General features: G+C 63.2%; 51 protein-coding genes (1 of these 51 cut by a window edge). 26 read left to right on the top strand and 25 right to left on the bottom strand.

Translation table 11 applies throughout. From position 1 onward, the window contains the following. From mscL to speB, 5 genes are all read right to left on the bottom strand, one after another. Positions 1 to 242, bottom strand: partial view of a large conductance mechanosensitive channel protein MscL gene (gene mscL / locus ABH924_RS17060; protein ID WP_234751628.1) — the 5' portion only. The gene continues 190 nt to the left of window position 1, outside the view; 242 of the gene's 432 nt are visible here — the first part of the coding sequence; its start codon is at positions 240 to 242; the stop codon falls past the left edge of the window. 97 nt (positions 243 to 339) lie between these two features. After that, a complete protein-coding gene (locus ABH924_RS17055) occupies positions 340 to 1,632 on the bottom strand; it encodes a D-arabinono-1,4-lactone oxidase (RefSeq protein ID WP_404500663.1) in 1,293 nt (430 codons plus the stop codon). Positions 1,633 to 1,660: 28 nt separating this feature from the next. Then, entirely contained in the window at positions 1,661 to 3,193 is a 1,533-nt protein-coding gene (locus ABH924_RS17050; protein ID WP_234751630.1) for an aldehyde dehydrogenase family protein, read from the bottom strand. Positions 3,194 to 3,269: 76 nt separating this feature from the next. Next, a complete protein-coding gene (locus tag ABH924_RS17045; RefSeq protein ID WP_404500661.1) occupies positions 3,270 to 4,727 on the bottom strand; it encodes a purine-cytosine permease family protein in 1,458 nt (485 codons plus the stop codon). After that, positions 4,724 to 5,728, bottom strand: a complete 1,005-nt coding sequence (gene speB / locus ABH924_RS17040; protein WP_404500659.1) for an agmatinase — start codon at positions 5,726 to 5,728, stop codon at positions 4,724 to 4,726. The genes ABH924_RS17045 and speB overlap by 4 nt, the downstream gene beginning before the upstream one ends. 214 nt (positions 5,729 to 5,942) lie before the next feature. On the opposite strand from speB, the gene ABH924_RS17035 reads away from it, so the two are divergent. From ABH924_RS17035 to ABH924_RS17020, 4 genes are all read left to right on the top strand, one after another. Beyond that, on the top strand, positions 5,943 to 7,436 hold the full coding sequence (locus ABH924_RS17035; protein ID WP_404500657.1) for a PucR family transcriptional regulator: 1,494 nt from the start codon (positions 5,943 to 5,945) through the stop codon (positions 7,434 to 7,436). A gap of 27 nt (positions 7,437 to 7,463) precedes the next feature. Then, positions 7,464 to 7,619 carry a hypothetical protein gene (locus ABH924_RS17030; RefSeq protein ID WP_404500655.1) on the top strand — a complete coding sequence of 52 codons (156 nt, stop codon included), beginning with the start codon at positions 7,464 to 7,466 and terminating at the stop codon, positions 7,617 to 7,619. A 146-nt stretch (positions 7,620 to 7,765) separates the two neighbouring features. Further along, positions 7,766 to 8,815, top strand: a complete 1,050-nt coding sequence (locus tag ABH924_RS17025) for an FUSC family protein (RefSeq protein WP_404500653.1) — start codon at positions 7,766 to 7,768, stop codon at positions 8,813 to 8,815. A gap of 93 nt (positions 8,816 to 8,908) precedes the next feature. After that, positions 8,909 to 9,679, top strand: coding sequence for a GAF and ANTAR domain-containing protein (locus tag ABH924_RS17020; protein ID WP_404500686.1), 771 nt, complete (start codon positions 8,909 to 8,911; stop codon positions 9,677 to 9,679). A gap of 85 nt (positions 9,680 to 9,764) precedes the next feature. Here the strand turns inward: ABH924_RS17020 and ABH924_RS17015 are convergent, their stop codons facing one another. After that, positions 9,765 to 10,337, bottom strand: coding sequence for a Chromate resistance protein ChrB (locus ABH924_RS17015; protein WP_234751636.1), 573 nt, complete (start codon positions 10,335 to 10,337; stop codon positions 9,765 to 9,767). Between the two features lie 209 nt (positions 10,338 to 10,546). On the opposite strand from ABH924_RS17015, the gene ABH924_RS17010 reads away from it, so the two are divergent. The 7 genes from ABH924_RS17010 to ABH924_RS16980 all read left to right on the top strand — a co-directional run bounded on the left by ABH924_RS17010 (position 10,547) and on the right by ABH924_RS16980 (position 18,705). Next, on the top strand, positions 10,547 to 11,638 hold the full coding sequence (locus ABH924_RS17010; RefSeq protein WP_344789159.1) for an extracellular solute-binding protein: 1,092 nt from the start codon (positions 10,547 to 10,549) through the stop codon (positions 11,636 to 11,638). Beyond that, the gene (locus ABH924_RS17005; protein ID WP_404500650.1) at positions 11,639 to 13,477 is read left to right on the top strand and encodes an ABC transporter permease; all 1,839 of its coding nucleotides are present in this window, start codon (positions 11,639 to 11,641) and stop codon (positions 13,475 to 13,477) included. It abuts the gene before it with no gap. Beyond that, the gene (locus ABH924_RS17000; RefSeq protein WP_404500648.1) at positions 13,474 to 14,685 is read left to right on the top strand and encodes an ABC transporter ATP-binding protein; all 1,212 of its coding nucleotides are present in this window, start codon (positions 13,474 to 13,476) and stop codon (positions 14,683 to 14,685) included. Before ABH924_RS17005 ends, ABH924_RS17000 begins: the two co-directional genes overlap by 4 nt. A 52-nt stretch (positions 14,686 to 14,737) precedes the next feature. Further along, the gene (locus tag ABH924_RS16995) at positions 14,738 to 15,838 is read left to right on the top strand and encodes a COG4280 domain-containing protein (protein ID WP_404500646.1); all 1,101 of its coding nucleotides are present in this window, start codon (positions 14,738 to 14,740) and stop codon (positions 15,836 to 15,838) included. Between the two features lie 187 nt (positions 15,839 to 16,025). Continuing rightward, entirely contained in the window at positions 16,026 to 16,589 is a 564-nt protein-coding gene (locus ABH924_RS16990) for a hypothetical protein (protein ID WP_404500644.1), read from the top strand. 46 nt (positions 16,590 to 16,635) lie between these two features. Beyond that, positions 16,636 to 17,388, top strand: a complete 753-nt coding sequence (locus ABH924_RS16985) for an IclR family transcriptional regulator (protein ID WP_404500642.1) — start codon at positions 16,636 to 16,638, stop codon at positions 17,386 to 17,388. A gap of 114 nt (positions 17,389 to 17,502) precedes the next feature. After that, entirely contained in the window at positions 17,503 to 18,705 is a 1,203-nt protein-coding gene (locus ABH924_RS16980) for a 4-hydroxybenzoate 3-monooxygenase (RefSeq protein WP_404500640.1), read from the top strand. A 30-nt stretch (positions 18,706 to 18,735) separates the two neighbouring features. On the opposite strand, the gene ABH924_RS16975 is transcribed toward ABH924_RS16980, so the two are convergent. The 3 genes from ABH924_RS16975 to ABH924_RS16965 are packed head-to-tail and all read right to left on the bottom strand — an operon-like array spanning position 18,736 to position 22,254. Further along, a complete protein-coding gene (locus ABH924_RS16975; protein WP_404500638.1) occupies positions 18,736 to 19,761 on the bottom strand; it encodes an aldose 1-epimerase family protein in 1,026 nt (341 codons plus the stop codon). 11 nt (positions 19,762 to 19,772) lie between these two features. Further along, the gene (locus ABH924_RS16970; RefSeq protein ID WP_404500636.1) at positions 19,773 to 20,978 is read right to left on the bottom strand and encodes an ROK family protein; all 1,206 of its coding nucleotides are present in this window, start codon (positions 20,976 to 20,978) and stop codon (positions 19,773 to 19,775) included. Between the two features lie 10 nt (positions 20,979 to 20,988). Further along, positions 20,989 to 22,254 carry an FAD-binding protein gene (locus ABH924_RS16965; RefSeq protein WP_404500634.1) on the bottom strand — a complete coding sequence of 422 codons (1,266 nt, stop codon included), beginning with the start codon at positions 22,252 to 22,254 and terminating at the stop codon, positions 20,989 to 20,991. Between the two features lie 200 nt (positions 22,255 to 22,454). On the opposite strand from ABH924_RS16965, the gene xylA reads away from it, so the two are divergent. The 3 genes from xylA to ABH924_RS16950 are packed head-to-tail and all read left to right on the top strand — an operon-like array spanning position 22,455 to position 26,227. Next, complete coding sequence (xylA, locus tag ABH924_RS16960) at positions 22,455 to 23,645, top strand: xylose isomerase (protein WP_364536818.1); 1,191 nt, start codon at positions 22,455 to 22,457, stop codon at positions 23,643 to 23,645. A 19-nt stretch (positions 23,646 to 23,664) separates the two neighbouring features. Further along, positions 23,665 to 25,167: a xylulokinase gene (gene xylB, locus ABH924_RS16955; RefSeq protein ID WP_404500684.1), complete on the top strand. Its 1,503-nt coding sequence runs from the start codon at positions 23,665 to 23,667 to the stop codon at positions 25,165 to 25,167. Then, the gene (locus ABH924_RS16950) at positions 25,151 to 26,227 is read left to right on the top strand and encodes a Gfo/Idh/MocA family protein (RefSeq protein WP_404500632.1); all 1,077 of its coding nucleotides are present in this window, start codon (positions 25,151 to 25,153) and stop codon (positions 26,225 to 26,227) included. Before xylB ends, ABH924_RS16950 begins: the two co-directional genes overlap by 17 nt. A 120-nt stretch (positions 26,228 to 26,347) precedes the next feature. Here the strand turns inward: ABH924_RS16950 and ABH924_RS16945 are convergent, their stop codons facing one another. Next, the gene (locus ABH924_RS16945) at positions 26,348 to 26,617 is read right to left on the bottom strand and encodes a type II toxin-antitoxin system RelE/ParE family toxin (protein WP_404500630.1); all 270 of its coding nucleotides are present in this window, start codon (positions 26,615 to 26,617) and stop codon (positions 26,348 to 26,350) included. Next, complete coding sequence (locus ABH924_RS16940) at positions 26,614 to 26,883, bottom strand: type II toxin-antitoxin system Phd/YefM family antitoxin (RefSeq protein WP_404500628.1); 270 nt, start codon at positions 26,881 to 26,883, stop codon at positions 26,614 to 26,616. Before ABH924_RS16940 ends, ABH924_RS16945 begins: the two co-directional genes overlap by 4 nt. A gap of 79 nt (positions 26,884 to 26,962) precedes the next feature. Between ABH924_RS16940 and ABH924_RS16935 the strand changes: the two genes are divergently transcribed. The 3 genes from ABH924_RS16935 (at position 26,963) to ABH924_RS16925 (ending at position 28,628) form a co-directional block, all read left to right on the top strand. Continuing rightward, positions 26,963 to 27,184 carry a hypothetical protein gene (locus tag ABH924_RS16935; protein ID WP_404500626.1) on the top strand — a complete coding sequence of 74 codons (222 nt, stop codon included), beginning with the start codon at positions 26,963 to 26,965 and terminating at the stop codon, positions 27,182 to 27,184. A gap of 230 nt (positions 27,185 to 27,414) precedes the next feature. Further along, a complete protein-coding gene (locus tag ABH924_RS16930; RefSeq protein WP_404500624.1) occupies positions 27,415 to 27,993 on the top strand; it encodes a MarR family transcriptional regulator in 579 nt (192 codons plus the stop codon). After that, positions 27,909 to 28,628: an ROK family protein gene (locus ABH924_RS16925; protein WP_404500682.1), complete on the top strand. Its 720-nt coding sequence runs from the start codon at positions 27,909 to 27,911 to the stop codon at positions 28,626 to 28,628. The genes ABH924_RS16930 and ABH924_RS16925 overlap by 85 nt, the downstream gene beginning before the upstream one ends. Here the strand turns inward: ABH924_RS16925 and ABH924_RS16920 are convergent. From ABH924_RS16920 to ABH924_RS16890, 7 genes are read right to left on the bottom strand one after another with little or no spacing between them, the layout of a single operon-like run. After that, a complete protein-coding gene (locus ABH924_RS16920; protein ID WP_404500622.1) occupies positions 28,610 to 29,731 on the bottom strand; it encodes a Gfo/Idh/MocA family protein in 1,122 nt (373 codons plus the stop codon). The genes ABH924_RS16925 and ABH924_RS16920 overlap by 19 nt on opposite strands. Further along, positions 29,716 to 30,414, bottom strand: coding sequence for a ThuA domain-containing protein (locus ABH924_RS16915; RefSeq protein ID WP_404500620.1), 699 nt, complete (start codon positions 30,412 to 30,414; stop codon positions 29,716 to 29,718). The genes ABH924_RS16920 and ABH924_RS16915 overlap by 16 nt, the downstream gene beginning before the upstream one ends. 41 nt (positions 30,415 to 30,455) lie before the next feature. Next, positions 30,456 to 31,460 (bottom strand): sugar phosphate isomerase/epimerase family protein, encoded by a 1,005-nt coding sequence (locus ABH924_RS16910; RefSeq protein WP_404500618.1) that lies wholly within the window; start codon positions 31,458 to 31,460, stop codon positions 30,456 to 30,458. A 12-nt stretch (positions 31,461 to 31,472) separates the two neighbouring features. Beyond that, the gene (locus tag ABH924_RS16905) at positions 31,473 to 32,666 is read right to left on the bottom strand and encodes a Gfo/Idh/MocA family protein (RefSeq protein WP_404500616.1); all 1,194 of its coding nucleotides are present in this window, start codon (positions 32,664 to 32,666) and stop codon (positions 31,473 to 31,475) included. Positions 32,667 to 32,700: 34 nt separating this feature from the next. After that, positions 32,701 to 33,624: a carbohydrate ABC transporter permease gene (locus ABH924_RS16900; RefSeq protein WP_404500614.1), complete on the bottom strand. Its 924-nt coding sequence runs from the start codon at positions 33,622 to 33,624 to the stop codon at positions 32,701 to 32,703. Next, positions 33,624 to 34,526, bottom strand: a complete 903-nt coding sequence (locus ABH924_RS16895) for a carbohydrate ABC transporter permease (RefSeq protein ID WP_059388769.1) — start codon at positions 34,524 to 34,526, stop codon at positions 33,624 to 33,626. The genes ABH924_RS16900 and ABH924_RS16895 overlap by 1 nt, the downstream gene beginning before the upstream one ends. A gap of 3 nt (positions 34,527 to 34,529) precedes the next feature. Beyond that, complete coding sequence (locus ABH924_RS16890; protein WP_404500612.1) at positions 34,530 to 35,849, bottom strand: extracellular solute-binding protein; 1,320 nt, start codon at positions 35,847 to 35,849, stop codon at positions 34,530 to 34,532. 287 nt (positions 35,850 to 36,136) lie between these two features. Here ABH924_RS16890 and ABH924_RS16885 point away from each other — a divergent pair, with 287 nt between their 5' ends. Further along, the gene (locus tag ABH924_RS16885; RefSeq protein WP_404500610.1) at positions 36,137 to 37,171 is read left to right on the top strand and encodes a LacI family DNA-binding transcriptional regulator; all 1,035 of its coding nucleotides are present in this window, start codon (positions 36,137 to 36,139) and stop codon (positions 37,169 to 37,171) included. Between the two features lie 33 nt (positions 37,172 to 37,204). Here ABH924_RS16885 and ABH924_RS16880 read toward each other — a convergent pair whose 3' ends face one another. Together ABH924_RS16880 and ABH924_RS16875 are read right to left on the bottom strand one after the other, a co-directional pair. After that, positions 37,205 to 37,885 carry a hypothetical protein gene (locus tag ABH924_RS16880; RefSeq protein WP_404500608.1) on the bottom strand — a complete coding sequence of 227 codons (681 nt, stop codon included), beginning with the start codon at positions 37,883 to 37,885 and terminating at the stop codon, positions 37,205 to 37,207. A 243-nt stretch (positions 37,886 to 38,128) separates the two neighbouring features. Next, positions 38,129 to 38,764: a hypothetical protein gene (locus ABH924_RS16875; protein ID WP_404500606.1), complete on the bottom strand. Its 636-nt coding sequence runs from the start codon at positions 38,762 to 38,764 to the stop codon at positions 38,129 to 38,131. 189 nt (positions 38,765 to 38,953) lie between these two features. Between ABH924_RS16875 and ABH924_RS16870 the strand changes: the two genes are divergently transcribed. After that, positions 38,954 to 39,190, top strand: a complete 237-nt coding sequence (locus ABH924_RS16870; protein WP_404500604.1) for a hypothetical protein — start codon at positions 38,954 to 38,956, stop codon at positions 39,188 to 39,190. Positions 39,191 to 39,223: 33 nt separating this feature from the next. Here the strand turns inward: ABH924_RS16870 and ABH924_RS16865 are convergent, their stop codons facing one another. Further along, on the bottom strand, positions 39,224 to 41,200 hold the full coding sequence (locus ABH924_RS16865; protein ID WP_404500602.1) for an amino acid transporter: 1,977 nt from the start codon (positions 41,198 to 41,200) through the stop codon (positions 39,224 to 39,226). Positions 41,201 to 41,585: 385 nt separating this feature from the next. Between ABH924_RS16865 and ABH924_RS16860 the strand changes: the two genes are divergently transcribed. The 6 genes from ABH924_RS16860 to ABH924_RS16835 are packed head-to-tail and all read left to right on the top strand — an operon-like array spanning position 41,586 to position 49,467. Then, on the top strand, positions 41,586 to 41,666 hold the full coding sequence (locus ABH924_RS16860) for a potassium-transporting ATPase subunit F (RefSeq protein WP_231497388.1): 81 nt from the start codon (positions 41,586 to 41,588) through the stop codon (positions 41,664 to 41,666). A 6-nt stretch (positions 41,667 to 41,672) separates the two neighbouring features. Next, positions 41,673 to 43,340, top strand: a complete 1,668-nt coding sequence (gene kdpA / locus ABH924_RS16855; protein WP_404500600.1) for a potassium-transporting ATPase subunit KdpA — start codon at positions 41,673 to 41,675, stop codon at positions 43,338 to 43,340. Further along, positions 43,337 to 45,475, top strand: a complete 2,139-nt coding sequence (gene kdpB, locus ABH924_RS16850; protein ID WP_404500598.1) for a potassium-transporting ATPase subunit KdpB — start codon at positions 43,337 to 43,339, stop codon at positions 45,473 to 45,475. The genes kdpA and kdpB overlap by 4 nt, the downstream gene beginning before the upstream one ends. A 9-nt stretch (positions 45,476 to 45,484) precedes the next feature. Beyond that, the gene (gene kdpC, locus ABH924_RS16845; protein WP_404500596.1) at positions 45,485 to 46,096 is read left to right on the top strand and encodes a K(+)-transporting ATPase subunit C; all 612 of its coding nucleotides are present in this window, start codon (positions 45,485 to 45,487) and stop codon (positions 46,094 to 46,096) included. 54 nt (positions 46,097 to 46,150) lie between these two features. After that, complete coding sequence (locus ABH924_RS16840) at positions 46,151 to 48,793, top strand: ATP-binding protein (RefSeq protein WP_404500594.1); 2,643 nt, start codon at positions 46,151 to 46,153, stop codon at positions 48,791 to 48,793. Next, positions 48,790 to 49,467, top strand: coding sequence for a response regulator (locus ABH924_RS16835; RefSeq protein WP_404500592.1), 678 nt, complete (start codon positions 48,790 to 48,792; stop codon positions 49,465 to 49,467). Before ABH924_RS16840 ends, ABH924_RS16835 begins: the two co-directional genes overlap by 4 nt. A gap of 454 nt (positions 49,468 to 49,921) precedes the next feature. Here the strand turns inward: ABH924_RS16835 and ABH924_RS16830 are convergent, their stop codons facing one another. Together ABH924_RS16830 and ABH924_RS16825 are read right to left on the bottom strand one after the other, a co-directional pair. Further along, positions 49,922 to 51,124, bottom strand: a complete 1,203-nt coding sequence (locus ABH924_RS16830) for a glycosyltransferase 87 family protein (protein WP_404500590.1) — start codon at positions 51,122 to 51,124, stop codon at positions 49,922 to 49,924. A 722-nt stretch (positions 51,125 to 51,846) separates the two neighbouring features. Continuing rightward, positions 51,847 to 54,408: a LuxR C-terminal-related transcriptional regulator gene (locus tag ABH924_RS16825; RefSeq protein ID WP_404500588.1), complete on the bottom strand. Its 2,562-nt coding sequence runs from the start codon at positions 54,406 to 54,408 to the stop codon at positions 51,847 to 51,849. Between the two features lie 1,178 nt (positions 54,409 to 55,586). On the opposite strand from ABH924_RS16825, the gene ABH924_RS16820 reads away from it, so the two are divergent. Continuing rightward, on the top strand, positions 55,587 to 55,832 hold the full coding sequence (locus ABH924_RS16820; protein ID WP_404500586.1) for a hypothetical protein: 246 nt from the start codon (positions 55,587 to 55,589) through the stop codon (positions 55,830 to 55,832). Between the two features lie 193 nt (positions 55,833 to 56,025). Here ABH924_RS16820 and ABH924_RS16815 read toward each other — a convergent pair whose 3' ends face one another. Together ABH924_RS16815 and ABH924_RS16810 are read right to left on the bottom strand one after the other, a co-directional pair. Next, a complete protein-coding gene (locus ABH924_RS16815; protein ID WP_404500584.1) occupies positions 56,026 to 56,436 on the bottom strand; it encodes a hypothetical protein in 411 nt (136 codons plus the stop codon). After that, positions 56,426 to 56,773 (bottom strand): tyrosine-type recombinase/integrase, encoded by a 348-nt coding sequence (locus tag ABH924_RS16810; protein WP_404500582.1) that lies wholly within the window; start codon positions 56,771 to 56,773, stop codon positions 56,426 to 56,428. The genes ABH924_RS16815 and ABH924_RS16810 overlap by 11 nt, the downstream gene beginning before the upstream one ends. Positions 56,774 to 57,301: the final 528 nt, after the last annotated feature.

Here is a 57,301-nt window from a genome sequence, read left to right as displayed (position 1 = left end):
ATCAGGAAGGTCACGAACGCGGTGATGACGGCGCCGAAGTTGACGAAGGTCTTCGCGTTGTCCGGCCAAATGGAGAAGCCCAGTCCCTGTGCGTTGACTCCCCCGGCCGCGGCGATGATCGGGTTGATGATGTTGGTGGTGAAGGCTGCGACCAGGGCCGTGAACGCGGTGCCGATGACGACTGCGATGGACAGCTCGATGATGTTGCCGCGAAGAACGAAGTCCTTGAAACCTTTGAGCATGGAATATCCTCCGGTGGGTACGAGTCTCTGGCTAAATCAGAGATCAAACTACCACTCCAAAGTTTCAAACGGGTGTATCGGACCCAATTTCGCTCGGTCAACCCAGAAGGGCGCGGGTGTGGTCGTTGAGGAATATTCCGCGCGGATCGAACTCGCGCCGTACTTGGATAAAGGTGTCCAACTCCGGGTAGAGGCGTTCCAAACGGCTCCTCGTCATGAAATGGATCTTTCCCCAGTGCGCACGTGGCTCGAAGTCCTGCAGCACCGAATCGGCATCACGGAAGAACTGCCAGTAGTCGGTCCCGGGTTCGGTAGTCAGGGTGATCACTGTGGTGTCGCGTCCCTGGAACTGGGACATGTAGCCTTCGTCGGCCTTCACCCAGCGAACCTCTACGGGGTATTTCTGGTCAGGGTGCTTGGTGCGGATCAGGTCCTGGACGGCCTCAACGGCGGACAGTCCAACCTCGTTCGGCACAAAGTACTCGAGTTCATGGAACGGCGTGGTGAATCCGCCCGGGTAAATACGGTACGAACGGTCCAGCCGGGCACCTTCCGTACCCGAAATTTGCTCGTCCTGGATCTGCGCGATGTTGTAGCGCTTGGTGTAGCTGCGGTTTGCCATGCTCAGGCCTGGCGCGCCCGGGAGGTCCAGGAGCTCGCACGAGCCTTCCTCCGGGCACCAGAGGAACGAGTAATGCCTGTTCGCGTCGATGTCGGACTGCCAGGTTGCGGTGGTCTCGTCCCAAGTGGGATACGTGATTTGTTCTTGCAAGTAGTAGCGGTCCTCAACGGCCAACTCCACCTCGAGGAAAATCCCGAGCGTACCCAAAGCCACCTGTGCGGCCCTGAGTTCGCGGAGCTGCCCCTCGCCGATTTCGACGATCTCGCCGTAACCATTGATCAGCTTCACCCAACGGAGGCTTGACGAGAAGCTCCCCAGATCCTTCCCGGAGCCGTGGGTGCTGGTTGAGAGTGCGCCCGCAATCTGCTGCTTGTCAATGTCGCCTTGGTTGGCCAGCGCGAGGCCTTGCTCCCACAACGGATCGCCGAAGGCATTGATGGTGGTGCCGGCAAGGGCTCTGGCACGACGCCGGACAGGGTCGGTTCCGGTGATCCCCGATAGTGCGGACATGTCCATCAGGACGCCCCCCGTCTGGACCAGCGGCGAGGATGAATGCCCTGAGCCGACCGCCCGCACGGGCAAGCCTTCGCGGATCGCGAAACGAACGGCGTCGAGCGCTTCTTGTTCAGTGCGCGGCCGGACGGTGAAGGCCGGCGTGGCGCTCTGGTTCCCGCCCCAATTGGTCCAGGTGACGTCTGTTCCGAAAGGGGCCGGCGGGGTGGCTGAGCGTGCCGAGGATGATGTGTGGGGAAGGTGCGCGGTGGTCATTGCTAAGCTCCGTTGCTTGTCTGAAGGCTCATGCGCCGTGGTTGATCATGAGGTGCTTGGTGCGGGAGTAATCGTCCAGGGCGTAAAGCGAGAGGTCCCGGCCGTAGCCGGATCCCTTGAATCCGCCCCACGGTACCTCGCAAGCCAGCACCAAGTGTGAATTGACCCAGACGGTGCCGAAGTCGAGTTGCTTTGGAACGCTCAACGAGAGGCTTGAATCCCGGGTCCATACCGAGGCAGATAGTCCATAAGGGCTCTCATTCGCCCGTGTGATGGCCTCTTCGGTGGAACTGAAAGTCTCGACCGTGACCACGGGCCCAAAGATCTCGTGGGTGGCAACATGCGCCCCGGCCGGGACGTTGCCGATGACCGTGGGTTCGATGAAGTAACCCGGGCCTTCCAACGCAGAACCGCCGATGGCCATGTGCAGGCCAGCAGCTTTTGCCTCGGCCAGCGATTCCTTGACGCGTTCGAAGTGTGGGCGGGAAATCATGGGTCCGATTTCCACGTCGTCCCCTGCCCCTGGAGCGCCGACCACTAGGGTGCTGACTTCGCGCACCAAGTGTTCCGTGAACTCGGCAGCCACCGACTCGTGCACAAGTACGCGGCATGCAGCGCCACAGTCCTGGCCGGCATTCCAGTACCCGGCGTTTCGCACGCCGGCGGCGGCAGCACGGAGGTCGGCGTCGGCAAACACAACAACCGGAGCCTTGCCGCCGAGTTCGAGATGGACGCGCTTGACCGATTTGGCCGCAGTCTCCGCCACGGCCTGTCCGCTAACGACACTCCCTGTCAAGGCGACGAGGGCAACGTCAGGGTGTTCGGAAATCCGCTGTCCGACGGTCCGGCCCTGTCCCGTCACGACATTGAGGATTCCGTCCGGAATGCGTCCGGCGAGGAGTTCCGCAAGCTTGAGCGTCGAGAGTGGTGTCTGCTCGGACGGCTTGAGGACGATGCTGTTTCCGGCGGCCAGGATAGGCGCGATCTTCCAGGCAGCCATCAGCAGCGGGTAGTTCCACGGGGTGATGACGCCGACGACGCCCACGGGCTCCCTGAGGATCACCGAGGTGTGCCCGGTTGCATAGTCCCCGCCAGCCATGGACGTCAGCGTACGGGACGCTCCGGCCATGAAACGGAAAGTATCAATAGTGCTGGAGACATCGTCCTCGGCAACGGTTCGCGGCTTGCCGGTGTTGGCGGACTCGATGATTTCGAAGGCTTCACGATTGGCTTCGATGATGTTGGCGATCAGGTTCAACACCTCGGAGCGTTCCTTCGGGGTCGTGGCGCCCCAGGACTTCTGGGCCGCCACCGCGGCTTCAACAGCAGCATCGACGTCGGCAGCTGTGCCGGCCAGCACGGACGCGATGACCTGCTCAGTGGTGGGGTCTACGACGTCGATGAGGTGGGTGGAAGAGCCCGGAACAAACGATCCGCCAATAAAGTGCCCGCCGGGAGGCAGAGGCAGTGGCAAGATGCCCGGGGCGTTGTGGGCCGCAGGGGAGTTGTTGTCTTCGCTGACGCGACGGACGGTGAACTGTTCGGTGTCGATGAGTGTCATGATTTTGCCTTTGTTTTCTGGCGCCGGTCGTGGCGTCGGGAGTTTATGGGAAGTACGGGCCCAAGCCCGCGGTGCGTTAGACCAATTCGCTTGCGAGTGCGGGGGCCTGAAGCGGGGTGGCCTCGGTCTTCTTCCGGAAGGTGCGTGCCGCGACGTAGTAGAGCGGAGCAACTACCACGAGTCCGACAATCCAGGAGAGGTCTACGCCGCCCATGGCTGCCGCGACGGGTCCGGTGTAGATCGCTGTTGCCGAGAACGGAAGCTGGACCAGGGCACCTGCCACGTAGGAACCGATGGCGACCCAGTTGAAGCGGCCGTACACTCCGCCGTCGCGCTTGAAGAAGTCCTCAACCCTGTAGTCGCCGTGCCGGAGGAGGTAGTAGTCCACCAGGTTGATGGCCGTCCAGGGAACCAGCACGTACATCAGGAAGGAGAGGAAGTTGGTGTAGAAGAGGATGAAGTTGTCGCGTGCGAACAGGGAGATCAGGAGTGCGAAGGTAAAGAGGATGATGGCCGCAACGCTTCGGGTCTTGGCGCGAGGCAACCAGTTCGGCTTGAACGTCTGCCCAATAGTGAGGCTGCACAGGACGCCGCAGTAGAGATTCATGGCGTTCGACGCTGCAACGCCGAGGCAGAAGATTCCCACGACTGCCAGTGTCCATGGCTGGAGCAACGCTCCCATGCTTCCGACGATTTCGACGTTGCCGGCGTCTGCGCCCATCGTGACCGCGAGGGTTCCCACCAAGGCACCCAGGATCATCGGGAAGAGGGTCCCCAGGACGCAGCCTGAGTAGGAGGCCCAGAACGCCGGGCCCGAGCCGGTGCCTTGCGGCATGTAGCGGGAGTAGTCCGAGACGTAGGGAGCGTAGGCGAGTTGCCACAAGGCGGATACGGACACGGTGGCCATGAAGCCGACCCAGTTGAAGTTTCCCTGGTACAGGAAAGTGGCGGGCAGCCCGTGGACGAACATGATCCAGACGAAGGCCAGCAGCAGCGCCAAACCAGCCACGATGCTGAGGAAGCGTGCGTAGGCGTGGATGAGTCGGTAGCCGAAGATCGTGGCAACAACGCTCACGACGCCGATGATGATGATGCCTGCGTCAACACTGATGTCCGGGCTGACCGCGGCCATTGCTTCGCCGCCAAAGACCAGGTTCGCGGCGAAGAATCCGACGTACATGATCACCACGATGACCACGATCAGCAGCGCCCCGAAGGAGCCGAATTGGCCGCGGGTCTGGATCATCTGCGCCACGCCCAATTGCGGTCCCTGGGCGGAGTGGAGCGCCATGAAGATGCCACCGATGACGTTGCCAAGGATGATTCCCACGATGGCGGGCACAAAGCTGAGCCCGAACACCGTGGTGGCGAGTCCGCCGGTCACGATGGTCATGATCATGATGTTGGAACCGAACCAGATGGTGAAGAGGTCCCGCGCCTTTCCGTGGCGTTCGTTCAACGGGATGGGCTGAATGGTTTTGTCTTCGAGCCGGGGCACTTCGGTAGCTGCGGCGGGATTGCTTCGGGTGTTCATGATGCGGTCCAGGAGGCTGCTTGCAATTCGCGGACGGCGTTGGCGGAGGCTTTGCCGCGGTTCACCATCAGCGCGAGAAGGTCGAAGACGAGGGTGGCCGCGGCTACCGTGGTGATGTCTGCGTGGTCGTAGGCCGGAGCGACCTCGACGACGTCTGCTCCGACGATGTTGATGCCGTTCAGGCCGCGGAGCAGGGCCAGAAGTTCGCGCGAGTGGAGCCCGCCCATCTCGGGAGTACCGGTGCCCGGCGCATAGGCCGGGTCCAGGACGTCGATGTCGATGGAGACGTAGACCGGGGTGTCGCCGAGCCGCTCCTTGACCCGTTGGATGGCTGCCGGAACGCCGATGACGTCCAGGTCCGAGCAGCGGATGATCTGGAATCCGAATTCGTGGTCGCGGAGGAAATCGTTGCGATCGTAGACCGGCCCGCGGATGCCGACGTGCATGGACCTGTCTTCCACGAGGAGGCCTTCCTCGAAAGCCCGCCGGAAGATGGTTCCGTGGGTGACCGGCTGGTCGAAGTAGGTGTCCCAGGTGTCCAGGTGGGCGTCGAAGTGCAGCAACGCGACCGGTCCGTGGACCTTGTTCAGGGCCCTGAGCATCGGGAGGGCGATGGTGTGGTCGCCACCGATCGAGATGAGCTTCTTTTCCTCACCGATCAGGGGCAATGCCTGCTCCTCGATTTCGCGGACGGCCCGGGCGATGTCGTAAGGCGTGCAGGCGATGTCACCGGCGTCCACAACCTGGACTTCGTACACAGGCTCGACGTCCAGTTCGGGATGGTACCCGGGACGCAGCAGCCGGGAGGCTTCGCGGACCGCGGCAGGACCGAACCGGGCGCCTGGCCGGAAGGACGTTCCGCCGTCGAACGGTACGCCGACGATCGCAATGTCGTAGTCCGGAACGCGGTCGATTTGGGGGAGCCGGGCGAAAGTGCCGAGGCCCGCATACCGGGGGACTTTTGTAGCGTCGACGGGGCCGATGGGCTGATGCGTTGTCATGCCGGTGTCCTTTGTTCAGTGCCGGGCGGCGATGCCCGCAGCGTTCGGTGTTGGGATGGGGGTGCTCGCCTTTGAGCGGGAAGTAGGTAATCCAATTCTTAGTGGCGTGCGTCACGGCGTATAGCGGTCGATTGACTACAAATGGCCGATGCTCTTATACATTTGTCTAAGGGCCCTGAGTAGGCCCGAAACCAACGCGCTGGGAGCATATTTCATGGCGATTACTGTGGCTGAGCTCGTGGCGGAACCTCAGCTCGGACTCACGCTTTTGGCCGGATCCACGGGCAGGGACAACCGGATCACGTGGGCACACACTTCCGACCTGCCGAGGCTGTGGGAATGGGTCACCGGCGGCGAACTGATGATGACCAACGGCCTGTCCATCCCGGCCGACGCCAAAGGCCAAGTAGCGCTCGCCGAGGCGCTCGTCGATGCAGGTGCCAGTGCCCTTGCCATCGGGGAAAAGATGCATGCCCCTGAGCTGTTGCCGGAGTTCCTCGCGGCCTGCGAACAGTTGCCGCTGCCACTCATCAGCATTCCGTATCCATTGCCGTTCATCGCTATCGCACGAGCGGTAGCTGAGGCCTCCTTGCTGGAGGAATCGCGGCGCTTGCGTCAGACCGCCCGGGTCTATGACCTGCTCCGTACGGCGGGAACATCCGAGGACCATTGGCAGGGCCTTCTCCAAGGCCTTGAGGCCGAGCTCGATGCGGATCTGTTCGTTGTGGACCGGCGCTGCCTTCATCCCTGGCATCCGGATGGTGAGCCGCTGCCGGACTTCCTGCAGGCGGAACTGGCCCCCCTGACAGGGCATATACCCATGACCGGGAAGAAGTTCCAATGGCACCGGCTGCGGGACCGGCACGTGTTGATGATGGACATCCCCACCCACGCCAATGCGGTGCTGGTGGTGCTGCCGAAAAGCGATCCGCACCCTGACGCCGTCGTGCTTCTGCATGCGGCGACGGTGCTGGGGTTGGAACTCTCGCGAACGGCCCTGTCTCTGGAAGGCCGGCACCGCCTGGCGGGCGAATTCCTCCTGCAGGCGTTCGATGGACGCCTGGGGATCGCGGAACTGGAGATCAGGCTCACCGCTTTTGAGATTTCGGCGCAGAATTTCGTGGTGGTTTCGATAGGGGCCGACGACGGCGAGCGGCTGGCGAACATGCACGTCGAACTGTGGCGCCACGGACTTCAGGCCGCTTGCCTGCGGCATCTCAATACACTTCATGTGGCGGTATCCGCGGCAGTGACCGATGACGTTTTGATCCATTGCGCGGGGCCCGAGGTCCGGATTGGCATCAGCTCGCCTACGTCTGCCGGGGGAGTCCAACGTGCACTGCAGGAATCGCTGTGGGCGCTCGGTTCAGCGAAAGGCAATGCCGTAAACCTGTCCCGTTACGCCGAGGGTCCCTCGTGGCTGGGGCTCACGAGTTTCGAGGAGGGGACGGCGTTGGTTCAGCGGCTGCTCGGCCCGATCTTCACCTATGAACAGAGCCAGGAAGGCGATCTCATCGTGACTTTGAAGACCTACTTGGACACCCAGAGGTCATGGCAAAAGACCGCCGCGGCGCTCTTCGCCCATCGCCAAACCATCATCTACCGCATCCGGAAAATCAGCGAGTTGACGGGGCTCGACATGACCGAAACGTCTACGTTGGCCCAGCTTTGGTTTGCGCTCCAGATTCATGAGGCGATGCATCAGTAGACCCCGGCCCCGGGGAGGTGGCTGTCATTGTCCGCCCCGGGCATCCGCGCGGATGGACACGTCTGCGGCATCCTGGTCCGCCTGGAGCTCTTCCTGGAACCTCGCGTAGCGGGCCAGGCGGGCTGGACGGCGGCGCAGGAAACCGCCATGGGCGGGCTCGCCGTCAACGTCGTCGAATGCTGACGCCCGGGGTTTACCATTCAACGGAAGGCGGTCGGGCAGCCTGGAGCCGCCCGGCGTAAGCTCATAACGGATGCCAGTGCCGCCGTCGGGCAGTATTAGTTGAGCAGTACGCCGATCAAGAGAAGCAAGCAGAGGCAGGCAATCCATTGAACGCCCTGGCAGAGATGTTCAGGATCGGTCCCGGCAACAAGGACCATCACCCGGCTGTGCGCTGCGCTGTGGGCGTCTTCCTGCCGTTGATCACCCTCGTTTTGTTCGGACGCCTGGACCTCGTGGTTTTCGCCAGCTTTGCTGCGTTCACCAACATCTATGGCCGCAACGAGCCCCACAGCCACCGTTTTCGAAGCCAACTCCGGGCCGGTTCGCTGCTGCTTGGCATCATCCTGCTCGCCACCCTGACGGCCAGGGTTGGACAGGGCTCGGACGTGTACGTGTGGATCCTCACGCTCGGCACCACCTTGGTTGCTGCATTTTGCTCCGTGGTGACTGCGCTGTGGCGGCTTCGCCCGGCAGGTTCCCTCTTCCATATTTTCGCTTTCGCCGCGATCGCGTCCGTGCCTCAGCAGCCGCCGCTCTGGGAAGGGATGTTGGCCGCCGTTTTGACTGCGGTGCTGGCGTTGCTGATCGGAATGTCGGCACGGGTAGTCCCGAGCCACCGGACGCCCTGGAAGCGACCGCCGTCGGACCGGTTATTGCCGCAGGAAATCCGGGCAGCGTGGCTGGAAGGCTTGGGCTACTTCGTGGCTGCCGGGCTGGCCGGAACTCTTGCTACCTTGGCCGGGCAATGGCTCGGGTTCGGACACGGCTATTGGGCCATGGTGGCGGCAGTGGTTCCCTTGGTGGGCCGCAGTACCCGGCATCGGGTGCAACGGGGAATCCAGAGGATCGTTGGGACCCTGCTCGGTTTGCTGGTGCTGGCCGGAATCCTGTGGCTCGGCCCGGCGCCCTGGCAGATGGTGTTGGTAATTGCCGTATGCCAGTTCGGGGCCGAGCTCTTCATTGCGCGCCAATATCTTGTGGCACAGATATTTGTCACGCCACTGGCTCTCATTTCCACTCTGCTGGTTGCCAACGTCCCGCCCGGGCTCTTGCTGCGGGACCGCATCGTCGAGACCGTGATCGGGGCCGCCGTCGGCGTCGCGGTGGTATTGGCGCCCGCGGCATGGTCCCGGTTCCGGGAACTCGCGCCCGGCTAGGCGTTTCCCAATTGCCAACCGTGTGGGACCTTATGTAAGGGGACTTATTATTTCCACATGCCCCAATCAGCATATTCACCGGGAGAACGTGCCATGCTTCCTACAGATTCCACTTGGACCACCATCGACCGAATCCAGAACCTGATCCTGGAGAGTGCCGACTTCGAGGACTTCCTCAACGAGCTCGCACGGTTTTCTGCCCACCAGGTGGCGGGCAACGGCGATGATGCGCTCTGCGGGATCACGCTGCTGCGCGAGCGGAAGGCACTCACGATTGGTTGGAGCAGTGACGCGGCCCGCGAAGTGGACGAGATTCAGTATTCCTTGGCCCAGGGGCCATGTTTGACGGCCGCCGAAGAAGATCGGGAAGTCCACGTCCCGGATCTTCTTGAGGAGAACCGTTGGGGCCCCGACTATGCGGCTGCCGTTGCGTCGCACGGCCTGAGGTCGGTGTTGTCGTTGCCTTTCAACCTTGAGGGAGAGGCCAAAGCAGCGCTCAACCTGTACTCCGAGGCTGCGTACAAGTTCGACGAAAGGGCCGCAGACAGGGCCCGCGGATACACCCGTGAGGTATCCCAGGCCCTGCGTCTTGCCATCAGGATCGCCCTCCATGCGGACAGCGCAAAGAATCTCCGGGCGGCGATGGAGTCCCGCACGGCCATTGACATCGCCGTTGGAATTGTCATGGCACAGAGCCGCTGCAGCCAGGAGGACGCGGTCCGGATCCTGACGGAGACCTCGAGCAATCGCAACGTGAAATTGCGCGATATCGCCAAGTCCTTGGTGGATTCCGTTGACTCAGCGGGCACCCTGACCCACTTCGAAGAGCCGGTCCAGGAGCCGGGCCGCAGCCGGGCGGGGTGAGTCCGGCCCCCGGATGGGTCAGCGCACGGGGTGTAATGCCTTCGAGGGCCCATGCTGTGCCATTTCGCGCAGCAGACCAGAGCCGTCAGTGTGCTTCGGATTCTTCCGTATAGACGCGTGCCGCGTAGTCTTCCAAGGCCTGTGCGCATTTGGCCAGGGCGTTGTCTACTTCGTTCGAGCCGGGTGCCTGGAAGGTGTCGCGAGCCCGTATTTTGGCGAGCCAGTTGATGAGCTTGGTGTGGTCGACCTCGTTTTCTTCGAGTTCGGCGTACGTGAAGTGCTGGGCGTTGTGTTCCTTCTCGATTCCTGCAAGGAAATCGGTGCAGCGGTCGATGATCTCCTCGTATTCGTCGGTGCGGGCCTTTTGGTAGAGGTTGAGTACGTGAGATTCTCCGGCAAGGACCGTGGAGGACATGAGGACGGCTGTTCCAGACATTTGCAGGATTTCATGGCGGAGCTTCTGAAGGGCACGTTCGGCTGCGGGCGCTTTGGGGAGGGCTGCGATCGAGTTTTGCAGGTAGACGGCGCCTAGTCCTTTCAGACGACGCCACACTGTCGCGCGTAGCCGGGTGGGTTCGGAGGGGACACGGTAGACCAAGATCAGCCATTCGGCCGCCCCGGCCGCATCCGGACCGTCTGTCGATTCGGGAGGGCACATCTTCGGATTGTATCCGGAGCATGACTGGCTACCCTCCGGACGGGCTCCCGGGTGCCTGTCAGCTGGCGAAGCGTTTAGCAGTCTTAACCCCTCGTTCACCAAAGCACGACGCAGTGTTAGCCCTCTGAAGTCACGATCATTACGGCATCAAGCTAACGGCCGTTAGCTTTGTCTTCCAACGGCGCATATTCCGAAGAGAGCACCCTGTGATGAAACTGAAGAACAAATCCGCGATGATTGCGGTTACTGCCATGGCAGCTGGCGCGGCCCTGACTTTGTCCGCGTGCGGGGGCCAGGCGGCTGGAACCGCGGTTGGCCAAGCTTCCTCAACGGCGACTGGTGCCGCAGGCTCCGACCAGGCGCCTTTCGTCCTCTATTCGGCGATGGGGTACGACGCCCCCGTGGTGAAGGCCTTCACCGCTGCGACCGGTATTCAGGTCAAGCTGGTGGATGACAGCACGGGACCGCTTTTGACGAAGATCGCCGCTGAGAAGAACAACCCTCAGTGGACCGCTTTCTGGGCCGACGGCGACACGGCCTTCGCTTCCCTGGACCAGCAGGGCCAGTTGCTTCCCTACACTCCTGCCGCCCCGTACACCCCGGCCGGACAGTCTGTGGTGCCCGGGGACCACAGCTACATCCCCACCGGCGTGACGACGGTCCCGGCGGTGATTTACAACGCTGCGAAAACCAGTGCGGTGCCCACCAGCTTGGCCGACCTCTCCGGGTCCGAGTACACGGGCAAGGTGGGAATGAACGATCCCTCCCAGTCAGGTCCGACTTATCCGCTGATCGCCGGGGTAATGAACCAACTCGGCGGAGTTGACCAGGGAAAGAAAATGTTCTCGGACCTGAAGTCCAACGGCATGAAGGTTTACCCCACCAACGGAGACACCCTGCATGCCCTGGAAACCGGGCAGATCCAGTACGGCATGATCCAAAGTTCGGCGGCCCTGGCTGAAGTTCTCAAGGTCAAGCCGACTGCAGACTTTCAGCCCAAGGTTGCCAGTCTCTCAGCCTCGACCCTGCTTCCCGGCGTCTTCGGCATAGACAAGAACGCGCCGGCCACGGCCCAGGAGCAGGCGAAAAAGTTCGCGGATTTCGTTCTTTCTCCGGCCGGTCAGGAGGCCATGAAGAACGGCAACCCCGACGGTGACTCGTTGTTCTGGCCCATCATTTCCGGAATCACTCCGGCTGCCGGGGTTCCGTCGTTCCCCGCCGGGTACCAGCACATCGACCCCTTCGCATGGGGCCCGCGGCAGGCCGACATTGTCAGCTGGTTCGACTCGAACATCAAATAGATGACCGAGCAGCTAAGGCAACCGGTTCCGCCCTTCAAGGCGGGACCGGGTGCCGTTCCCGTAGCCGGGACTGGGGTTCCCGGTCTCGCGTCTGCCGGGTCCTCGCGTCGGTGGCGTTCGCCGGAGGCCCGCAAGACGTGGTCCGTCAGGTTCTCGCCCGTTCTGGCGTTCTGGCTCGCTATTGTCATGGTCCTGATTCTGCCTATCGGCGCTTTCCTGCTCGCTGCTTTCAGCCCCCGTCTGCTCGGTCAGGGCGATGAATGGTTTACCCTCTCAGCCTTCAGTGCCGCATTCAAAGGCACACTGCTTCAGGCGCTGGCTGATTCGACCGCCTTGGGACTGGTTGCGGCGGCCGTTGCCGTGGGAGTCAGCCTTGCTCTGGCGTGGCTCGTTGTCCGCACTGACGCCCCGGGACGGAAAATCTGGACGGGTGCTGTTTTTGCCCTGCTGTTGACACCCTCCTACCTGCTGTCCATGGGCTGGCAGCGCCTGCTCGAACCCTCCGGAGTCCTGGCCGTGGCCGGCATCGATTGCTCCTGGGCGCGCGACATCTACTACGGCCCCGTCGGTATCGCCCTTATCCTCAGCATCAAGGGGATCCCGTTCGGTTTCCTGGCTACCTCCGCCGCCATGCGCGGGTTGGGCAGCGAGTTCGACGATGCCGTCCGGGTCCACGGCGGCACCTTCATCGATTCGCTGCGCGTGACAGTCTCGCTTCTGGGGCCGGCCGTCTGGGCCGCTCTTGCCATCGTTTTCGCCGAGTCGGTCAGTGACTACGGGGTGGCCTCCACGCTGTCCAGCACTTCGCACTTCCCTGTGGCGACGTACGCGATCTTCGACGCCGTGGAAGCGTTCCCGGTGCGGTTTCCGGTTGCTGCGGCTGTCAGCTGGATGCTGTTGGGCCTGATCGCGGTAGCCCTGCTGCTCCAGTCCATGGCGTTGAAGGGACGCAGCTACCGCGTGCTGGGCGGCCGGAGCCGGTCCGGGCGTACGTTGAGCCTTACGCGCCCGTGGAAAGCGGCGGCCGGAGGGTTCCTGACTGTTCTGATCCTCATCGCACTGGGTGTTCCGGCTTTCGGCGCCGTGTCGGCGTCGATGATCGATGGTCTGGGATCGCTGCAAAGCGACCACCCCCTTTCCCTGACCAACTACGACCACGCCCTCCACAGCCCGAACCTTCTCGGACCGCTGGTCTTTTCCACCCAGATGGCTCTGATCACCGCCACCGCGGCCGCGGTGCTTGCGTTGCTGTGCGCCAGAATGCTGACGGCTCGCTCACTTACCGCCAGTGCCAAGGTGCTGGACTTCATCCTGCTGGCAGCCATCGCCCTTCCCGGCATCGTCTTCGCCGCCGGGTATATCTTCACCTACAACCTTCCGGTGACGGCCGCACTGAATATTCATCTTTACGGCACGGCGTCGCTGCTCGTACTCGCTTACGTTGCCTCGGCGCTTCCTTCCACCACCCGCCTTCTGGCAGGAAGCATGAGCCAGCTGCAGGAATCGATGCGTGAGGCCTCCCGTGCACACGGCAGCGGACCGGTATGGACCTGGCTGTCCGTCGTTCTTCCGGTGTTGGCCCGGCCAATCCTCTCGGCCTGGCTGCTGACCTTCTCGGGAACGATCCTTGAGCTGCCCATTTCCCAGCTCCTGTATCCGCCGGGTTCTCCGCCGGTGGCGGTGGGGATCAATCAGGCCTTGGGCACGTACGACTTCGGCGGCGGAACCGCCGTGGAGGTTCTCGCCGTCGCGTTTTCGCTGGCCGTCATAGGACTGGCTTCGCTCATATTCCGATTGGCCACCCCTGCCGGGTGGCGAAAGACAGGACCACAATCATGATCACCACGGTCTTCGGACGCAACAGCCCCCGTACTGCCGTGTCCCCGGCGAACCCGGACGGCCCCGCAGAACACCCGGGGATGTCAGGGGGTCTCATTGAGGTCAAAGGAGCCGCCAAGTCCTACGGCAGCACGCCCGCTCTGACCGGGGTTGATCTCAGGATCGAGCCGGGCCGGTTCGCGGTTCTGCTCGGACCGTCGGGATCGGGCAAATCAACGCTCCTGCGGTCTATCGCGGGCATTGAGCGGCTCAACAGCGGAAGCATTTCCCTGAACGGAACAACCGTCAGCAGCGCGAGCATGAACGTGCCCCCGGAACGGAGGGATCTGGGCATGGTCTTCCAGGACTACGCCCTCTGGCCGCATATGACGGTGGCACAGAATGTTGGCTACGCGCTGCGGCGCCGCAAACTGCGCTCGGCCGCGGCAACCAGGCTGATCACGGAAATGCTCGAACGGGTCGGGCTCACGGGTAAAGCCTCCAGCTATCCGCCCGAACTCTCCGGAGGCCAGCAGCAGCGCGTTTCCTTGGCGAGGGCCCTTGTTGGACGTCCGTCGCTGATCCTCTTTGACGAACCACTGTCGAATCTTGACGCCGATCTGCGTGAGCGGCTGCGGCTGGAAATATCCACGCTCACCCGCGAGACGGGAGCGTCCGCCCTCTACATCACCCACGACCAAAGTGAGGCATTCGCGCTGGCCGACGAGATCGGGGTGTTGCGAGAAGGCACCCTGGAACAATACGGGCGGCCCGAGGAGATTTATAACAACCCGGCGACCCCGTTCGTCGCCCGGTTCACCGGCGTGGGAGGGACCCTCGCAGGGATCGTCACCCAGGGCCACGGCGACAGGGTCACCGTCCGGCTCGGAGACTCCGAAGTGTACTGCCGCCGCGCCGGGAACCTGAAGCCCGGAGACGAAGCCATCGTCCAAGTCCGGCCTGCGGCGACCCGACTCAGCCTTCCCGAACATTCCCGCCCCGGCCAGGCACCGAACCACGCGTCCCTTCCGGGATCCGCCGGCACACTGGCCGGGCGCGTCCTTGACGTCGCTTACCGGGGGCGGACCTATGACCACGTGGTGGAAGGTCCCTGGGGGCGGCTCACCTCAGTGTCTGCCCCGGCGGGACTTCCGCGCGGCGCCGACTGCCTCGTCACGGTGGATCCGGAAGCCGCGATCGCGTTCGGGACCACGCCGGGCGCGCACTAGCCAAGCTCAGCGAATTTTTGTCACGACAGTCCACCACTGAAAGAGAACACCCTTGAATACCACCGCGTTGCTCCTATCCGTCTTCCTGGCCTGTCTGGTCGAAGCCGTGGAAGCCACCACCATCGTTCTGGCGGCGGGAACGGCCCGCGACTGGCGCTCGGCCCTTACCGGAGTCGGCGCAGGCCTAGTAGTGCTGGCCGCCGTCATCATCGTCTTCGGCCCCGCGATTGCCCTGATTCCCATGGATGTCCTTCGCCTGGTCGTCGGCGGATTGCTCCTCATTTTCGGGCTGCAGTGGATGCGCAAGGCCATCCTCCGCGCCAGCGGCCACAAAGCCCTCCACGACGAGGACGAGATCTATCAGCGTGAAGTCGCAGCGGCACAATCCGCGTCCGAGGAGTCGCGCCTCGGAGTCAGCGACTGGTACGCCTTCACCCTTTCCTTCAAAGGCGTCCTGCTCGAAGGACTAGAAGTCGCGTTTATCGTGGTCACCTTCGGCAATATCCAGGGCCAACTCAGCCTCGCCGCCTGGACTGCGGTCGCGGCCGTCGTTCTCGTGGCCATCGCCGGCATCGTTGTGCGCGGGCCTCTCTCACGGGTACCCGAGAACACCATGAAGTTCATCGTCGGCATCATGCTGACAGGCTTCGGCATCTTCTGGGGTGCCGAGGGTGCCGGCGCCGTTTGGCCTGCCGCCGACCTCTCCCTGCTTGTCATCATCCCCGCCCTGGCCGTCATCGCACTTGCAATAGTCGCTGTCCTTCGACGCCATCCGTCGGTGGCCTCGACCGCTGCCACCTCTGAACCAAGCGAATTCGCGATGGGATTCGCCGGCAATCTTCCCGATTCGCAAACGATTGAGCCTTCCGCGCAAGAAACCGATCCCGGTGTGCACGCCCGCTCGGTGGCCGTCGACACGGCCCCCGATGCGCCCCGCGAACCGTCGGCCGGCAACTCCCTGAAAAAGTTTGGCCTGTTCTGGTACGACTTCATTGTCGGTGACGACTGGAGGGTAGCCGTGGCGATCGTCGCATCCTTCGCCCTCACCGCCGCACTGAACACCGTGGGGGGCAACGGAACCTGGTGGATAGTCCCGGCCGTCGCAGTCCTGACCCTGCCCATGGCGCTCTCCCGAATCGTCCGCAGGCCCTGACCTGGTGACCAAGGATCTGTCCTGGCCTGGACAACCCGCCGATCAGGACAGATCCCTCCACCGGCACCTACGCCGAACGCCGGAAGGCTGAACTCTGAAGTCGTCGCGGGGTGTACAAGTCACGGTTCCAGAGGATAGGCTTTTCAAGGTTGAGCCGCCGGCCATAGACACCTCTTTTGGAGTACCTATGGACCGTAGATTGCACGCCCTCGTAAAATTCGATGTTTCCACCGACGCAGTCGAAATCGACGTGCGGGGGAGCCTGAATCAAGATTCGAGGCCCGCGCTCGTTCACATCGTTCGCCGGATTCGGCGAATGGGCGTCACCTCACACATCAGGGTGGGCTTTTCCCACGCCGCAATTGTCGAATCCCAGGCCCTGGCGGGACTCCGCAACGACCTCAACGCGATCGACGGCGGAACCACGGAAGTGGGCCTCGCCAAGGGATCCGGGGTTTCCCTGGAATTCACGGACAAGCCTGCAAGTCTCCTGCTCGGGACCGCAACGGGATCGAAATCGGTCGAGATCACGGGCGAATTCGGAGCCTCGATCGATGCGGCGGGATTCCAACCGCTGGACAAGTGCTCGGATGAAGAACTTCTTGCTGCCAGTGATTTCGCCTTTGGCCTGCTGGACCAGCCCGGCACCTCTGCCTCTCCGGTAGTGCTGGCGCACTACGACGCGATCGGCTTGGAGATCTCGCGGCGGGAAACAAAGGACGCCACGGCGGATCCCGCTGAGCCGAAGTAAGCTTGAACCCACCATTCAAAGGAATTCGTGGAAGTGGTGAAGCGCAATGGCCAACTCGGCATCCGGTGATTCCGTGGTGGATCGCATCGTCCGGATCATCGAATCCTTCCCCGAAGGCTCTAGTTCCCTGCGGCTTTCCGAACTCGCCGAGACCGCCGGCTTGCCGCTCACAAGCGCCCATCGCCTGGTCAGACAGCTCGCCGAACATGGACTCCTGGAACTCGGAGTTGGCGGAAATGTGCGCTTGGGCCTGCGGTTGTGGGAGCTGGTCAATCGGAATTCACCCACCCTGGCCCTCCGGCAAGCGGCACTCCCGTTCATGGAAGACATCCAGCAGGTCCTGAACCAGAACGTGAACCTTGCCGTGCTCGACGGTTGGGAGGCGTTGTTCGTGGAGCGGCTGTCCCGCCGGGGATCCGTCGCCAACCGCGCCCGCGTTGCCGGCCGTATGCCGGTTCACATCTCCTCGGCCGGGTTGGCGTTGATGGCCAGCCAACCGCGGGAACTGCAGGCCGAGTACCTCAAGCAGTTAAGCGACCCCGCCGGAAAGGTGACGGCCGACGTCGTCCGCCACCTTTTGGCCGAAACCGTCCAGCAAGGGTACGCGCAGCTGGCCGGTGTGGTGGATCCGGACACATGGGGCATCGCGGTGCCGGTCACGGACGGCAAGCGGCGTACGGTAGCTGCGCTCGGCGTCGTGGTTCCCCTCGCTGAAATGCGCCTGCAGGCGTTGGTGCCCGCGCTGCAGACGGCGGCCCGCGGCATCGCTCGCCAGCTCGGGGATCAGCGAAACGCCTAAGTGTTTCCGTTGAACGGAATTCATATAACACCGACCATGCGGTGGGGGTCACACTGATCAACAGAACCCACCGCAGCCGCTCAGGCGCGGTTCCGCAATGAAGCGAGGCACACCATGGCACGTAAGATCATCACCACCCAAGTGGCCATCATGGGCGCAGGCCCGGCCGGCCTCATGCTTTCCCACCTGCTGGCGAAGTCGGGGATCGAATCCACCGTCGTAGAGGTCCGCAGCCATCAGCAGATCGCCGAAACTGTCCGTGCGGGCATCCTGGAACACGGCTCCGTGAACCTGCTCGTGGAAAGCGGCGTTTCCGACCGCGTGCTGCGCGACGGCGACAGGCATGACGGGATCGAACTGCGCTTCAACGGCGAAAGCCACCGGATCGACTTCAAGGAGCTCGTGGGGGAATCGGTGTGGCTCTACCCGCAGACCGACGTCTTCCTCGACCTCGCCGCACGGCGCAACGACGACGGCGGCGACGTCCGGTACAGCGTCACGGATACCACCGTCCACGACCTCGAAGGCAAACCGAAAGTGTGGTTCACCGACGCCGAGGGCCAGGAATTCGAAATCCAAGCGGACTTCCTCGTGGGTGCCGATGGTTCCCGCAGTCACTGCCGCTTCCAGATCCCCGAGTCCAACCGCACGTGGTACTTCCACGAATACCCCTTCGCCTGGTTCGGCATCCTCGCCCAAGCCCCGCGCAGTTCGGACGAACTGATCTACGCCAATTCCGAGAACGGCTTCGCCCTGATCAGCCAACGCACGGAGAATGTGCAACGCATGTACTTCCAGTGCGACCCCAAGGAAAACGTGGCCGACTGGGACGACGAGCGCATCTGGTCCGAATTCCGCAAGCGCGTCAACGGGAACGGCTTTGAGCTCAAGGAGGGGCCGGTCCTCGAGAAGATGGTCCTGCCGTTCCGCAGCTTCGTCCACACCCCGATCCGCCACGGAAACCTGTTCCTCGCCGGCGACGCCGCCCACACCGTCCCGCCGACGGGTGCCAAGGGCCTCAATTTGGCTCTGCACGACGTCAAGGTGCTCTTCGAAGGCCTCGAATCCTTCTACTCGAACGGATCCAGCGGCCTGCTCGAGTCCTACAGCGACCGCGCCCTGGAACGCGTCTGGAAGGCCCAGCACTTCTCCTACTGGATGACGTCCATGCTGCACACCGTTCCCGGTTCGGACGATTTCGGCCGTGCCCGGCAGCTCGGCGAACTCCATTCCGTGGTCTCCTCCCGGCACGCGCGGGCCTATCTTGCGGAGTCGTACACGGGGTGGCCCGTTCGCGGAGGCCTGGCGACACTGTGAATGCCTGGCGCGGCGAGTATTCGCGTGTCGTCAGGCATTCTCCATGTCGGCGAGAAATTCGCGCGTCGGCCGGTACCGGATGCCCCAACTGGCTTCCCAGACCGCGCCGGGTTCCAGCCAGCGAAGGCCTTCGCCGCTGTTGAAGGCATCGGCCGACGCCGTCATCGGTTCAAGCGCGACGGCGGTGACCATTCCGCCGTCGGTGGCGAACTCCGTGGTGGTGAAGGCTTGGACGTAGCCGAAGGAGGCATCCATAAAAAGCTGCACTTGGCTGCCATCGGGCGCCTCGAGATAGTGCAGGGAGCTTCCATCGTCCTCGCGGCGGACATCGCCCCAGGCATCGTCGAGGTCAACAGCGCCAACCAGCTGTCCCGTGCGGAAATCGTTCCCGGAACCGCTGACGTCCGTGGTGATTCCGCTCGGGTTCAGGCGTTCATCCACCTCGATGTGGGTATCGGCGTTGATGTAGAGCGTGAGTTTTTCCGTCGGCACGCTGCCCAGCCTGAGGAAAGGATGCGCACCGAGCGCGACCGGCGCGGATCGGGATCCGGTATTTTCCAGGCGGTGCGTGACAAATAGGCCGTCCTCCACGAGCTGATAACGGACCGACGTCGACAGCTCGAAGGGGTATCCCGGCTGTGGTGAGACACTGGCGTCGAGCGTCATGCTGTCAGCGGTGTGGGCGCTGACCCCGTAGGGAGTGTGAGTCAGCAATCCGTGCAAGGCATTGCCGTTGTCCGGTTCGGTGATGTCCAGTTGCTGGGCGACGCCGTCGTAGCTCCACGTGCCGCCAGCCACCCGATTGGGCCACGGAACGAGGACCCAGCCCGCGCACCACGGTGGTTGGGCATCGGCGGGATAGTCCTGGACCAGGGCGACGCCGTCGACGTCGAGCTCCCGCAAGCTCGCGGCGACTTCCGTCACCACAACGCGCTGGTGGTGGCCGCCGATGCTGGCCGTGAGTTCAAAGTGTTCGCCCATGGGCGATGCCGCGCGGTGCCGCGGTTCCCGAATAAGCGAGGGTTCCTGATTGGGCGAGGGCGCCTGATTCAGCATGGTCGTCCTGACTAAGGAGTAGGGATAGGGAAAGCGCCGGCGGGGTCCGCCAGGAACTGCGCGAAGGCCAGCTCCGCGGCTCCGATCATCATCAGATCCGAGCCGAGGGCAGCCCGGTAGATCTTTACCTGGCCTGCCGGTCCGTCCATCGCCTGGGATCGGAGCAAGCTGTCCAGTGTCCCTGGAGACAATGCGTGCAAGACGCCGAGGAAACCATCCAGGACGATCGCTTCCGGGTTGAAAGTGTTCACCGCATTCCGCAAGGCGATGCCAAGGTACTCGAGCTGGCGAGCTACTTCCGCGCCAACGGTTTCGCTGCTGTTCGCGCGAAGCGCTTGCTCGAGTTGACCCGCGTCGCCGCCACCCAACCCGGCGAGTTCGAAAAGCGATGACTGGGAGACTTCGGTTTCAAGGCAGCCCGTGGCTCCGCAGTGGCAAGGTTTGCCGGACGAGCGGACAAACGTGTGTCCAAGTTCCCCGGCGTAGCCGGATGTTCCGCGAAGCAACTCCCCGTCGGCGATGATCCCGCCGCCGATGCCGCTGGCGCCGCCGTTGAGGAAGATCAGGTTCTTCTGGCCGGCGCCGGCGCCGAACAGGAGCTCGCCTTCCGCGCCCAGCGATGCGTCGTTGGCCGCGTGGCAGGGGTATCCGGTGGCCTCGCCGAGCATGCGGGCCACGGGCTCATCGCGCCAGCCCAGGTGCGGGGCGTGCCGGACCACGCCGTCGTCGCGGTTGACGAGCCCGGGCACTGCGATGCCCACGCCCATGACCCGGTACGAAGTGTCGAGCTCGGACCGCATTCCGGCGATCACTGCGGCGGCGATGTTCACGGCCTCTTTGGCCGTCGGGATCCGCTCGGTGTCGAAACGGATCTTCTTCTGGACCTTCCCCCCAAGGCCGACAAGGCCGATGGTGACGGCATCGATCTCCGGGTTGACCGCAAGGGCGGCTATGGATGGCCGCGGACGGACGATCGGGCTGGGCCTGCCCACCTGGGCTTCACCGGAAGGTGCCGTCTCGTAGACCACTTCCAAGTTCACGAGTTGCCCTATCAGCGTCCCTACCGTGGACCGGTTCAGGCCAGTCCGCTTGGTCAGCTGCGCGCGGCTGAGACCACCGTTGTGATGGACAAGGGAGGTCAGCAGTGCCAGGTTGTTTCGCCGCGACGGATCGGGCTCGCTGGCGGTGACGGGATTTGGGGTGGGGGAGGGCATCATCGCGACAATATCAGCTCCCAAACACCGTTCGGTCCAGGAAGTCGTTGCGGAACTTTCCGGAGGGATCCAGGCGCTCAGCCAGGGCGATGAAGTCGCCGAAGCGAGGGTACAAAGGGGCGACGGCGGCAGCACCGGCGTCGAACAGCTTGCCCCAGTGCGGCCTCGCCGCGAACGGAGCCAGTTCCGCCTCAAGCAGCGGCAGGATGGCTTCGACCGCGGGCTGGTCCTGGCGCCAGGTGAAGTGCAAGCCGATGCCGTCTCGGCCGTAGTTGGCACTGAGCCAGAGCTCGTCGGCCGCCACCGTGCGGATTTCGCCAATCAGCAGCAGTGGCGTCACGACGTCGGAGAGCCTGCGCATGGTGCGGAGGGCGTCCACGGCGTGTTCGCGGGGGATGAGGTACTCGCTCTGCAGCTCGTCGCCTTGGCTCGGAGTGAATTCCATCCTGAAATGGGCCAGCCGGTCGGAGCACGGCCCGGCAAGGCCGAGCTGCTCGGTGCAGTTACTGCCTGACACGCCGGGAAGGGGGTGCCGGGCTTCCGTTGCCGGGGTGCCGCCGAAGAAATCTGAAGTTTCCGGTGCGGGATCGCCGCTGCGCCGCTTGAGCCACGCTTGGCCCACTGTCTCTCCGCTCCAATCAGTAAAGAGGCTGACGCTATACGCAGAGGAGGTTATCCGGTCGAAATTTTCCAGGACGAGGTCCCAGTTGAGATTTTCGAAGACGCTCTGGGCGACGTCGAAGCTTGGCTGGATGTCCAGGGTCAGTTCGGTGACGATGCCCAGCGCGCCGAGCCCCACCACCATGCCCTCGAAATCCTCGTCGCCGCGGCGTGCGCTGAGAATACTGCCGTCCGCCGTGACCAGTTCGAGGCCCGCGACGGCGGTGGCCAGGTTGCCGTTCGCGTCACCGGACCCATGCGTGGCGGTGGCGACAGCTCCTGCCACCGAAATGTGGGGGAGCGATGCGAGGTTGTGGAGGGCGAAGCCCTGGCGCTGGAGCTCTGCCGCGAGCGTTCCGTACCGCGTACCACCGCTCACGGTGACGGTCATGTTGGCCGCATCCACATTGATGCCAGGATCCAGCTGGTCCAGCACTACGAGTGTGCCGGCCGTGTCCGCGATGGAGCTGAAGGAATGGCGGGACCCGAGCGCGCGGATCTTCTTGGCGCCTGCCACGAGCCCTTGGAGCTCCTCCACGCTGGCGGGATGGGCGAGCTGCGGTGCCTGGTAGCTGTAGTTTCCTGCCCAGTTGCGTTCCGCCACCAGCTGATCAGTCACGGTGAATCCTTCGTTCGAGAGCCTCGCGGCCTATTTGATGTCCACAACAACATAACGTCTGGATAGTCGCTGGGCCAGATCTTTTGCGAATTATTTGAAGGCTGGATGAAAAATCTTGTTAACTCCAAGTGGTTGACATCACAGAGATTCATAATATGTTGGATAGCGAAACAAATCCACAAAACCACCCGGAGCACTCAATGACGATTCAGCCCACCCGTGAAGACAAGTTCTCGTTCGGCCTTTGGACCGTGGGATGGGAGGCGCAGGACCAGTTCGGTTCGGCCACCCGCCCGCCGCTGGACACCGTGGAAGCCATCAACCGGCTCAGCGATCTTGGCGCCTACGGCATCACTTTCCATGACAACGACCTGTTCCCCTTCGGTTGCTCGGCTGCCGATCGCCAGCGCGAAATCGACCGTCTGCAAGGGGCACTCAAGGCCACGGGGATGATCGTTCCCATGGTCACCACCAACCTGTTCAGCCACCCCGTCTTCAAGGACGGCGGTTTCACGAGCAACGACCGCGGCGTCCGCCGCTTCGCCCTGCGCAAGGTGCTGGACAACATCGATCTCGCTGCTGAACTCGGCGCCGAAACCTTCGTCATGTGGGGCGGCCGTGAAGGCAGCGAATACGACGCCGCCAAGGACATCCGCGGCGCGCTGGAGCGCTATCGCGAGGCCGTGAACTTGCTGGGCGACTACGTCACGGACAAGGGCTACAACATCCGCTTCGCGATCGAACCGAAGCCGAACGAACCCCGTGGCGACATCCTGCTCCCCACCCTGGGCCACGCCCTGGCATTCATCGAAACCCTCGAGCGTCCGGAGCTCGTGGGCATCAACCCCGAGACCGGGCACGAGCAGATGGCAGGCCTGAACTTCACGCACGGCATCGCCCAGGCCCTGTACCAGGGAAAGCTCTTCCACATCGACCTCAACGGCCAGCGAAGCATCAAGTTCGATCAGGACCTGGTATTCGGCCACGGCGACCTGCAGAACGCCTTCTCCCTGGTGGACCTGCTCGAAAACGGCGGTCCCGACGGCGGCCCGGCCTACGACGGTCCGCGCCATTTCGACTACAAGCCCAGCCGCACCGAGGACATCGACGGCGTGTGGGACTCTGCGGCCGCGAACATGCAGACCTACCTGCTCCTCAAGGAGCGCGCCAAGGCATTCCGTGCCGACCCCGAGGTCCAGGAAGCTCTCCAAGCCTCACGCGTGGCTGAAATCAACGAGCCCACCCTGAACCCGGGCGAAGGCTACGAGCAGTTGCGTGCGGACAAGTCCGCCTATGAGGACTTCGACGCCGATGCCTACTTTGGCGGCAAGGGCTTCGGATTCGTGAAGCTCCAGCAGCTCTTCATCGAACACCTCCTCGGAGCGCGCTGATCCCGTGGCCGTTGCTTCCTTGAACCTGGTAGCCGGGGTTGATTCCTCTACTCAAAGCTGCAAAGTGGTGGTCCTCGACGCGGAAAACGGTGCACTGGTCCGTTCAGGCCGGGCAAGCCACCCGGACGGAACAGAAGTCCATCCGGACGAGTGGTGGCGGGCGCTTTCCGAAGCGTTCGACGACGCCAGCGGCCTCGCCGATGTCAGCGCACTGTCCGTGGCGGGCCAGCAACACGGGATGGTGCTGCTGGACCGCGACGGCAACGTGGTGCGGCCGGCCTTGCTGTGGAACGACACGCGATCTGCCGGCTCCGCGGAAGACCTCACCGCAGAAGTAGGGGCGGAGGACTTCGCCCGGCGGACCGGGCTGGTGCCAGTGGCTTCGTTCACGATCACGAAGATGCGCTGGATCAGGGACCACGAACCAGAAAGCATGGCCAGGGTGGCCGCCGTCGCGCTCCCCCACGACTGGATCACGTGGCGTCTCCGCGGGTACGGCCCGGCGGGGTCCAGCCCGTTGGGGCCGGACCTGGACGAGCTGACCACTGACCGTTCGGATGCCAGCGGCACCGGCTACTGGAGCCCGTTGACCGGACGCTACGACCTGGACTTGTTCAAACTGGCGTTCGGCCAGGACGCACGGGAAGCCTCGGGCGGGATGGCGACGGCGGCGCCCGGCGTCGTCGTTCTTCCCCGAGTGCTGGGTCCTGGCGAAACCGCAGGCCGCGTGCACCCGGCATGTTTCGGCCGCACCGGCACAAGCAACGCTTCCGAGAACGGAATCCTGCTCGGTGTCGGGGCGGGCGACAACGCCGCCGCAGCCCTGGGCCTCGGAGCCAAACCCGGCGACGTCGTCGTGTCCGTGGGAACCAGCGGCACCGTGTTCGCCGTCGACTCTTCACCCGGACATGATGCGAGCGGGACCGTGGCGGGCTTCGCGGACGCGAGCGGGGAGTACCTGCCGATCGCCGTGACGCTGAACGCCGCCCGTGTGCTCAGTTCGGTTGCGGCAGTGCTCGACGTCGACTTCGACGAGCTGTCCCGGCTCGCCCTCGAGGCCGAGCCGGGCTCGGGAGGTGTGGTGCTGGTGCCGTATTTCGAGGGGGAGCGGACTCCCAACCTGCCTCATGCGAAGGCTAGTTTCCACGGTCTCAGCATCGCCTCCACCACCCGGCCGAACATCGCACGGGCGGCCATCGAAGGCATGCTGTGCGGACTCGCTGGGGGCCTGGACGCGTTGCGTGACCAGGGTGTTCGTGCGGAGCGATTGTTGTTGATCGGCGGCGCAGTGCAGAATCCTGCCGTGCAACGGATTGCGGCCCAGGTGTTCGACCTGCCGGTGGTGGTTCCGAGTCCAGGCGAATACGTTGCCCGCGGGGCGGCCGTGCAGGCGGCGTGGGCGCTCGCCGGGTTCCGCCCGGACTGGCCCGTGGCCCTGGACGCCTCACCCGAGCCGGACTTCCGGGCTTCGATCGGCCAGAACTACCGGAAGGTAAGTGCTCGCGTTGATACCGGCAACTGAACCACTGCTCGTCAGGACACCGCTTGTTGATTCCCTGAACCAGGATCCGGTACCTGCATCGGGCGATCCCGTCCGGTGGGGAGTCATTTCCACCGGACGGATCGCCTCCACCGTCGTCAGCGACCTCGCGCTCCTGCCCGACGCCGTTCTGCAGTCCGTCAGTTCCCGGACCCAGGAAAACGCAGAGGCGTTTGCCGCCGAACAAGGCTTCCAGAGCGCCTACGGTGACGACGGCGGGCTTCCGGGTTACCAGCGTCTGCTCCGGGACCCCGCGGTGGACGTCGTCTATGTGGCAACGCCGCATACGAGCCACTACCTGGTGGCGAAGGCGGCACTCGAAGCCGGGAAGCACGTGTTGTGCGAGAAACCGTTGACCATCAATGCCCGTGAGGCGGCCGAATTGGTCCGGCTGGCGAAGGATAGAAGCCTCTTCCTGATGGAGGCAGTGTGGACCCGGTTCCTGCCCAGCGTGCAACGGGCGGCGGAAATCATCGCATCCGGCGAACTCGGCGAGATCCGGTGGGTGCAGGCTGACCTCGGATTTCCGGCGCCATACAATCCAGAATCCCGGCTGTGGAGGCGCGAAGACGGGGGAGGCGCCCTGATGGATGTGGGTGTATATCCCCTGACGTGGGCGCTCTTTAGCCTCGGGCGTCCCGACTCGATCACGGCTACGGCTCATCTCACCGATGGCGGAGTGGATTCCGAGACTGCACTGACGCTGTCCTATTCCTCCGGTGCACAAGTCCAGGCCATGACGTCGTTGACCGCGGCAACCCCGCAAACGGCCATCGTACGCGGCACGAAGGGCATGCTCCGCTGCAACGCACCGCTGTTCAATCCAAGCGAGCTGACCATTATCTCCAGCTCCGGCGAGCAGCGGCTGGAGAAATTCACCCCGGTCGGCCGTGGCTACACATACCAGTTACGTGAAGTGATCCGCTGCCTGCAGCAGGGCCTTCTCGAGAGCCCCACGATGCCTTTGGCAGATACCTTGACCACCATGTCCCTGCTGGATGAAGCACGCAGCCAAGCGGGAATCAGCTACTCGGGGGAGTAGGGGGCGCGAGCCCTCGGCGTGACTTTTTGTCAGAGCCGGCCGATACGGTTTGTCGCATGGATCGTCGCAAGGCCCGACACCAGATTCGGTGTCGGGCCTTCTCCATGCGATCCGGGGCGGTCAGTCGCCGTAGATCACTGAGCGATGCCCCATCGCCACGGCGACGATCACGAGCTGAGCCTCCTGAATCGCCACGATCACGCGGTAGTCCCCCACCCGGTAACGCCAGAACCCGGCCATGTTGGCTGTTAGCGCCTTCCCCCGGCTCCGCGGGTCATCCAGGGTGCACACCTCATCCAGGTATGTGAAAACGCGGCGCAGCATGGCCCGGTCGATCTTCCGGGCGGTCTTGTCGAAGTCTGCAGAGGTGTGCAGGCTCCACTGGCTCAAATGCCAAGCTCTTTCCTCAGCTCATCGGCCGGGCGCGAGGGCCGACCGGCCTCAACCCATGCCTTGACTGCGGCGATGTCCTGGGCCGTCTCGTACTCCTCCAGCGCCTCGGCATCGCCAACGCTGATCACGACGGCGGCCAAGCGGCCGTTGCGGGTCACGCCGATGCGCTCACCGCCGTAGCTCACCCGCCCCACCACGTCGGCCAGATGGTTTCGAAGCTCCCGGGTGCTTACTTCACTGGTCACGGTTTCCATATCAACCATGATACTCCTTTCGTGTACTCTGCGTATATTGTGTACACCCAGGGGGGTATCCCGCGCGCCAGAAGCCGAAGGATCACGGGTGCTGCCGTTCCTGCACGAAGGAGACATACACGGCTCGGAGAAGCTTGGCGTAGGCAAGCTACCCGGAAGCGGCATCCAAGTCCTCGGTGCCCGTCGCGCGCAATTCGTCAACCTGGCGAGTGGACTCTTCGAGAGAACCAAGAACGTCTGGGACGGGTGGTTGCCACATGCCACGATCGATGTACGGCAGCACGGACCCGGCTACCCAAGTGTCGTATAGAGCATAGTCAGCGTGCGCCTCGTCCAAGGCGTCCACCGCGCTACCTCGCGGGAACGGTGCTTCCCGTCATGCCCGAACGGCTGCTTCGGGATTGCTCATCATCATCGGTACCAGAACGTGATGATGTTGTCGTCGAGGTCGGTGATGCCGCCGGGGCTGCCCCCTGGTGTTCGGTGGCGGAGGCCTGCGGTCCCATCCTTGAGCTTGTCAAACAGAATCCCGGAGGAAACATGTCCGCCACGCCGTCGCCCGGAAGAGTGGGCGATGTCCGCAGGCAGAATCTGGCACTTGTTCTCGCCGGGATCCAGAGGAACGGTGGGGCCATGCGCGCCCAGCTTGCCGCGGAAAGCGGTCTGACGAAGGCTTCCGTTTCTAGCCTCATCACCGACCTGCTCGAATCCGGCCTGGTGCGGGAAACAAGTGTCACCCACGACGGCGAACGCGGACGGCCCGGAACCGGCCTTGTCCTTAATACGGCCCGCGGTGCCCTGGCAGCGGAAATCAATGTGGACTATCTCGCGGTGGGAGTCTTGGATTTCACAGGGGAACTGACCTTCCACGAAACCCTTGAACGGCACAACCGTGGAAGCCAGCCCTCCGACATCCTGACTCTCCTCGTCGCCATGGCGCAGCGGGCGGCAACAAAGGCGGCGGGCGACGGCGTCGAGCTTCTTGGTGGGGAACTGACCGTGCCTGGGCTGGTGGATACGGAACGCAACGTGGGCTGGCCGCACCAAACCTGGGCTGGGCAGACGTCGAGCTCTCGGAAGGGCTGCCCAAGCTCCTGCCCGAAGCCCCCTTCGGAATGACCCTCTCGAACGAGGCCAATAGCGCCGCGCTCGCGGAACTCTGGTTTGGCCACGGCGCAGATCACGGCACAAGCAACCGGTTCCGGGATTTCCTGTATATCTCCGGCGAAATAGGCGTTGGTGGCGGGCTGGTCATCGATTCCCAGATCTTCTTCGGCCCGCAAGGTCATGCCGGTGAGGTCGGGCATGTGGTGGTGCATCCCGACGGCCCGTTGTGCGCCTGCGGCGGCCACGGTTGCCTTGAGACGTTCGCGGGCCAGGAGGCCATATATTCCGTTGCGGGAATAGAACAGGATTCATCTTCCCAGCAGATGAACCAGTTACTGAGCCGCGTTGCCGACGGCGATGAGCGCGCCGTGTCCGGGGTGGAACAGGCGGGGCACTACCTCGGAATCGCGGTTGCCTCGACGGCGCGGGTGGCGAACATTTCCGCCGTCGTGCTCGGGGGTCATTTCGCTGTACTTGAGCAATGGATCGCTCCCGCGCTGCGCCGGAGCTTGGACCACCACGCACCGGGACTAATTCCGGAAGGAAATCTGGCCTTCTCCGGACTGGGGCCGACCGGGGCCCTCAGGGGCGCCGCGGCAACCTCAGTCCGGAGAATATTGGGCCAGGCCTACGAACTGATTCCCTGAACCTCCGCGAGCGGGGAAGCCAAAGCGGTCAGTTCCACGAGTTCCGGCCGTGCAACAGTGCTTTCGATCGACACCGCTGAGCCACTGTGGGCAGATGCCAACACAGATTCCATGACCTCCAGCGCATGGAACGCCAATTGGCCGCCAGCACGTGGTTCGGCCCCGGCCGGGGTTGCGGCGAGATCGGCGATGCCGAAGCCCCGGCCCGAATGGATATAGCCGGCCGAGACCGGAAGGGTCTGCCAGGAGTCGGCGCCGAGGGTGAAAAGCTCAACGTCGCCGTCGAAGTGGTTCGGATCAGGAACTACAAGGGACCCTGCGGCACCGTGGATCTCGATGTTGGGCGACTTGGTTTTCACCGCGTCGAAGCTCATCACAAGCGTGGACAAGGCGCCGGAGGCATGGACCAGGACCCCCGTCACGTGCGAATCGATGGTCACCGGAATCACCTCGCCCTCGCGCGGGCCCGAACCGATGGTGCGCGAGTCCCGTGTGTGGCTTGCTGCTCCGATGACCGAGACCACCGGACCCAGCAGCGTGACGAGTGCACTCACGTAATAGGGGCCCATGTCCAGCAGCGGTCCGCCGCCGGGTTGGTAGTAGAAATCCGGGTTGGGGTGCCAGCGCTCGTGTCCCGGCGTCACCATGGTTGCCGTGGCCGAGATCGGCGCACCGATCAGGCCGTCGTCGATCGCTTTGCGGGCGGTCTGGATCCCGGTGCCGAGCACCGTATCCGGCGCGCAGCCGACAAGGACGCCGGCCTCCCGCGCCGCGTCGAGCACTTGCCGTGCCTCGGCGGTCGTCGCTGCGAGCGGCTTTTCCCCATACACACTCTTGCCGGCGGCGATCGCCTTCAAAGCGACCGGCGCATGCGCGGCCGGGATGGTGAGGTTAAGGACGAGCTCGACGTCGTCAGCCGCCAGGAGCTCGTCGACGGTCACCGCGCGGACGCCGTCGTAGGCGTCTGCCACCGCTTGCGCGCGTGCGGGATCGAGATCGGCCACGGCCACCAAGTCGATGGCCTCCAGCCGGCGGAAGTTTGTGAGGTACTGGGCGATGATGGCGCCGCAGCCAATGATTCCTACTCTTAACGGCTTGCCCAAAGCATGCCCCTTTCGATGATCGTGCGGACGTTGCTGTCCTGGAGGATTTCCACCCGGTGTCCGGGGGTGCAGACGAAGATCCGGCCTTCGGCCCACTGCCGCGTCCAGATGGCGGGTGAGGTGACTTCCCGGTTCCATTGGTCCCATTCGCGGACCTGCTGGGTGGTGGTGGCGAGGACGTCGATGTAGTCGTCCGAGAGGACCCAGTACTGCTCGGTGACCAATTCAAAGTCGCTGATCCCCTGCGTGATGGGATGGCTGGCGGCAGCCGGGAGCATGTTCACCGTGTACGGCACGTAGTTGTCCGACTGCTCGCCGATGCGTTCGTCCGGATGTTTGCCGGGATGGCAGGCGAACTGGCCGCCGATCATGTGCAGGTAGTCCGAGTTGTTCCGGTACGAATCGGCGATCCCGCCGTGCCAGCCGGCAAGACCCGTGCCGTTTTCGACCGCGGCACGGAGTCCCTCGAATTCGTCCTTCTCAATCGTGGACATGGTCACGCATTGCACGATCAAGTCCACGCCCGCCATATATGCCGAATCGGCATATACCTTGGGGGATTCCTCCATCCGGACGTCAAAGCCGTTGTCCTTGAGGAAGGGGATAAAAAGTTCTGTGGCCTCGAATGGCTGATGGCCATCCCAGCCGCCACGGACCACGAGGGCGGTCTTCTTGTTAGTCATGGTTTCCTTTGCTTAGAAATACGGCCGGATAAAACGAATGGTCAGCGGCTTGAGAATGCTGCGTCGAAGGCGGCGGCCGGCGGGGCGATAGCGGCGAGTTCCCGGACCATGGCCAAGGATTGCGGCGCTCCCACGAGTCGGTCCATGCCGGCGTCTTCCCACTCGACGCTGGTTGGCCCCTCGTAGCCGATGGCATTAAGAGTCCGGAAGATCGGCTCCCACTTCACGTCCCCATGGCCTGCGGTGACGAAGTCCCAGCCCCGGCGCGGATCCGCCCATGGCAAGTGGGATCCGAGCCGGCCATTGCGGCCATTGAGCTGGCGGATAGATTCCTTGACGTGCATATGGAAGATCTTCGGCGCGAAATCCTGGAGGAACATCAGCGGATCCAGGTCCTGCCAGATGAAGTGGGATGGATCGAAGTTCAGCCCGAAGCTCTCCCTGTGGCCGACGGCTTCCAGGGCACGCTTTGCGGTCCAGTAGTCGTAGGCGATCTCGGAGGGGTGGACTTCCAAGGCGAAGCGGACCCCCACTTCGTCGAACACGTCGAGGATCGGGTTCCAGCGGTCCGCGAAATCCTGGTAGCCACGCTCGATCATCGCCTCCGAGGCGGGCGGGAACATGGCCACTGCTTTCCAGACGGAGGAGCCCGTGAAACCCGTGACGGTCTTGACTCCGAGCCGTGCCGCGGCCCGTGCCGTCATCTTCATGGCCTCCGCAGCGCGTTGACGCACCCCTTCGGGATCACCCTTGCCCCAGACATCATCCGACAGGATGTCCCGGTGGCGCTCATCGATGGGATCGTCACACACCGCTTGCCCAGTGAGGTGGTTGGCGATCGCAAAGACCTTAAGGCCGTTCTTCTCAAGGATGTCGAGGCGTTCCTGGACGTAGCCGTCGTCAATGGAGGCCCGGTAGGGGTCCAGGTGATCGCCCCAGCAGGCGATTTCCAGCCCGTCGAAGCCCCATTCGCCGGCAAGCCGGGCGACCTCTTCGAAGGGCAGATCGGCCCACTGGCCGGTGAATAGTGTGATGGGCCTTTTCATCGGGGTTCCCTCCTAGACTTTCTGCCAGCGGCTGGATTCTGCGGCGCTGCCTTCCACGGCGGCAAGGACCTTTTGCACTTGCAAGGCGTCCGCGAACGACGGCGAGGGCTGCTCGCCTGCGCCGATCGCCGTTACGAGGTCCACCACTTGGTGCGTGAAACCGTGTTCGTATCCGAGGCCATGTCCGGTAGGCCACCAGTTGCCTGCGTAGGGGTGTTCGGGCTCGGTGACGAAGATCCGGCGGAACCCGGCGTCGGGGGATTCGGCGGCGTCGTAGAAGGACAAGACGTTCATCTCTTCGAAGTCGAACGCGAGGGATGCCTTGGTGCCATTGACCTCGAGGCGCATGGCGTTCTTCCGTCCCAGCGCGAAACGCGTCGCTTCGAAAACCCCGACGGCGCCCGCGGAAGTAGCGCCGCCGTCGAACCTTGCGGTGAAAATGGCGGCGTCATCGACGGTGACCGTGCCACGCGGCGCATCCGCGCCGACGTCGCCATGGCCGCCGAGTCCCACGAGGTCACCGGCCAACGGCCGCTCGTGGACGAAAGTTTCCAGGAGCGCGGAAACGCCCGTGATCTGCTGCCCGGTGACCCACTGCGCGGCGTCGATGCTGTGCGCTCCGATGTCGCCCAAGGAACCGGACCCGGACTTGGACTTGTCCAGCCGCCAGGTCATGGGCGCGTTTTCGTCGCTGAGCCAATCCTGCAGGTACTGCGCCCGCACGTGCCGGATGTTTCCCAAACGGCCCTGCTCGACCATCCGCTTGGCGAGGGCCAACGCGGGGGTGCGGCGGTAGCTGAAGCCGCACATCGAGAACACGCCGCGAAGAGCTGCGGCCTGGGCGGCTTCGGTCATGCGCTCCGCTTCCGCGACCGAATTGGCCAGGGGTTTTTCGCAAAGCACGTGCTTGCCGGCTTCGAGGGCTGCGATCGCGATCTCGGCGTGCGTGTTGCCCGGGGTGCAGATGTCGATGAGGTCGATGTCGTCCCGTTCGAGGAGCCGGCGCCAGTCAGTTTCCACCGATCCCCAGCCGAGCTTGCCCGCGGCCGCCCGGACGCCGTCGTCGTTCCGGCCGCACAGCGCGGTGAGCTGGGGGTCCAACGGGAGATCGAAGAACCGCGGCGCTGTCCGCCAGGCGTGGGAGTGGGCGGCACCCATGAATGCGTAGCCGACCATGCCGACGCGCAAGGGCTTTGCGGTGGTCATTGTGTTCCTTTCGTGAATTTCAAGAGAGCGATGGCTATTTGCTGAATCCGGCAGTCAACCCGCTGAGCAGTTGGCGGCGGGCCACCACATAGATGACCAGCAGCGGCAAGGTGGCGAGCACCACGGAAGCCAGCACGGCGGGGATGTTCACGCTGAATTCGCCTTGGAAGGTCCACAAGGACAGCGGAAGCACGCGGGTGGACGGACTCTGGGTCAGGATCAGCGGGAAGAGGAAGCCGTTCCAGACTCCTAGCGCGTTGTAGATGCCTACGGTCACGACGGCGGGCCGCGTCATGGGCAGCGCGAGTCGCCACATCATGGCCCAGTCCGAGCAGCCGTCGAGTCGCATGGACTCGAACAGCTCGTTGGGGACATCGCGCATGAAATTGCTCAGGATGAGGACGGAAATGGGAATGGCGAACGCGATGGAGGGGAGGATCAGCGCCAACAAGGTGTCATAGAGATGGGCTTTGGTGATCATCCAATAGATGGGGATGATCGTGGCGTGCAAGGGGATCGCCAGGCCCAGGAGGAACGTGTTGTTCGTCCACGTCAGGAAGCGGCCCTTGCCCCGGACGATCGCGTAGGCGGCCATGAACGAGACGAAGAGTGCCGGTACAACGCTGCCCACTGTGACGATCAGGCTGTTGGCGAAGTACATGGCGAAGTCGTTGTCCAGGACCAACTTGTAGTTGTCCAACGTCGGCTCGGTGGGCGGCATCATCGGGTTCGAGGTGAAGAACCCGGCTTGGTTCTTCAGGCTGGTCACCACCACGTAGTAGATGGGAACGATGATGATCGCCAGCCAAAGCCAGCCGCCCAGGCCACCGAGGTAGTTGGGACGGAAGCGTCCTGGCCCCTTGGCCCGTTTTGCTCGGGGGCCATGCTTGTGGCCTTGCTTGTTGCTTAGCGCGGTGCGCCTTGCCGGCGGTGCGGGAATCTGGGTTGTGGAAGCCATCAGGCACCTTCCAATTGGCTTGCGTTGCGGTTCTTGCCACCGAGTCTTTGCAGGAGGAGGGCCAGGGCAAGGCCGATCACCACGAGGATGACGCCCAGGGCGCTCGCCGCTCCCATGTCGTTGGCCTTGAAGCCGGTCAGGTACATGTGCAGCGGTAGCAGCCGCGTGGAGTAGCCGGGGCCTCCGCCGGTGAGGACGAAGACGAGATCGAAGTAGGCCAGTGAGCCGACCACCATGAGGGTGGAGGACGTGATGATGGTGTACTTCAACTGGGGCAAGGTGATGGCGAAGAACTGCTGGACGCGCCCGGCGCCATCGATTTGGGCTGCTTCATACAGCGACGCCGGGATCTGGCGTACGCCGCCTTGGTAGATGAGCGTGTGGAACGGGACAAACTGCCAGGCGATGACGAAGACGACGACGAACAGCACCAGATCCGAGTTGCCGAGCCAGTCCTGGGCCAGGAATGGAAGGCCCAAGCCCGGGCCAAGGCCGAAGTTCGGGTCCAAGAGGGCCTTGTAGGCGATGGCGACGGCCGCGGAGGACAGCAGCAGCGGCACGAAGTAGAGGACGGCGAGGGCAGCGCGGTATTTCTGGGATGCGGACGTGAAGACCCCGAGGAGCAAGCTGATGGGAGCCTGGACGATGAACGAGAAGAACATGATCTTGGCGGTGACCCACAACGCATTGCCGGTGACGGGATCAGTGAGGACCGTGGTCCAGCTCGACAAGCCGTCCAGCTTGATTTCGCCCAGCCCGTCCCATTTGGTGAAGCTGAGGAAGAGCACGCCGAAGAGCGGGATGATGGCGAAGAGGAGGAAGAAGACGAGGGCTGGTGCGGCCAGCCACCCCGACGGGCCCTTTTCAAGGACCCGCCGGGAAGAACCGGTTGAGGTAGACACTGGTTACTTTCCGATCGTGGCGTTCATGGTTGAGACGAACTGATCGGGGCTGATCTTCTTCAGGAAGATCTGGTCCAGGTTCGCCAACATGGCGTCTCCCTGGGCAGGGCTGAGGGCCTGGTCCCACGAGAGGGTGAAGCTGGGTGCGTTCTTGGCCATGCCGTACACGTAGCTCAGGAAGTCCTTGTCCGGCGATGCGGCCAGCTTGCTTTCGATGCCCGTGGTCACGGGAACGGCTCCGGAATCGATCAATGCCTGGGTGTCGGCGTCGGTGAACATTCCGCTCTTGACGTAGTCGAGCGCTGCCTTCTTCTGGCTGTCAGTTGCCTTCGAAGAGATCGACCAGAAGTTGGAGGGGTTGCCCACGACATTGGCCGGATCGCCCTTGCCGCCGGAAACGGCGGGGAAGGTGACGTAGCCAAGCTTGCCGTTCTTGACGAAGTCCGCGGCGTCCTTCTTCATGCTCTGGTAGATCCAGCCACCCTGCAGGATCATCGCGGCCTTGCCGGTGTAGAGGAGGGCCTGGTCCGCGTTACTGTCGGCGGCGATGGAGGAGAAGCCGTTGGCGAATCCGCCGGCGTCCACCAGGTTCTGGATCTTGCTCAGGGCTTCATTGACCGCGGGATCGGACCAGGCGCCGGGCTTGTTGGCGGCGATGTTCGCGAAGACGTCGGGTCCGCCGATGCGCTCCACCAGGTATTCAAGCCACATCAGGTCTGGCCACTTGGACTGGCCACCCAGGGAGAAGGGAGCGATGCCTGCTGCCTTGAACTTCGGTACCAGGGCCATCAGTTCATCCCAGGTCTTCGGAGCCTGGGCGCCGATCTTATCGAAGACTTCCTTGTTGTAGTACAGAACGACGGGCTGCACGTTGTTGTTGGGCAGGGCATACGTCTTGCCGTCGATCACGCCGTTCTTGAGCACGGACGGCAGGTAGCGGTTCTTGACATCGGGGTTTGACGATACGAAGTCCGAAAGGTCGGCCACTTGGCCGGCGTCGACATAGGATTTCAGGACGCCGCCGCCCCAACCGTAAATGAAGGTGGGTCCTTGCCCGGCGCCGACGGCGGTGCGCACCTTGGTCTTGTACGCGTCGTTCGCGAAGAAGTCGAGCTTGACGGCCTCGTCCGGGTGGGCTTTGTTCCATGCATCGATGGACTTCTGGAGTACGGGCTGGTTACCGCCCGTAAGGCCCCACATGGTGGTCGAATCGGCGTTGCCTGCCGAACTTGCCGGTCCACTTGATCCGCAGGCTGCGAGGGAGATCGATACGGCCGCAGCAGTGACGGCGATCGCTGCTGAACGCAACGTGAGTTTTACCATTTGCAATTCCATTCGTCCTCCGGGCTCGACGCTGATTGCCCGGCTATTGGTGTCGGGAGTCCGGCCTTCGGGGAGCGAGGCTGTACTGCCGCTGAATATGCTTGAGCCGAATCTTCGAAATATTTCGATAAACTTTTCGGTCCGTTAGGCAAATTTAGCTGTGGCGTGGGTCACCGTCAAGGCGATTTGGACATAAAGTTCAACTCTTTTACGAAATAGAGATTGACTCTGTCTGCCTTGCCGCCCAGACTTGTGACAACGAAATATTTCGAAAGAGTTGAGGATCCATGGCTAGCAATGAACGTCCCGCCAAGGTGACATTGGCTGCCATTGCCCGGGAGGCGGGAGTCTCGATGCCGACAGTCTCGAAGGTCGTCAATGGGCGCGAGGACGTTGCCGCCGGCACGCGTGCCAAAGTTCTGACCGCGCTGGAGCGGACGGGATATAAGTCCCCGCTTCAGCGAAAGAACGTCGCCGACCGCCGGCCCGTGGTGGAGGTTGTGCTCGACACCTTGAACTCGGCGTATGGGGTGGAAGTGCTCAATGGCGTGCTGGAGCACGCGGCCGCCTCCGACGTCGAAGTACTGCTCAACATCACCGGCCAGCAATCGGCGTCGACGCTGAGCCCCGAGCAGAGGGCGCAGCGAATCGTCGACGAAGGCCGCAGTGGCATGATCGTGGTGACCTCGGCGTTCAGTTCGGCCCAGTTGGATCCATTTCGACGGCGGCAGATACCTATCGTTGTCATCGACCCGCTCAACCCCCCGCCGGGTGACGTGGTCAGCGTCGGCGCCAGCAATTGGGCCGGGGGCAAGGCCGCCACGGCCCACCTGCTGGATCTAGGGCACCGCAGGATTGCCTACCTGGGTGGGCCGGAAGCGGCCGAGTGCAACCAGGCCCGGCTGCACGGCTACATGGCCGCGCTGATGGCGAAAGGGGTGCCCGTCGAGGAGCGCTACATCCTGTCGGGACCCTTCCGCTCCGACAACGGTGTGGCGGGAATGAAAACCCTGCTTCAACTCGAAGAGCGCCCAACGGCAATCTTCGCCGCAAGCGACAGTATCGCCTTGGGCGTGCTCGCCGAGGCGCGTCGGCAAAAGATCCGCATCCCGGAGGACATCAGCGTGGTGGGATTCGACGGGACCTACCAAGCGGAGGAATCGGTCCCGCCACTGACGTCCGTATCCCAGCCGCTGCAGGAAATGGGCCGCGCCGCCCTGCGATTTGTCCTGCGCCAAATGCGGGGTGACGCGGTGGACTCTCGGCGGGTGGAACTCGCTACGCACCTCGTAGTCCGCGAATCCACGGCGCCGCTGGCGTAGGCGCACTGGATCGGCGTGGACGTTGCGAGGGGGTCAGTGGTGTGTGCCGCTCCGCTTGAATCTTCCAGGAACCTCGACGTAGTAGACAGACCCCGCGGCAGGAAAGAAGAAGCGGTGCCCTGCGTGTCGGATTGGCTGGTAGTCGTGGCCGAAGGGGTCATGCACCGTGACTCGTTCGAGGTGATCCACGCGGGTGAGGAGGTTATTGACTTCCTGGAGCGTCGCCGGGTGGGTTACTTCGCCGTCCACCTCCAAGACCCACGGTGCGTCCGTGGTCCTGCCGGCATGTTCGAGGTAGAGCATTTCAAATAGTCCAGCAAGGAGGGCTTCCAGCGTTGTCGGGTAGAACCGCTGCAGGGGATGGGTCTGCATGTTCCTATGCTGGTTGTTCGTCCATGCTTGGCGGAGCCAGTTGAATTCCACCGTTCCCAATGAGGGGCCTAGACGCAGGTGCCTATCCTTATCCATGGTCAGGCGGTAGTTGTTTCCGGCTCGGTCAAGAATGCATGCTGCTTCGTCAACGTATTCCAAGTCTTTGAGCATGGCGGCCTCGGACGGATAGTACGAGAAGTCACCGCCCTCATCGACCACCACATAGTCGTTTGGACGCGTGCCCGGAACCGTAGTGTCGGGTGCCGTTCCGTTGGTAAAGCCAATGCGCTTCATGATTACGTCAGCTCCTGCGGAGGACCAGTCCACAGCCCGGGTGGCCATGAATTCTTCCCTCGATCAGATCACCGAAAGGACCCGCCACCGGCGGTCTTTATGGTTTCCATATGCGGCAGGGCTGAGATTTAGCACTCTCTTAACAGCTGGACACTTTCGGCGAGGACTCCTTGACGTACAGACAAGGCACCGCGGGTTCTGCGTCAGGCGATGGCGGAATTGACCCGCAGCGGCTGTAGCGTCGAAGCCCTCAAAGTGGCGCCGGCCATTATCGCGAGTGGGGCCTCAGCGTTACGCGCCCGAGTGCTGGAGCTCTCGTCCGTGGGGGCTGATCTCGACATAGTAGATCGATCCCGCGCCCGGGGCGAGGTGCCGGTGGGTCTGGTGGCGGACTGGCCGGTATTCATGGCCGAAAGGGTCCCGCACCGTGGCCTGTTCAAGGTGATCCAGCCCCGCTAGGAGCCCATCGACGTCCCTCAGCGTCGCCGGGTGCGTTTCCTCTCCACCTACACGCAGCACCCAGGGTGTCCCGTTGGCATTCCGGGCGCGTTCGAGGGTAAGGGTTTCAAACAGTTCGGCCACGAGGGCCTCGCGGGTTGCCGGGAAGAAGCGCTGCAAACGATGCGCCGGCAGATTCCGGTGCCGGTCGTTCATCCATGCCTGGCGCAGCCAGCTGAATTCCACCGGACCGAACGAGGGGCCAAGACAGAGGTTCCTGTCTTTATCCAGGGTGAGCCGGCAGTCGTTGCCTTCCCGGTCAAGGACGCAGGCTGCTTCGTCCACGTACTCAAGGTCTTCCAGCATCGCCGGCTCGGACGGGTAGTAGATGAACTCTCCGATGTCATCGACTACAACGTAATCTTTTGGACGCGTGCCCGGGACCGTGGCATTGGATGCCGTTCCCTTGATCAGGGCAATCGGCTTCATGGTGAATTCATCTCCTGCGGAGGACCCGTCCACGGCCCCGTTGGCCGTGAATTCCTCCCTTTCATCACATCACCAAACGAGGCGTCCTCCCGGATCTTAATGGGTTCCATATGCCGGCAGTCACAGATTTAGCACTCTCTTAACGGGCAAGGCTCGAGCAAATAGGGGCAGGCATGTCAGACTTCGACCATGAGTATCGAGCACTGGTGGCCGAAGCTGAAGCCGTCCACCCAAAAATGGCTGATAGAGAACAACGGCGACGCGGTGTCCTCCGATGTGGTCGCCGAGATCACCCAAGTTGGAGGCGTCATTACTTCCGATGCGTGGTGGGTTGGTGAGAGTGGGCCTTCGGGGCTCTACCTCTCGGACGAGGCAGTCGACTGGATCGAGGCGGTAGCGAACGGCGAGGTGCCCGAGCGGCCCTGACAACACCGCCGTGAGGTCACCTCGCCGCCGTGGTTAGCCAACGTGGACCCACGGGCGCCGGCTGACGTCGGGTTCGGCTTCACGCAGGACTTCCCTGGTGACCGGGGCGATCTCTCCTTCGCCGAGGAACAGGAAGCGAAGGAGATTGATGACCGGGTTGCCTTCGGTCCAGCGGAAGTAGATGTGCGGCATGAGGCCGGTCACGTCGCGGATGTGCAGCAGCACTGAGGCGATGGTGTTGGGGACCACGGGGCCGTGGACTTCGAGGATCTGGTGTCCGTGCCGAACCACGCCACGGACTTCGAGTGCCGTTTCGAAGTCGGAGGAATCGTCCACGATCACTTCCAGGAAGAGCGCCTGGTAATCCACCGGAATGTGGCTGACCTCGATGGCTGAGGTGAGTTTGTCCCGGTAGGCCTCCGCGGTGAGGCGGAGAGGTTCGTGGGCGATGAGCGCGATCGGGCCGCTCAGGTTGGTGGACATGAATTCCAGTGCCTGGCGGTCCAGATGGACGTGGGTGGCGTGCAGTTCAAAGGAGCGCCGGATCCTGGAAAGCAGGGAGATTACAATGATCCCCACGATAAAGATCGCGGCGATCCGGATGCCTTCCGGACGTTCGAAGATGTTGGCAATGGTGGTGTAAATAAACACTATGGCGATGATGCCGAATCCGACCGTGCGCTTGCGCTGCCTCAAGCGGCGCGCGGAGAGGGTCACCGCCACGGCTGCCGATGTCATCAGCACCAACACGCCGGTCGCGTACGCGCCACCCTGGGCGTCGACGTCGGCATTGAAAAGGAACGTGATCAGGAACCCGATGAGGGTGAACACCAACACCAGTGGGCGTACCGCCCGGGCCCATCCCGGTGCCATTCCATATCGCGGCAGGTACCGCGGGACCAGGTTCAGCAGCCCGGCCATGGCGGAGGCGCCTGCGAACCACAGAATGGCGATGGTGCTGAGGTCGTAGACAGTGCCGAACCCCACGCCGAGATATTGGTGCGCCAGGAATGCCAGGGCGCGTCCATCGGCCTGGCCGCCGGGCTGGAATTCCTTCTCCGGAATTAGCACCACGGTGGTGAAACTGGTAGCGATCAGGAATGAACTCATGATGACTGCTGCCGTGGTCAGGAGGCGGCGGGTTCCCTTGATCCGTCCGGCAGGGTTTTCCTCGGTGTCCGAAGCGCGTCCGCGGATCTGGGGCATCACTGCGACTCCGGTCTCGAATCCGGACAGGCCCAGGGCGAGTTTGGGAAAAACGAGCAGGGCGATGCCGACCACCATGAGCGGGTTTCCGTGCGACGTCGACAGGGCATGCCACCAGTCGCCTACTGCGACCGGATGGGCGAACACCTCGACAAAGGTTGAGAAGACGACCACGACGTTGAGGCTCAGATAGACGATGACGAGGACCACGGCCACGCCGATGGCTTCCTTGAATCCACGCAGGAATACGGCGGCCAGCAGGGCGAGCAGGAACAAAGTAACCAGGATGTTCTGTCCCTGCAGCCAGCCCGGGGCGAGCGGATTCTGGATCGCGTGGGCCGTGGCATCCGCGGCCGAGAGGGTCATGGTGATCATGAAGTCCGTTGCGGCGAACCCGAGGAGAACGAGGACGAGGATCTTCCCTCCCCAGCGTGGCAAGAGGCGCTCAAGCATGGCAATGGATCCCTCGCCGCGGTGGCTTTCCCCGGCGACGCGGTGGTACACGGGCAGGGCGCCCAGCAGCGTGACGGCCACCAGGACGATGGTGGCCAAGGGGGAGATCACTCCCGCAGCCAAGGCTGCGATGGCCGGCTGGTAGCCGAGGGTGGAGAAATAGTCGACGCCGGTGAGGCACATGACCTGCCACCACGAATGCTTCTTCAGATGGGGATCGCCCACCGCGCCGGGGCCTTGGTGCGATCCTTTGGAGTCCTGCAGTCCGAACAACAGCCATGTCCGCAAGGAGGCCATACCGCCGGGCCGTGGCGCCGAAGGATCAGCCGGGGGCCTGCTCAAGGTAGTCATGGTGTCCTTTCCGCGCGACGCGCAGGCACCGCGATCATTGCTGAACATAGCACCGACTACAGATGTTTTCGCTGGTTGAATCCGATCTTGATGAATCCTTAACGTCGACTTCCCGGAATCCACCCCCCACCCGTTAAGAAGCCGTCAAGATTCGGCCTTGGGGTGTTAAGGAACCATCAGGAACCGATTTTCGCCGCCTGCCAAGGAGTTGACTGGCAGCAGCCCCGCAAACGGGGCGCGGATGAAAGGACGTTCCAGTGGCCGACGTGGCTGTTGTGGGGATCTTTGTGGTGTCCATGGGGATCGTGATGTGGATTGCCCACCTTCTGGGCAAAATTGTCGACGGCGATGGGCCGGTGAACGGGCAGTGAGCGCGGACGCCGTGATGTGGTTGGTCCTGTTCATCGCAGGGCTGTGTCTGTTCGGCTACCTGTTGGCCGTGTTGATCCACCCGGAAAAGTGGTGATGACGGATGGTTTTCAGTATTGCCTCCTTCGTCACCCAGGTGGCCGTTCTGCTTTTGTTGCTGATCTTGGTGCACAAGCCGTTGGGCGTCTACCTTGCCCGCGTGTTTGAGGGCAAGAAATCGACCCGTGTGGAGCGGTTGTTCTACCGGCTATCCGGGGTGGACCCAAACACCGAGCAGAGATGGTCCATCTACCTGCGCAGCGTGCTGGTCTTCTCCGCCGTGTCCATCCTGGTGGTGTTCCTGCTCCAGCGGCTCCAAGGCGTGCTGCCCGGAAGCAATTCATTGCCTGGCGTAGATCCGTGGACGGCCATGAACACGGCCATTTCCTTCGCGACGAACACCAACTGGCAGGTGTACACCCCTGAGACCACCATGGGCATCTTCGCGCAGATGTGTCTGCTTGCCGTGCAGAACTTCCTGTCAGCCGCGGTTGGAATCGTGGTGGTGGTCGCCCTGATCCGCGGCATCGCCAGAACCCGGACGGACAAGCTAGGGAACTTCTGGGTCGATCTGGCCCGCACCTCCTTCCGCGTGCTGCTCCCGATGGCTGTCCTCGCGGCCATCGTGATGGTGATCGGCGGTGTGGTGCAGAATTTCTGGTCCACCGACGTCGTCAACCAGGCGACGGGCGTGACCCAGACGATCCCCGGTGGCCCGGTGGCCTCCCAGGAAGCCATCAAGATCCTGGGAACCAACGGCGGCGGCTATTTCAATGCCAACTCGGCGCACCCGTTCGAGAACCCGAACGTCTTCATCAGCATGTTCGAAGTCTTCCTGATCCTGCTCATCCCCTTTGCTTTGCCGTACGCCTATGGGCGCATGGTGGGGGACCAGCGGCAGGGCTACACGGTAGCCGGGGTCATGGGCACGCTCTGGTTGGGCTCCACGGCCCTGATGGGCTGGGCCGTTGCCGGCGCACAGGGGACGGCGACCGCTGCTGCCGGAGGTTTGGGGGAAGGCTTCGAGCAGCGCTTCGGCGCGGCCCAGAGTTCAATCTTTGCCACGGCCACCACCTTGACGTCTACCGGTGCGGTCAACGTCGCCCACGATTCCCTGCCGCCCCTGGCCGGCGGTGTCGCCATGGTGAACATGATGCTCGGCGAAGTGGCCCCCGGCGGCACGGGATCCGGGCTTTACGGCCTGCTCATCCTTGCGATCGTCTCTGTGTTCATTGCCGGGCTGATGGTGGGCCGCACCCCGGAATTCCTGGGCAAGAAGATCGGACCCCGCGAAATGAAGCTCGCGGCCATGTATATCCTCGTGACACCTACCGTGGTTCTGGCCCTGGCCGGGGTCACCGTCCTTCTTCCGGACGCCGTGGCCAATGCACCTGCCTCCGGACCGCACCAGTTCAGTGAAGTGCTCTATGCCTTCACCTCCGGCGCGAACAACAACGGCTCGGCGTTCGGCGGGATCACCACCTCCGGACCGTATCTGTCGGTGATGATGAGCCTCGCCATGCTGCTGGGCCGCTATCTGCCCATCGTGCTGGTGCTTGCCTTGGCGGGTTCCCTGGCCAAACAACCCAAGATCCCGGCGTCATCTGGGACGGTTCCGACCCACGGTTGGCTCTTCGGTTCTCTCTTGCTCGGCGTCACGGTGATCATGACCGCGTTGAGCTACTTCCCGGCCCTTTCCCTGGGCCCCCTCGCAGAAGGACTCCTCAAATGACCCGGTCCAACACGGCATTAGCCTCGGACACCGCCGCCCAGACATACGCCGACGGCAATCCCCTGGGTACACCGGGGGAGCACAAGCACCACACCAAGGCGCCGGCCAAGCTGGACCTTGCCAGCCTCCGGTCTGCCTTGCCGGTTGCGGTGCGGAAGCTCGCGCCGCGCCAGATGATTCATTCTCCGGTGATGTTCACCGTGCTGGTCGGCGCGGCTCTTTGCACGGCCATCTGTATCTTCAAGCCGGCCGTGTTCGGCATCTCGGTGACCGTCTGGCTTTGGCTGACGGTGCTCTTCGGTACCTTGTCGGAGGCCATCGCCGAGGGACGGGGCAAGGCCCAGGCAGACAGCCTCCGGGCCAGCCGGAAAGGCGTTGTTGCCAGGCTTCGGCTGGAGGACGGCACCCTCAAAGAGGTACCGGGAACGGAACTGCGGAAGAACGACGTCGTCATCTGCGAAGCCGGGGACGTTATCCCCTCCGACGGCGAAATCATCGAGGGCCTGGCGAGCGTGGACGAATCCACCATCACCGGTGAATCGGCGCCCGTCATCCGCGAATCCGGCGGCGACCGTTCCTCGGTGACCGGAGGAACCAAGGTGCTCTCGGACCGGATCGCCGTCCGGATCACGGCCGAGGCAGGCGAGACGTTCATCGACCGGATGATCAAGCTCGTGGAAGGCGCCGTCCGGCAAAAGACGCCCAACGAAATCGCACTCCACGTCCTCCTGGTCTCCCTGACCATCGTGTTCCTGGCAGTCACCATGAGCCTGGCCCCGTTCGCTTCCCTGGCGGGCGCAACCCCGTCGCCGATTGTCCTCGTGGCGCTCCTGGTCTGCCTGATCCCCACGACGATCGGGGCGCTCGTGCCGGCCATCGGCATCGCAGGCATGGACCGCCTGGTGCAACACAATGTCCTGGCCACTTCCGGCCGCGCCGTCGAAACCGCAGGAGACATCACCACGCTGCTGCTCGACAAGACCGGCACCATCACCTACGGCAATCGGCGCGCGGTCAACTTCTTCCCCGCCAACGGCGTCGACCGCACGGAACTCATCGAAGCGGCCCGGCTCTCCAGCTTGGCCGACGAGACCCCGGAAGGACGCTCGATCGTGGATCTCGCCGCAGAAAAGGGTGTCGGCGGCCCAGACCTGGCTGCTCTCCTGAAGGGCTCGGAAGACTTCGCAGTTGTCGAGTTCAGCGCCAGCACCCGCATGAGCGGCCTGGACCTCGACGGGACTAAGATCCGCAAGGGGGCCGCAGCCGCGGTCGCCAAGTTCGTCGCGGATGCCGGCGGCCACACGCCTGCCGAGGTGGACTTGAAGGTGCAGGAGATCTCGGCCCAGGGCGGCACCCCGCTGTTGGTGGCCGGCGTCGGGCACGACGGCGGAGCCCGGGTTCTGGGCACTATCCACCTTGCCGATGTGGTCAAGCCGGGCATGCACGCCCGCTTCGCCGAGCTGCGCCGGATGGGCATCCGGACTGTGATGATCACGGGGGACAACCCCATCACGGCCAAGGCGATTGCCGCCGAAGCCGGGGTGGATCACTTCGTTGCCGAAGCCACCCCGGAAGACAAGATGGCCGTCATCAAGGAAGAACAGGCCGAAGGGCGGCTGGTGGCCATGACCGGCGACGGCACCAACGATGCCCCGGCCCTGGCAGCGGCGGATGTCGGCGTCGCCATGAACTCCGGTACGCCGGCGGCCAAGGAAGCCGCCAACATGGTGGACCTGGACTCTGATCCCACCAAGCTCATCAACATCGTGGGCATCGGCAAACAGCTGCTCATCACCCGCGGCGCCCTGACCACGTTCTCGGTGGCGAACGACGTCGCGAAGTACTTCGCGATCGTTCCGGCGCTGTTCACGGCCGCGTTTCCGGGGCTCGGCCTCTTGAACATCATGGGCTTGTCCTCGCCGTCCTCGGCCATCCTGTCCGCGGTGATCTTCAACGCCCTGATCATCATCGCACTGGTTCCGCTGGCCTTGCGCGGCGTCAAATACCGTGCAGTCTCGGCAAACCAGGCGCTGGCCAGGAACCTGGCGATCTACGGCCTGGGCGGTCTCATAGCGCCTTTCATCGGGATCAAACTCATCGACCTGATCATTTCCTTCATCCCCGGAATCGGCTAGGAGCCCACCATGAACACCCTTCCCGGCTATCTTCGGCAGGCAGGAACGGCCCTGCGGTTCCTGCTCCTCGCTACCGTGGTCCTTGGATTGATCTATCCGTTGGCGATTTTCGGTATCGGCCAGGCCGTTGCGCCGTTCCAGGCCAACGGCTCCATCGTGAGAGACACGGCCGGAAAGCCCGCCGCTTCTGCCCTGATTGCTCAGGTCTCTGCCAACGATGCCGGCATCCAGAGCCCCCTGTGGTTCCATGCCCGCCCCTCGGCGGCCAAGTGGGACCCGGCGGGTTCCACCGCCAGCAACCTGGGACCCAACGATCCCAAGCTGCTCGACGCCGTCAAAGCCAACCGTGCGGCCATCGCCGCCGCGGAGGGGGTCACGGAGTCCGACGTCCCAGCGGACGCCGTGACGGCGAGCGGTTCCGGGCTGGACCCGCAGATCTCGGTGGCCTACGCCCGGCTCCAGGTGCCCAGGGTGGCCAAGGCTCACGGGCTGAGTCCCGAGGCGGTGCAAGCCATGGTGGACCGGCGCACAGTCACGGGACTCGAGGCCTTCCTGGGGCAGCCGTCCGTCAACGTCACGGAGTTGAACCTGGACGTAGCCGCAGCGGCGCCGGCTAAGTGAGCGTTGCCGGACCCGCGGGCAACCGCCGCGTTCAACAAGTGAAAGAATGACCACATGGCACGGGCAACGCTGCGCATTTTCCTCGGGGCAGCCCCGGGAGTAGGTAAGACCTACGCCATGCTTGCAGAGGCCCACCGGCTGCGCGGGCGTGGTGAAGACGTGGTGGTGGCTTTCGCCATGGACCACGGGCGCAGCGACACCCGTGCCTTGTTGGACGGCTTGGAAGTCATTCCACCGCACACCATCGCGTATCGGGACACCAGCTTTGAAGAGATGGACGTCGACGCGGTCCTGGCACGCAAGCCGCGCACCGCCGTCGTCGATGAATACGCCCACTCGAATATCCCCGGAAGCCGCAACGCCAAGCGCTGGCAAGACGTCGAGGAACTGCTCGACGCCGGCATCAACGTCCTCTCCACCGTCAACGTGCAGCACCTGGCTTCCCTTGGCGACGTCGTCAGCGCCATCACGGATGTCCGGCAGGCGGAGACAGTGCCCGACGACGTGGTGCGGCGGGCCGATCAAATCCACCTTGTGGACATCTCACCGGAGCTGCTGCGGCAGCGGCTGGGCGACGGCAAGATCTATTCGGCGGACAAGATCGACGCCGCACTGTCCAACTATTTCCGGATGGGCAACCTCACGGCGCTGCGGGAACTGGCACTGCTCTGGCTGGCTGACCGGGTGGACGAAGGCCTCGCGAAGTACCGTTCGGAACAGGGGATCGAGGCGAGCTGGCCCGCCCGCGAACGCATAGTCGTCGGCCTCACCGGCGGCCCCGAAGGAGAAGTCCTCGTCCGCCGCGCCGCCCGGATCCTCAAACGCGTCAACGGCGGCGACCTGCTCGCGGTGCACGTCCGCGCCGCCGATGGCGTGGCCTCCGAATCTCCGCAGGCGTTGGAATCCCAGCGCCTTTTGGTCCGGGATTTGGGCGGCAGTTACCACACGGTGGCGGGGGAGGACCCGGCGAAGGCCTTGCTGGACTTCGCCCGCAGCGTGAACGCGACACAGATCGTCGTCGGGATTTCCCGACGCCGGAGCCTCGTCTCCCGGCTGACCGGCCGCGGGATCGGCAACCGGGTGGTGCGTGACTCCGGCGACATTGACGTGCACATGGTTTCGCATCCCTTGGGTGGCCGGGGCGTCGACCGTCCGCGGCAACGGGACCTTGGCCGCACCAGGGTGATCGTCGGGTTTGCAATGGCGGTGGTCCTTCCGGTTCTTTTGCAGCTCCTGCTGGCCGCGAGCCCTTCGCACAGCATTGCGACGGCGGTGCTCCTCCAGCTCACGGGCTCGGTTGCGGTTGCACTGGTCGGCGGGTTGTGGCCCGCCCTCCTCGGTGCCCTGTGGAGCAGCCTGTTGGTGAATTTCTTCTCCATACCGCCCGTAGGCACCCTGACCATCAGCGACCCCGAGAACATCCTTGCGTTGCTGGTTTTCGTGGGCGTTTCAGCAGCTGTGGCTGCCGTGGTGGACGTTTCGGCTAGACGCTCCAAGGAAGCCGCCCGTGCCCGTGCCGAGGCCACCACCCTTGGCGATCTCACGCGTGGGGCATCAAGCGCCGAGGACACCGTCGAGGGACTCTTGAAGCAGGCGCTGGACGTATTCCAGATGCGCGGGGCGGCACTTTACAGAGCCGCGGGTTCCACCGGCGCGGCGGCCGGCGGCTGGCGCCTCGTCGCTAAGGCCGGAGAGGCCGCGCCCGTCCCTCCCGACGGCGGCGAAAACACCGAACAAATCGACGCCGGAACCCGGCTGGTCCTATCCGGCCGCATCCTGCCAGCCAGCGACCGCCGGTTGCTCAGCGCCTTCGGCGCGCACCTTTCCGCCCAGCTCGAGCGGCGACAACTGGCAGCCAGCCGACGGGAGGTCATGCGTTTGGCCGAGAGCAACACCATGCGCACTTCCATCCTGCGGGCCGTCTCCCATGACCTGCGGACTCCCCTGGCCGGGATCAAATTGGCTGTGGGTGGCTTGCGGCAAAGCAACGTTCACTACACGCACGAGGAAGAACAGGAACTGCTGGCAACCATTGAAGAATGCTCGGACAGGCTCGACGTCCTCGTGGGGAACCTCCTGGACATGTCCCGCATTACCTCGGACTCGGTGAACGCACTCATTCGCCCGGTGCGCTGGTACGAAGTGATCCCGACCGCCCTCCATGGCATACCGCCGGGCCGGGTGCGCGTCGACCTGCCCGGAAACATGCCGGAGATCGACGCCGACGCCGGGATGCTGGAACGCGTCATTGCAAACATCGTGGAGAACGCCATCAAGTACGCTCCGGATTCCGATATTGTGCTGGTGGGAGCCGCGGGTGGCTTCAGTTCGTCCACCCTGGACGGGAGGCCGTCCGGAGAACTGCGCATCATCGACCACGGCCAAGGAGTCCCCGCTGAAAGCGTGGTCAGGATGTTCCAGCCGTTCCAGCGGCTCAACGACGTCCCTTCCACCACCGGGGTTGGCTTGGGGCTCGCCGTTGCCAAGGGATTCACGGAAGCGATGGGAGGCACCCTCACCGCGGAAGAGACTCCGGGTGGCGGCCTGACCATGGCCATTCGGCTTCCGCTGTCCACAGGGGTGGCGTTCCCGCCCGAGGAGGCGCAAGCTCCCATGGAAGCGCAATCGGTTCTTTTGGAGCGCCGCCACACGCCGCCGTCGGGCAGTTCAGATAGCACCTCCGGGGAGGCGAGATGAGCAACGTCCTGGTAGTCGACGACGATCCCCACATCGTCAAGGCGCTCCGGATTACGCTCCAAGCCCACGGTTACACCGTAGCCACCGCGGCCGACGGCGAATCGGCCTTGCGCTCTGCCGCCCAACATCCGGTGGGCGCGTTGATCCTCGACCTCGGGCTGCCGGACATCGACGGAACCACGGTCATCACCCGCTTGCGTGAATGGAGCAGTGTGCCCATCCTGGTCCTCTCCGCACGGCACGGCTCCGACGACAAAGTTGAAGCCCTGGACGCCGGCGCAGACGACTACATCACCAAGCCCTTCGGGCTCGATGAGCTGCTGGCGCGTCTCCGGGCGATCCTGCGGCGCACCGCGGATCCGGGCGAAGAAGCGCCCGTGCTGGTCACGGAATCGTTCACTGCGGACCTTGCCATGAGACGCGTGACGCGCGACGGCGAGGACGTTCGGCTGACACCGACGGAGTGGAGGATCCTGGATCTCTTCGTGCGCAATCCCGAGAAGCTGATCACCCAGCAGCAGCTCCTCAGCGAGGTCTGGGGCCCGGCCTACGCCAAGGAAGCCAATTACTTGCGCGTGTACATGGCGCAGCTCCGGCGGAAACTCGAACCGGAGCCAGGGAACCCGCGCCACTTGATCACCGAGGTGGGGATCGGGTACCGGTTCATGCCGTGAGGCGGGCCGCGGCGCCGGCGAACTCCACAGTCCCTCCGGCAGTATCGCTCGCCCGGCGTGCCGGCAAGACCGAGGACATCATACTCATGCGCAACCTCGCCTACGCGCGCTGAGCACAACCGGACAGGAATCTGTGGACCTCATCCGGGCTGTCCAACCTCGCGGATGGTGTCTTCAAGATTGCGCTGCCGCTGCAGGCCGTTCAAGTCACGCAGTCGCCAACGCTGGTTGCCGGCCTGACGGTCGCAGCGACAGTTCCCTGGCTGCTCTTCGCCCTGCCCGGATGCGTTGTGCACCCGATACCCACACCACAGTCACTCAGGCCCAGCCGCCTGCGGCTGTGGACAGCCGGCGCCTGCCCGTCCACAGAAAAGATCCGGCGTGCCGCCGGATCCCGGGTGCGCCGCAGGGCAATCAGTCAGCAGCGGGCGGCTGGGAGCGAGAACGGAAGTCCTCAGGTCCTGGCGGGGATACCTTCCACAGGACGATGGTCAAGGATTGCTGCCGCGGGAGGCGATGGACGGCTTCTTAACGCGAGGAACAAGCCAATCGTTGAGACTGAAATGAGCAGCAGAGACTCCCGAAGGAGTATGCCCAAGGGTGCGAGCAGGGTCGGGCCGTTCTGCAGCATGTGCTCGCCCAGATCCGTTCCATGGATCAGCAGAACGAGCGCGGCAGCAGCTACGAATACGCGAGTGGGCTTCCGGCCCAGGAACCAAAGCACGACGAGAGCCGGGACCAGATATACCCAGTGGTGCAACCAACTCACAGGTGAGACAAGGCTGGCAGTCATTCCAACGGCCAGAACTGCCGCCAGCATTTGTCCCGCACGGAAGATCTTCGCGCCCGCGAACAGGCCGAGAACGGCCACAACGATGACGATCACCTTGGACGGTGAGACTGCCCAATGCCCGATCGCTGCGGCCGCCCCCTGTATGGAGTTGTTACCCGCGCTGGCAAACTGGGTGCCGAGATCAACCTTTGAGCTGAGCTGCCACACGTCTGAGAACCAGTAGGTGACCGACATGGTGGGAAACAGGATCCCGCCGATAATGACCGTCCCGGCGAAACCCGCAACCGCCGAGACCGCCATACGCCATTGTCTTGTTATCAAGAGATATGGAATGAAGATGGCCGGGGTCAGCTTGATACCGGCCGCGATCCCGATCAACACCCCTTTCGGAACGAACCGGGACCACCGTCCATTCGTGTGACGAACGAAATCCGCGAGACAGAGTCCGGCGAGGAACAAATTGATCTGACCCCACACCAAGTGCTGCGCAACGATCGTGGTACAGCAGCCCAGAAGAAGAAGCGTGAGCCATATCGTCCGTCGCCGGGGCAAGGACCGCGGCAGGCAAACACCAATGATGAACGCCAAGGTTGCCACGCAGCCGGTGGTCCACAGCACGAAGGACGTCTGGGCAGGAAGCAAGCTCGTGACGGATAAGAGCGCGGCTGAGAACGGCGTGTAGACGAAAGGCAGGCCCTCGGAGGGCAGAAGTTCCCCAAAAAGGTTGCGGGCATAAACGTCTTCCCCCGGCCAAGATGCCACCGAGGCGTACCGATAAACCAGGAAATCCACCGGAGGGTAGACGCCGAGGCCAAGCAGATACAGGCTGGCAAAGAGGATCCCCAACACCAGGACAATTGTCATTATTGGCCACATCCGACCAACAATGCTCAAAGTTTCGGCTGATGTGAAATGACGTTTCCGAGGGATCTTAGTATGCATTCTGCCAATCCATTCAGGTGCTTTACAGCCGACTACGTGGCCGGCGTCTCTGAGCGGCGCCGACCACGCCCGTCAATGCTGATGGTCTTGATGATGGTTAGCAGCCTCGCAAGTAGAAGGCATTCGTGATCTCCCAAATGCCATAGTCTCCAGGCGGCCGATGCCGCCGGTGCCGCTACCGCAAAAGCGGCGACCCCCAACATGGTGGCGGCGCCGACTGCACCTACCCTCTTCAAGGTCTTTGACTTCACATTCACAATGTCCTCCTGCGAGTGATGGCGGGTAGGGCGCCCGGCGAAGCAGAGGCTTCACGATGAAAGTATGCAGGCCTGATGTATTAGTCAAGACCTTTTAATAACAGGTCAGGAGACTTTAATTTAAGGGTTCGAAATCATAATCGATCGACCGCGCGTCAGGTTTCGACACTTACTCAGTCCTTATTTATAAACCACTCAATTTGAGATCTTTCTATACTCAATTTTGGGCAATGGCCACTCAATGGGAGCAAAATTCTTGACACCGATGGGTGGGAAGTGGTCTAAGTACTTTCATCAAATCGAAGAAGGCATGGCCGAAAGGGGTGCATCAGCAGCGATGCGCCCGGTTCCGCCGGCCCCATCGCAGGACGTTACGCCCTGGTTCAGTCATCCGTCATTTGTTTGGGCGTTTCGAGCGTGCTCATAAAGGGACTGGCGCGTGGTGGTTCCGGTCTTGCCAAGGGCCCTGGAGATGTGGTTTTCCACGGTCCGGGGGCTGATCCCCAGGAGGGCAGCGATTTCGGGGGTGCGTTGGCTGCCTGCCAGGATGGCGATTTCTCTTTCCCGGGCGGTCAGGCCCTGGGGTTGGCCTCCGGTGTCGAGGGTCAGTTGTTCTCCTTGCGACGGGAAGCGGTCTTCGAAGACTGAGGTGATCCGCTGAAGGGTCTTGGCCAAGCCATGGTGTCGTTTGTGGAGAAAGCGCCTTAATGTGCTTTTCAGGAGCCTGGTGATCGCGGGAAGGTCGGAGTCGGCTTCGTATTGGTCCAGGAGAATCTTCAGTAGTTGGTGGTCCCGGTCACGAACGGCACCGGCGATGGCGAGGAACTGGGCATGGGTGTTCGCGCCGTTTTCCTGCAGTAGCCGTTGGGTGGTCTCCAGGATCTTGTATCCGGGATAGAGGGACAACATGAACAATGAGGCATACACGGCTTCGGTGATGTAGCCGCGGTCCAGTTGTTGTTCCAGAAGGTCCGCGGCGTTTTGATCAAAGTCGGCTGGATCGGCGTATTTCCGGGTAACGAGTTCATAGACTGCTTTACCGGTTCCAGGCAGGGGGCCGATGTCAGCGACGTCTTTGCGTGCCTGAATCCCCAGCGAGGGGACGTTCTTACCGGAGCTGGCCAAAACGCGAAGGCCGGCGATTCTGAGCATGGCGTCGTGGAGGAAGTTCACCAGGAAGCCGGGCCGGCCGAGCGCGAAGACACTGGCCATCACCCGGTCAGCTTCCTTGCTGAGTCCCTGTTGCGTCATGGCCAGTACCGCGACGTAGCTGCTCGCGACGAAGCCGAACTGATCAAGGCGGCGCCGCGCCGCAGCGCGTTGGCTGAGGGAGAAGATCAGTGCTTCCTCGCCGTGGCCGGCAATATGGAGAGCGAGTCCACGGACGAAGGGTTCCACGCTTGCGGCGATTTCGAAGCCGTCCGCAGAGTCAAGGGCCCGGAGGGCCGCCTGGGCATCGAAGCGGTAGAGCTCCAGAATGCCCCGGATGACCGGCAGAACGCCGCTCTCGGGGTGGTGGCTGCCCAGCCCGTCCAAGGTTTCGTCGAGGTTTGTGGGCATTCGGTCGAAGGACGCTTCGAGGTAGAGCGCGAACGCCTGGGCTTCTGCTTTCCAATCGGGGTGAGCTTGGCCGATGTCCTGGAGTATGCCCGTCGCGGCCGCTAATTGCCCGCCGCTGACGATGGCCCACAGCGCCCGGGTCATGGCGAAGAAGAAATGGTCGGCAGGATCAGCGCCGGCCGTCTCAGTTTCGCCGAAGACTTGTTCGATGCGTGAGGGGTCGATCGGGCCGCCCCAATAGAACTTGAGGAACGCTGCTGCGTTGGACATGGTCTTTTCGGAGTCCCAGACGTCGAACTGTGACTCTTCCAGATCCCGTAGCTGGTCTTGGAAGTGCTGCGTCGCAGCCGTACCGGCGCCGGCTTCATTTCGCAGGTCTCTGATCAGTTCGGCCAGAAGTTCAGGCGGGGAAGTCTTTACCGGCCGGTCAGGGGAATCGATCTCCCGGCTAATCCGATCCGCCAGCACCCTGCGGGAGGATCGCACGTGAGGGTCACGGAAATGGTCGACAACAATGTGTGGACTGACTCCTACCCACATGGCTCCGCCGCTGTCTTCGGTGAGCGCAACCAGCCCCCGCATTTCGAGCCTGTCCAGGATATCTGTCTCAACTACTGGCTTCAGGGACCCCAGCGGCCGGGGACCCAGCACAGACAGGGTATGCAAAGCCGTCCGTTCATCGGCGCTGAGGCCATGAAGGATTGCCTGGACGGTGCTCTGGAGATATTCGTTCCAGAGCGTGTTCCCGCACATGGTCCACTGTCCATCGCGGAGGATAAGCTGCTTGCTCAGCTCGGCGCTTTGGGCGATTCGGACCACTAGTCGCGGGTTGCCTCCGGATTTCATGAGCACGGCGGTGGTCAAATCCACGTCCGGCGGCGACCCGAGCGTCTGGGCCAGGAGTTTGTTGACCTGATCGTAATCAAGAGGACTGAGTCGTATCGTTGCCTCCGGCCATCGGGCAGGCGTGAACACGGAAGCCCCTGAGTCCAGTGGGGCATCGTCCATCGTCACCACCAGCGGCCGCTGAGTCCGCGTCTGGACAATGTCAACGACCGCGGCTGATTCCTTGTCGAGCACATCAATATCATCAACAACGATGGCCCGCGGGCCTCGCAGTGCCAACTGTTCGGCGAGCACGCCAGCGACTCCTAGCGGCCCATTCTCCTGCCCGCGCCCGTCCAGTCCGAGTGCGCCAATCCCTGCGAACGGGGTCTCATTCAGGAGCCGCGAACCCAAGAGGCTGTAGACAGTGACTCCGGCCTTTTCGAGGCCAGCGGCGATCGACTCCAAGACCGTTGATTTTCCACTACCAGGGCCGCCGACGATCCGAACACTGACGCCGCGGGCCACGTAGGCAAGCGCCCGTCGGGCTTCCTCTTCGAACACTTCCGAACTCCTAACGCAGACACCCAGGCTTTGAAGCGTGAGCCTAGCGGCCCTTCAAATCTGAGGAGAGCGCCCCGAAGCGCTAGCCTGACAACACATCCGACGCTACGGCCAAAAATGATCATTGAGTGGGAATTGCACTGAAAATGAGTGTGCGAAGCACTGGAAATGAGTGTGCATTGCACTGAAAGTGAGTGGTGAAGTTGCGTCGGAGTAGGTGCGACCCGCACCCTGCTTTGGTCGGCGGACAGGACCGATCCACAACCGTACCGGTGAGATTCCGTGATTGTGCCGGCTGCCGTCGTCAACTCCAATGCCACCGGGAAGGACTGAAAGTCAGCCTGACACGAGCCAAGGAAAGATCGCCCAGATCGACACCGCGCTCCAACGCCCTATCAGTGCGGTTCACGGTTCACGCTCGGCGGGCCTGCCTTCGCCTCACTTGCCGGTCGAACAATCCACATCACCGCAGAGCTGACGACGCACAACGCAGTCGCGTGCCAATTAGCTCGGCCGTCTGTGCGCCCGGGGAGTTGGTTTCTGCACAATGGATCCCATGGTGGTCTGAACTCATGGGAGGCACCCTGCGCTCTCTCACCGGAGTGCATCATCCAGTCGCGTTGACTTTGGGGCTTCAGTCCCGGCCCGACCTTCGGGACGCTTCCGCGCCCATACTCAAGGACGCCGAAGCCTGGCACGGGGCCAGGTAGATGAGGTTCATGGCTGGAAGGATCCGCGAGCCGAGAACTTTTTGCCATTCAGGGTCATGGCTCTTGTTAGGGCGTTACTCCGACGTAAAGATCGGCGTCGGTTCACCACAATTAGTTTCTTGGTGCTGCCCCTCGCCGGCACTATCGGATGGGAGCTGCAGCCAGGGCAATTTGTCATTTCCAAACATCTCGCCCGAGACACCAAGCGGTTTGAAAACTGGTTTGCCGGGCAGCTACTTGCCGGCCAATAGACGTCAGTGGTGGCAGGGGAAGATTCCTGCCGCCACCACGGCGCAGTTTCTAGACCCAGCCGCGTCCGTCAGCGGGAATGACGTTGCACTGTCCGCCCGTGGTACCTCTGGGACATACCGACAACAATCCGAAGAGGGACCGTTGGAATACGTTTTTAGAGGTGGGTTTGAGATCCCCGGGCGGTTCAGGATCCAAGGACCGCGGGTCATACTCACCATGAGCCCCTCGCAGCTTGAGTTTCGACCCAGATCCCGTTGGTGGGCGCGCCACCTCGGCCCTTGGCGGCTCGAGCGTTCCGCCGTCCGCGAGGTTTATCCGGGCCGTCCGCATCCCTTCTATTCCTGGGGACGGGTGAACTTTCTCGCCAAGGAGAACATGCCGTGGACATTTCTGGCCGAATGGCCTGAGGGTGTCGTTGGAGCCGCCGAAGAGCTCGGCTACCCGGTCCGGCACCAGAAGTAGAGGTTCCTTCTATGACCATGGTCGAGACCTATAGTCCATGGGCCTACGCCGCACTCGGCGTTGTGGCACTCGCCCTCGGCTTGGTCCTTGCCGTGGACCACCACGGTTCGGTGGCGCCGGGGTGTCCCCTAGTCTCCAGGGCTGGGTCCGGCGGGGAGGCGATTGATATTGCCGCCGCGCGCAACAACAGAGTTCAGGGTGCAGAAGTGGACGGGGCCGTTGTCTGCTTCTGCAGCCGGATGGCCCGGTCACGTTTGTCACGCAGGTGTCCCAAGGTAAGTTCCAGCCCGTCGACCTCGCCTTTCCACCGCTCCGTCTCTGCTCGTTCCCTTCTGGCGATCAGGTCGGCTTCCAGTTCGTCCAAGCGAAGAATCATCCGGGGTTCAACATGGAGCATGGGGCAGCGAACGCAGGCGTGCTCGTGCGCGCAGGGCGTGCCGTAAGGGCGGCCGCAGGCGCCCAGTTCAACTTTGCGTTTATCAAAATGATCCTCGAACTCTTGCCACTCGGCATCGGTGACGCGGGCGTATTCATGGTCCGGACGCATCGCCCTGCGGTTGGCCAGGTGCATCTGGTAGTGCCGGACGACGTCTTCATCGAACACGGCAACGTAGCCCTTCGGTGGTCTGCACGTTCGCGTGCCCCAACAGGGCGGCTCCGATGTGGATCGGAAGGCCGTTGTTGACCAGGTCGGTCGCGAAGATCCGTCTGAAGTCGTGCGGGGTGAATGCAAGCCCTTCAAATTCGGGCCGGTCTTCGGCGGCCGCGGTGCAGGCTGTGCGCAGGAGTTTTGCGATCCGGCTGGTGCTGAACACTCCGCGCAGCGGCCCGCGGGAATGCTGGAAAAGGAAAGGAAGCGGCTCGCTGTGTTCCCGCTCCTGTGGGTCCCAACGGCGAATCAAGGGGATGGTCCCAAGACTTTCCTTGTGCCGGCGGATCACAAGCTCCGTGGCCGGCTGTTGGGTGCTGACGGTCCGTCGCAGAGCTCCTGCCCGTCATCACCTGTTTGGCTACGACGATGCTCCTATACGCGTCAAATTTCGGTTTGGGCTACTTGCTTGGTCCTCCGGTCGAGAGGACCCTGACTTTTCATAGCAAGTGTTGATGGCACGTTGAGGACATGTTGGCCGGGCGTCGGCCGCCACATGGCGGGGAGAGGATCGCGAGGGCCTGCCATGGATCTGTCAGGTCGGGAATCGGGGTCGTGCTCGTACTGGGGACGGAGACGCGAGGCCATGAATGTTCGTGCAGACGCCCTGGTGTCTCGTCCCCAGTTGGGGGAGGCCCTCCAGGGCGCCTGCCGCCGCACTTATTCCGACCAGTCGGAACCCTGGATGACTTCCACGAAGTCGCCGCGCTGGAATCCGGGGACGAAGTGGGCGAGCACGTCTGCCTTGACGTTGCCGAACGTGGTTTCCGGCCGGTCCTTGATGCCCTCGGTGAATGCTTCAAGGATGCGGTTCTTGAAG

Source organism: Arthrobacter sp. GAS37 (assembly GCF_044908325.1).
GTDB classification, from domain to species: Bacteria; Actinomycetota; Actinomycetes; order Actinomycetales; family Micrococcaceae; genus Arthrobacter; species Arthrobacter ramosus.
The sequence above is the reverse complement of the archived record's forward strand: the minus strand, read 5'-3'. Positions and strand labels throughout refer to the sequence as shown.

Excerpts from the sequence above, each read along its gene's own strand:
- ABH924_RS16900 (WP_404500614.1), bottom strand. The coding sequence starts at position 33,624 with ATGGCTTCCACAACCCAGATTCCCGCACCGCCGGCAAGGCGCACCGCG.
- ABH924_RS17010 (WP_344789159.1), top strand. The coding sequence starts at position 10,547 with ATGAAACTGAAGAACAAATCCGCGATGATTGCGGTTACTGCCATGGCA.
- ABH924_RS16885 (WP_404500610.1), top strand. The coding sequence starts at position 36,137 with ATGGCTAGCAATGAACGTCCCGCCAAGGTGACATTGGCTGCCATTGCC.
- ABH924_RS16910 (WP_404500618.1), bottom strand. The coding sequence starts at position 31,460 with ATGAAAAGGCCCATCACACTATTCACCGGCCAGTGGGCCGATCTGCCC.
- ABH924_RS17000 (WP_404500648.1), top strand. The coding sequence starts at position 13,474 with ATGATCACCACGGTCTTCGGACGCAACAGCCCCCGTACTGCCGTGTCC.
- ABH924_RS16975 (WP_404500638.1), bottom strand. The coding sequence starts at position 19,761 with ATGCTGAATCAGGCGCCCTCGCCCAATCAGGAACCCTCGCTTATTCGG.
- ABH924_RS16915 (WP_404500620.1), bottom strand. The coding sequence starts at position 30,414 with ATGACTAACAAGAAGACCGCCCTCGTGGTCCGTGGCGGCTGGGATGGC.
- xylA (WP_364536818.1), top strand. The coding sequence starts at position 22,455 with ATGACGATTCAGCCCACCCGTGAAGACAAGTTCTCGTTCGGCCTTTGG.
- kdpA (WP_404500600.1), top strand. The coding sequence starts at position 41,673 with ATGGTTTTCAGTATTGCCTCCTTCGTCACCCAGGTGGCCGTTCTGCTT.
- ABH924_RS16930 (WP_404500624.1), top strand. The coding sequence starts at position 27,415 with ATGTCCGCCACGCCGTCGCCCGGAAGAGTGGGCGATGTCCGCAGGCAG.
- ABH924_RS17055 (WP_404500663.1), bottom strand. The coding sequence starts at position 1,632 with ATGACCACCGCGCACCTTCCCCACACATCATCCTCGGCACGCTCAGCC.
- speB (WP_404500659.1), bottom strand. The coding sequence starts at position 5,728 with ATGACAACGCATCAGCCCATCGGCCCCGTCGACGCTACAAAAGTCCCC.
- ABH924_RS17015 (WP_234751636.1), bottom strand. The coding sequence starts at position 10,337 with ATGTGCCCTCCCGAATCGACAGACGGTCCGGATGCGGCCGGGGCGGCC.
- ABH924_RS16980 (WP_404500640.1), top strand. The coding sequence starts at position 17,503 with ATGGCACGTAAGATCATCACCACCCAAGTGGCCATCATGGGCGCAGGC.
- ABH924_RS16990 (WP_404500644.1), top strand. The coding sequence starts at position 16,026 with ATGGACCGTAGATTGCACGCCCTCGTAAAATTCGATGTTTCCACCGAC.
- ABH924_RS17020 (WP_404500686.1), top strand. The coding sequence starts at position 8,909 with ATGCTTCCTACAGATTCCACTTGGACCACCATCGACCGAATCCAGAAC.
- ABH924_RS16985 (WP_404500642.1), top strand. The coding sequence starts at position 16,636 with ATGGCCAACTCGGCATCCGGTGATTCCGTGGTGGATCGCATCGTCCGG.
- kdpB (WP_404500598.1), top strand. The coding sequence starts at position 43,337 with ATGACCCGGTCCAACACGGCATTAGCCTCGGACACCGCCGCCCAGACA.
- ABH924_RS16865 (WP_404500602.1), bottom strand. The coding sequence starts at position 41,200 with ATGACTACCTTGAGCAGGCCCCCGGCTGATCCTTCGGCGCCACGGCCC.
- ABH924_RS16880 (WP_404500608.1), bottom strand. The coding sequence starts at position 37,885 with ATGGCCACCCGGGCTGTGGACTGGTCCTCCGCAGGAGCTGACGTAATC.
- ABH924_RS16860 (WP_231497388.1), top strand. The coding sequence starts at position 41,586 with ATGTGGTTGGTCCTGTTCATCGCAGGGCTGTGTCTGTTCGGCTACCTG.
- ABH924_RS17005 (WP_404500650.1), top strand. The coding sequence starts at position 11,639 with ATGACCGAGCAGCTAAGGCAACCGGTTCCGCCCTTCAAGGCGGGACCG.
- kdpC (WP_404500596.1), top strand. The coding sequence starts at position 45,485 with ATGAACACCCTTCCCGGCTATCTTCGGCAGGCAGGAACGGCCCTGCGG.
- ABH924_RS16820 (WP_404500586.1), top strand. The coding sequence starts at position 55,587 with ATGAGCCCCTCGCAGCTTGAGTTTCGACCCAGATCCCGTTGGTGGGCG.
- ABH924_RS17050 (WP_234751630.1), bottom strand. The coding sequence starts at position 3,193 with ATGACACTCATCGACACCGAACAGTTCACCGTCCGTCGCGTCAGCGAA.
- ABH924_RS16870 (WP_404500604.1), top strand. The coding sequence starts at position 38,954 with ATGAGTATCGAGCACTGGTGGCCGAAGCTGAAGCCGTCCACCCAAAAA.
- ABH924_RS17035 (WP_404500657.1), top strand. The coding sequence starts at position 5,943 with ATGGCGATTACTGTGGCTGAGCTCGTGGCGGAACCTCAGCTCGGACTC.
- ABH924_RS16875 (WP_404500606.1), bottom strand. The coding sequence starts at position 38,764 with ATGAAGCCGATTGCCCTGATCAAGGGAACGGCATCCAATGCCACGGTC.
- ABH924_RS17045 (WP_404500661.1), bottom strand. The coding sequence starts at position 4,727 with ATGAACACCCGAAGCAATCCCGCCGCAGCTACCGAAGTGCCCCGGCTC.
- ABH924_RS16905 (WP_404500616.1), bottom strand. The coding sequence starts at position 32,666 with ATGACCACCGCAAAGCCCTTGCGCGTCGGCATGGTCGGCTACGCATTC.
- ABH924_RS16940 (WP_404500628.1), bottom strand. The coding sequence starts at position 26,883 with ATGGTTGATATGGAAACCGTGACCAGTGAAGTAAGCACCCGGGAGCTT.
- ABH924_RS16890 (WP_404500612.1), bottom strand. The coding sequence starts at position 35,849 with ATGGTAAAACTCACGTTGCGTTCAGCAGCGATCGCCGTCACTGCTGCG.
- ABH924_RS16970 (WP_404500636.1), bottom strand. The coding sequence starts at position 20,978 with ATGATGCCCTCCCCCACCCCAAATCCCGTCACCGCCAGCGAGCCCGAT.
- ABH924_RS16830 (WP_404500590.1), bottom strand. The coding sequence starts at position 51,124 with ATGACAATTGTCCTGGTGTTGGGGATCCTCTTTGCCAGCCTGTATCTG.
- ABH924_RS16840 (WP_404500594.1), top strand. The coding sequence starts at position 46,151 with ATGGCACGGGCAACGCTGCGCATTTTCCTCGGGGCAGCCCCGGGAGTA.
- ABH924_RS16835 (WP_404500592.1), top strand. The coding sequence starts at position 48,790 with ATGAGCAACGTCCTGGTAGTCGACGACGATCCCCACATCGTCAAGGCG.